Genomic DNA, 57,385 nt, shown 5'->3' with positions numbered 1-57,385 from the left:
CGGGCGACGGCCGCGGCGGCGCCGTACTCCATGTCGTCGGGGTGGGCCACGATGGCCAGTGCCTTCGTCCAGTCCTCTGGCATCGCAAGGAGTTCGCTCATGCGTCGATTATGGCGCGGCTCAGCAGTCGCAGGCGACGCCGCTCGACGGGGCGGTCAGCGGGTCGGGCCTGCCGCGCTCGACGCCGGCGTCGGTGGCGACCGGGAGGCCTTCGCGCACCCAGTACTCGAACCCGCCCATCATGTACTTGACCTGGTATCCGATGGCCGCGAATGCGGCCGCGGCGCGGTAGGCGCCGTTGCAGCCGGGACCCCAGCAGTAGACGACGACGGGCCGCGCGGGGTCGATGAGGCCGTCGGCGCGGGCGGCGATCTCGTCGGTCGGGAGGTGCACGGCGCCGGGGACGCGGCCCTGGAACCAGGCGGCGTCGCCGCGGGTGTCGACGAGCGTGAACCCGGGGTCCTCGTCCTCGGTGGCGGCGTGGACGTCCGAGACGTCGGTGCTGTAGGTCATGAGGCCGGTGAAGTACGCGAGGGCGTCGGCGGGGGAGGCCGGAGGGACGCGCAGCACGGCGTTCGGGTTCGTTTCCATACCCTGAATCTATGTGCCGGTACAAAAATACGAGCACTTGACACAATGTTGGTCATGATGTGGGAACGTCGCCGCGATACGGGTGTTTCGCCCCGCTTCACGGGTACTCGGGCGGCGGTAGCGTAGGTCCCGGCGCCCCCTCGCGACCGCGCTCCTTACAACCGCGCTCCATGCGACAGCGTCTCCTCACGACGGCGCCCTGCACCGGCGCCGCCCCGGCGGCGCACTCCGACCAGAGAGGCTTCTCCCATGCCAACCACCGCACCGACCGTCGAACTCGCGCACGGCGCGGCCATGCCGCTGCTGGGCCTGGGCACGTGGCCCATGGACGACGCCGAGGCCGAACGCGTGGTCGCCGAGGCGATCGGGCTCGGCTACCGGCTGGTCGACACGGCCGAGAACTACAAGAACGAACGCGGAGTCGGCCTGGGCCTCAAGGCCTCCGGCGTCGCCCGCGAAGACCTGTTCGTCACCACCAAGTTCAACAAGGAGTGGCACGGCGTCGACCTCGCCGCCGACGCCTGCGAACGCGGCCTCGACCGCCTCGGGCTCGACTACCTCGACCTGCTGCTCATCCACTGGCCGAACCCCCAGCACGGCAAGTACATCGAGGCCTGGCAGGGCCTGGTGCGCCTGCTGGAGTCGGGCCGGGTCAAGGCGATCGGCACCTCGAACTTCAAACCGGCGCACCTGGACCGGATCATAGAGGCCACCGGCGTCATCCCGGACGTGAACCAGATCCAGTTGAGCCCTTTGACGACACGGCTCGAAACGCGCGCGTACCACAAGGAGCGGGGCATCGTGACCCAGTCGTGGTCCCCGATCGGCGGCCAGGGCGGCGAGGTCCGCAACGAGCCCAAGGTCCTGCAACTGGCCGAGAAGTACGGGAAGACGCCCGTGCAGGTGGTGCTGCGCTGGCACCTGGACTCCGGGCTCGCGGTGGTCCCGAAGTCGAGCGACCCGGAGCGGCTCAAGCAGAACCTCGACGTCTTCGACTTCCAGTTGGAACCCGACGACGTGATGGCGCTGGCCGCCCTGGACCAGGGCGAGGCGGCTGCGGCCGACTCGGACGCGTTCGGGCACTAGGAGCACGCAGTGCGGCGGCGCCGGGTTCCCCCGGCGCCGCCGCGGCCGTTGTCAGCGCCGGTCGGGCTCCCACCGGAGCACGTCGCCGGGCTGGCAGTCCAGGACGCGGCAGATGGCGTCGAGGGTCGTGAAGCGCACCGCCTTGGCGCGGCCGTTCTTGAGGACGGCGACGTTCGCGGGGGAGATGCCGACGGCCTCCGCGAACTCGCCGACCGACATGCCGCGCTTGGCGAGCAGCACGTCGATCTCGACGACGATCGCCATCAGATCACCTCGGCCATCTCGGCTTTGAGCTCGGCGGCGCGGCGCAGCAGCCGGCGCAGCACGAGCATGAGGGCCCCGAATCCGATACCCGCGCAGAGCAGCAGGAAGGCGATCCGGAATTCGTCGGCGCGCACGCTCGCGCGCACCGTGGCGTCCGTGGTCGCGAGGTGCACCGTGGCCGCGGCCGCCAGGAGCGTCGCGACCGCGGTCGCGGCGATGACGACGTCGATCCAGCGGACCGCCCGCTTGGTGAGGAGTTCGCCGCGCCGCGCCCTGCCCAGCAACATCCAGGCCGAGACGAGGACGACCTCGACGCAGAGGAGGCCGACCATCGCCGCGACGGCGTAGGGGTGGACCCAGTCGATGCCTTCCGAGCCCCCCTGCCGCAGGAATCCCGGGAGGACCACCACCTGGGCGTAGAGCGCGGCCAGGAAGGCGGCGATGAGACCGACCCGCGCGAGGAGTGCGACGAAAGCATTCATCTCTCGATTGTCGATCAGTATCTATCGAAAGTCAATAGGTCCTGATCGATTATCGAGAGATTCCAGTTCAGGCGTCGAGGAGGGTGAGTGCCATGCCGCGCACGCGGTCGGGGTCGGTGACGCCCTCCATCGCGATGATCCGGTCGCCTTCGACGGTGAACACCAGGACCCGCGTGGGCAGGTCGGGCATCGAGGAGATGACGCCGATCTTGCCGTCGGCGAGCACCAGTTGCGCGCCGGTCGCCATGGCCGCGAAGGTCATCGCGCCGCCGGCGATCTGGGCCGCACCGCGGATGATCTGGCCGACCTCGGCCGCGTCGGTGCGCAGGGTGATCTCGGGGTCGAGCACCGCGACGAGCGCTTCGAAGTCCCCGCCACGCGCCGCCGCCAGGAACGCCTCCACCACCGTGCGCTGCTTCGAGACCTCCTTGCGCTCCAGCACATCGGTCCCCCGGACCCGCGCCCGGGCGCGGCTCGCGAGCTTGCGGGCCGCCGTCGGCGTGCGGTCGACGATCTGCGCGATGTCGTCGAAGGGGACGCCGAACATGTCATGGAGGACGAACGCGAGCCGCTCGGCGGGCTCGAGCGTCTCCAGCACCACCAGCAGCGCCAGGCTCACCGAGTCGGCCATGACCGCGGCCGACTCCGGGTCCGCCTCCACGTCCGCCGGCCCCGGGAGGGCCACCGGCTCGGGCGCGTGGTCCGGCATCGGCTGCTCGGCGCGGGACTTGCGCCGCCGCAACTGGTCGAGGCAGACCCGGCCGACCACGGTGGTCAGCCAGCCGCTGAGGTTGTCGATCCGCGTGGAATCGCTGGCGGCCAAGCGGAACCAGGCCTCCTGCACGGCGTCCTCGGCCTCCCCGGACGAGCCGAGCATCCGGAACGCCACGGCCTCCAACCGGGGCCGGTCGGCCTCGAAGCGCTCTGCCAGCCACAGGTCGTCGTTCATGCTCGCTCTCCTCCTTCGACGGGATCGTCGACTGTATGACGCGGGCCGGCCGGGAAACGTGACCGTCCCGCCCCCGCAGCACCCGGTTCGTGATCCAGGGCACACGCGGTCACATCGGGGCGCGGCGCTCCGTCATGGCGGTACATCGAACGACACCTGAAGGAGCCCGCCATGGAAGCCCGCATCGACTACTACTCGAACCCCCTCGCCGCGAAGTTCGCCAAGCACATCAACGCCGCCGGCCGGTCCCTCAGCGGCGCCGCACTGCCCGAGGGCATCCCGAACCTGGTGCTGATCCGCGCCAGCCAGATCAACGGCTGCGGCGTCTGCCTCGACATGCACACCAAGGACGCCGCCCACGAAGGCGAGACCCCGGTCCGCCTCGCCATGGTCGCCGCCTGGCGCGAAGCCACGGTCTTCACCGAAGCCGAGAGGGCGGCGCTCGCCCTCACCGAGGCCGGCACCCGCCTCGCCGACGGCGAAGGGGTCCGCGACGACGTCTGGGACGACGCCCGCAAGCACTTCGACGACGACCAGCTGGTCGCCCTCGTCTCGACCATCGCGCTCATCAACGCCTACAACCGGATGAACGCCATCACCCGCACCCCGGCCGGCTCCTACGAGCCCGGCCAGTGGGGTTAAGGCCCTCTCGAACCGGCACCACCCCGGAACACCCGAAGGGCGCGGCCGCATGGCGGCCGCGCCCCGAACCGGGCCCCGCTATCGACGGCGCCTCCGCCGGACCGCGCCTCAGAAATCGACCGGGTCGCGGATGATCGGGCAGGTCATGCAGTGCCCGCCGCCCCTGCCGCGCCCCAGCTCGGCGCCGACGATCGGAATGACCTCGATCCCGGCGTCCCGCAGCAGCGTGTTCGTCTGCGTGTTCCGGTCGTACGTCATCACCACCCCCGGCTCCAGCGCCACCGCGTTGTTCCCCGAATCCCACTGCTGCCGCTCCGAGGCGTAGACGTCGCCGCCCGTGGCGATGACCCGCAGCCGCCGCAGCCCCAGCGCCTCGGCCACCACCTCGGTGAACGCCGCCGAACCGTGGTCCTCCAGCTCCAACCCCGGCGACCGGTCACTGGGCCGCAAGGAGAACGTGTGCACCGCGTCCATGATCTTCGGGTACAGCGTCACCACATCTCGGTCGGCGAACGTGAACACCGTGTCCAGGTGCATGGCCGCGCGCAGCTTCGGCATCCCCGCCACCACCACCCGCTCCGCCGCCCCCTGATCGAACAGGGCCTTCGCGACCTGCGTGATCGCCTGCCGGGAAGTGCGCTCGCTCATCCCCATGAGCACCACGCCCTTCCCCACCGGCATGATGTCGCCGCCCTCGAACGTCGCCTGCCCCCACGACTGGTCCGGATCGCCCCACCACACCCGCGAGCCCTTGAACTCGGGATGGAACGTGTACACCGCCTTCATCAGCAACGTCTCGTCATGGCGCGCAGGCCAGTACAGCGGATTCAAGGTCAGGCCGCCGTAGAGCCAGCACGTGGTGTCCCTGGTGTACAAGGTGTTCGGCAGCGGCGGCATGAGGTACTCGCGCGCGCCCGTCGACTCCCGCGCCAGCGCCACGTACCCCGGCCGCAGATCCTGCGGCAGGTCGTGTGTGGACAGACCGCCGATGAGGTGCTCGGCGAGGTCGGCCGGGCCGATCGACTCCAGGTACTCGCGGGTCGGCTCGATGAGGCCGACGCCGACCTCGTTCGCGGTGATCTTCCGGTCGAGCAGCCACCCGCGGGCCTCCTTGTCCGCCATGGTCTGCGAGAGGAGGTCGTGCAGCTCCACAACCTCGACCCCCCTGGCGCGCATGTTCTCGACGAACTCGTCATGGTCGCGCCGGGCGTTCTCCACCCACATCACGTCGTCGAACAGGAGGCCCGGCGCGTTCGTCGGCGTCAGGCGGCGGTGCGCGAGCCCCGGCGCGCACACCAGGACCTTGCGGAGCCTCCCGACCTCGGAGTGGACGCCGTAGGACTGGACTCGGTCGTTCATTGCGGTTCCCCCCGGAAGCACGGTCTGCGAATGTCGTTCGGATGCAAGGTCGTTCAGATGGTCAGCCAGCCCGCGGCGAGCGCCACGACGCCGACCACCGCCCCGGCCACCGAGACCGCCAGCAGCACGGCCTCCCACGGGCTGAACAGGCGCCGCCCCTGCTCGCGGCGGGCCATGACGAACAGGATCGTCGCCGGGGCGTAGATGATGAAGGACACGAGCACGAACTTCAGCCCCGCCGCGAACAGCAGGAACGCCGTGTACACGACGGCCAGGACCGCCACCGTCATCTCCGGGCGCCCCCCGCGCACCGCCCGCCCGTCCCGGCCCGCGGCGACCTTCACCGCGAACAGGGCGGCGAGCAGGAACGGGATGAGCGTCAGGGCGCTGGTGAGGTCGAGCGCGAAGTTGAACGCGTCGTCCGAGAAGTAGGTGACGACCAGGACCAGCTGGCTGAGCGCGGTCGTGAGGACGAGGGCCGGCACGGGCACGTCCGCCTTCGTCGCGCGGCCGAGGAACCGCGGCATGTCCTTGTCCTTCGCCGCCACGAACAGCACCTCGGCCGCCATGAGCGTCCACGCCAGGTACGCGCCGAGCACCGAGACGACCAGGCCGATCGAGACGAACACCATCCCCCACGTGCCGACCGCGGCCTCCAGCACCCCGGCCATCGACGGCTGCCGCAGCTCCGCGATCTCCTCCATCGGCATGACCCCGTACGACACGATCGTGACCGACGCGAAGACCGCGAACACCGAGAGGAACCCGGTGACCGTGGCCCGCCCGACGTCGGCGCGGCGCTTCGCGTGCCGGGAGTAGACGCTCGCGCCCTCGACCCCGAGGAACACGAACACCGTCACCAGCATGGTGCTCCGGACCTGGTCGAACAGCGAACCCGCGTAGTCGGCGCCGCCGAAGTTCGCGGCGAACACGCCCGGGTCGAACACGAACAGCGAGAGGAGCACGAACACGCAGATCGGGATGAGCTTGGCGACCGTGACGACCCGGTTGATCGCCGCGGCCTCCTTCACGCCCTGCTTGATGAGCAGGAAGAACCCCCACAGGCCGGCGGAGGAGAGCACGATCGCGAGGACCGTGTCGCCTTCGCCGAGCGCGGGCACGAGCGCGCCCGCCGTCGACATGATGAGCACCCAGTAGGTCACGTTGCCGACGCAGGCGCTGGCCCAGTAGCCGAACGCGGAGAAGAAGCCGGGGTATTCGCCGAACCCGGCTTTGGCGTAGGCGTAGACGCCGGCGTCGAGGTCGGGGCGGCGGTTGGCGAGGTTCTGGAAGACGAAGGCGAGCATGAGCATGCCCGTGCCGGCGACGGCCCAGGAGATGAGCGCGCCCGCGACGCCGGTCTCCTGCGCGAACCGGGCGGGGAGCGAGAAGACGCCGGCGCCGACCATGGAGCCGACGACCATCGAGGTGAGGGTCCAGAAGGCGAGTTTGACTGCGCGCGGTGCTTCCACCTCGCTCACGGGTTGGGCCATGGCGTCCTCGCAGGTCAGACCATTGAGGCCCGTTAGGGCACTGGAGTCCTGAATATAACGCCGGGGGGCTGACGCGGGCTCGGATTCGGCGAACCGCCCCCGCGGGGCGGGCCTCGCCGGCGGGCCTTCCGAGGCCTTGTCGGGTCAGTGCTCGCAGCGGTCCGGGCACGCCTCAGCGAGGCGTGCCCGGGCCTGTCGTCACGGGGCCGCCCCGATGGACGGCTCGTCGTTCGATGCGCTTCGTTCAGTGGCGCTTCTTTGAAGGCGCTTCGTTCAGTAGCGCTTCGGCAGCGCGGGAAGGTTCGCCACCAGGCTCGTGTAGTCCCCGAACGCCGCTTCGACCTCGTTCTGCGAGAGCCCGTACCGCGACAGCGTGTACTCGTGCTTGCGCCGCCGCGTCGGCAGGTCCAGCAGGTACTCCAGGTTCTCGGCCTCGGCCGGCCCCCAGGGCAGGCCGAGCCGGTGGAACAGGGGCGGCACCTGGTTGCGGGCGTCGCCGGCGAGGTGCGGGTACCCGACGTCGACGACGTTCTCGCTCCCCAGGCGCAGCCGCGACGCGCGCGCGGACGCGATCGCCTCCGTCAGCATGGAGAGGCAGGTCTCGCCGAGCACCTCGGGGTCGAGTCGGCGCTGGTACACGGACCAGCCGACCTCCACGAGCGAGCAGTACGAGCCCATGACGGTCACCGGGTCGCGGTGCGTCCACACCACCTTCGCGTCGGGGAAGACCTTGACGAGGGCGTCGAGCGACCACAGGTGGCAGGGGCTCTTCAGGACCCACCGCTTGCGCTCCTGGCCGAACTGGAGGATCTGCAGCGCCTGCTTGAAGTAGCGGTAGTCCTCGGTGTAGTCGCGCTCCGCGCACCACTCCCGGTAGCGCTCGAGCGGCCCGGTCATGTTCCACAGGAAGCTGTGGAACGGCAGCAGGAACACGCATTCCTCGGGCCTGAGCGCGTCCATGAGGTGGATGTCGGGGAAGACCGGCACGGCCTTGTTCATCGAGGCGACCCACTGCTGGGTCGCGGCGATCGACGCCTCCCGCGCGGCCTGGTCGGCGTCGCCGGGCATCGTGTCGAACAGCTCCCAGAACAGCGGCGCGCGGTTCCCCTCGGGACCGGCGAGCAGGTTGTGCGCCAGCGTGGTCGCGGTGCGGGGCAGGCCGGTCACGACGATCGGGGCGCTGATCGGCTCGTCCTCGATCCGGGGGCGGTCGGCGATGAGCTTGGCGACCTTGAGGCGGTTGGTGATGCGGCGTTGCACGTCGCCGCGGATCGCGGTCCAGCCCAGGAACGAGGCCTCCTGCTCGTCGGCGTAGCAGCCGAGGATGAACCGGCAGTCTTCGATGTACTCGCGGTGCGGCGCGGCGGAAGCGCCGGTCGCGGCCTCGGCGGCGGCCACCATCCGCGCGATCTCGCCGTCGACCCTGCCGCGGCGACCGCGGACCGTCGGGGTGAGGAGGGCGTTGACGGCCTTGACGGTGAGGGTCGCGTGTCCCACGCGGATCTCCTTCTGCTTGTTCCTGCACGGCGGCAAGACAATCGGGGGTAAGAGAACCCGTCGAGCATAAGCGCCCACAGTGAACGAAGCAATACGCTCATGTTCGCGCGCGCGGCCCGCGGCCGGGCTCAGCGAGGCGGCCGCGTACCCGGCGATTTCGGGTGCTCCCGAGGGTTCGACCCCAGTTCAGGCGGGTACTCCGGAAGCTCGGAGCGGCACTGGGAGGAATCATGGACGGCACAGAGGAGCGGCAGGAGCGCATCGTCGTCGGCGTCGACGGCTCCGGGCCCTCGATCAGGGCCCTCGAATGGGCCGTTCGGCAGGCGCGGCGCACCGGCGCGAAGATCGAGGCGGTCCAGGCCTGGGAAGTCCCGACCATGTACGGCAGCGGCATGATGGTCCTGCCCGGCGGCGAGGAGTTCGACCAGTCCGCCAGGCAGTCGCTCGAAGCGGCGGTCAGCCACGCCCTGGGCGCGAAGACGGACGTCGAGGTCGAGCACCACACCGTGGGCGGCCACCCGGCCAAGACGCTCATCGACATGGCCGAAGGCGCCGACCTGCTCGTGGTGGGCAGTCGCGGGCACGGCGGATTCGTCGGGTCCCTCATCGGCTCGGTGAGCCACTACTGCGTCCACCACGCCCCCTGCCCGGTCGTGGTCATCCGCGACACGGACTGAGGGCCGGGCGGTACTACTCCGCGGGCACTCCCGCCGGGGTGTACGCGAACCTGCGCAGGCGCGACGCGCCACCGGCCGCGCCGACGCCCAGCACCCGGCCGGTGAAGCCGGTCGCGACCTCGGTCGAGAGGTAGCGGCCGTCGAGGCGCGCCAGCTCCGTGACGTCGCCGCCGTCGACCAGCGCCAGCACGATGTCGTCGGGGCCGAAGGCCGTCATGGTCTCGGCCTCGCAGTCCACCGCGGCGATCCGCAGCACCACCGCGTCCCCGGCGACCCGGGCCGAGCCCAGTTCGGCGCTGACGCCGCCGATCCTCGCCTCCGCGCGCACCGCGCCGTCCTCGAACACGAGGCCGTAGCGGTGCCGGTCGTCGATGCGGACCTCGAAGCGGCCCGAGCCGGTGAACGCGGCGTCGGCCTCCCAGCGCAGGTCCTCGACGCGGGTGCACAGCAGCCCGGGTGAGCCGTCGCCCGGGGCGCGGAGCCGCAGGCCCCCTTCGGGGTCGGGTGCGGCGATCGCGTCCGGTTCGCTCGCGGGCGAGATCCAGCGCAGGTGCAGGGCGTCCGCGGTGAAGTCGTCTTCGACGGCGGTGCCGTCGGGCGTGAATTCGTAGCGGTGCTCGTCGAATACCGGCCAGCCGTCGACCCAGTCGACGCCGGCGAGGAAGGTCTCGCGGCCGAGGACGTGGTAGCCGGGGGTGAAGCCGGAGGGGCGCACGGCGAGGTAGACGGCGGCCCATTCGCCTGAGGCGGTCTGGACGAGGTCGGCGTGCCCGGTGTTCTGGACCGGCAGGCCGGGGCGCGAGCGGTGGCTGAAGACCGGGTTGGCAGGGCAGGACTCGTAGGGGCCTTCGGGGCGGTCGGCGCGGGCCACGGTCACTGCGTGGCCGCGTTCGGTGCCGCCCTCGGCGAGGAGCAGGTACCAGTGGTCGCCGTGCCGGTAGAGGTGCGGGGCCTCGGGGAAGTCGAGGGCGCCGGTGCCCTGCCAGACCCGGTAGGGCTCGCCGATGAACTCGCCGGTCTTGAGGTCGACGCGGCCTTGGAGCATCCCGGAGAGTTCGGTGCCGGCGACGTGGCCGGTCCAGGTGAGGAGGAGTTCGCCGTCGTCGTCCCAGCAGATGTCGGGGTCGATGCCGACGGCCTGGGGGATGAAGATCGGGTCGCTCCAGGGGCCGGCGGGGTCTTCGGCGGTGACGATGGTCTGGCCGGAGTCGGCGTCGCCGACGTTGGTGGTCGCGAAGTAGAAGCGGCCCTCGTGGTGGCGGAGGGTGGAGCCGTAGATGCCGCCGGAGGGGCGGCCGTCTGCGCGCAGGAACTGGCCGCGGCGGTCGAGGATGTTGCCGATCTGCTTCCAGTGCACGAGGTCGCGGCTGTGGAAGATCGGTGCGCCGGGGAAGTACTCGAAGCTGGAGTGGGCGAGGTAGTAGTCCTCGCCGACGCGGCAGATCGTCGGGTCGGGGTGGAACCCGGGGACGACCGGGTGCTCGGCCCCGGAGACGGCAGGCTGGTTCACGGTGCTCCCTCGATCAGCGCGGAAGCACCAGACTAAGTTGTGTCGTCAAACTTTGTCAACCGGGCGGGGGTCCGCCTACGCCCGCAGCGGGTCCGCGACTTCCCCGGCGGCGTGGACCGCTCGGTCCCATCGCCGCGGGCCTCGAGGAGCGCTCGGTCGACCGACCCGACCCGACCCGACCCGACAATTGTTCGCGTCCTGTTCGAACCGGGATTTTTGTCGGACCCGTATGCGAGGGTGTCCTTTTCACTGGTAGTGGTGAAGGTGGGACTGGGCGGGTACCCGGGGCCTCCCGTATACCCGCCCGCCGGGCTCCCGCCCGGCACGACTCCCTCAAGCCTCCGGCTCACGCCGCCGCGTGCTGCACTCCCCAGGTCCGCGCGTACCGGCCCGAGCGTTCGAGCAGCTCATCGTGCGTGCCCTGCTCGATGATCCGCCCGTGGTCCATGACCACGATCATGTCCGCGCTGCGGATCGTGCTCAGCCGGTGCGCCACGACCAGCGTGGTCCGCCCGCGCATCAGCGTCTCGAGCGCGCCCTGGATGTGCCGCTCCGACTCCGAGTCCAGCGCGCTCGTCGCCTCGTCGAGGAACAGGATCCGCGGGTCGCGGATCAGCGCCCGCGCGATCGAGAGCCGCTGGCGCTGCCCGCCCGAAAGCCGCGCGCCCCGCTCCCCGACCACCGTGTTCCAGCCGTCCTGCAGGCCCTCCACGAACTCCAGCGCGTTCGCGTCGCGCAGCGCCCGCCGCACCGCCTCGTCGTCGACCGGCCCCAGCCCGTACGTGATGTTGTCCCGCACCGAGCCCTCGAACAGCACCGAGTCCTGCGGCACCACCGACACGTGCCGGCGCACCGACCGCATGTCCAGGGCCTCCATGTCGGCGCCGTCGAGCAGCACCTTCCCGCCCGCGGGCCGGATCAGGCCGAGCACGGTGTTCATCAGCGTCGACTTGCCCGAACCCGAAGGGCCCACGAGCGCAACGGTCCTGCCCGCCGCGATGTCGAGGTCCACCGCGTCCAGCGCGGGCTCGCCGCCGTCCGGGTACCGCACCGTGACCCCGCGGAGTTCGATGCGCCCCTCCACTCGGTCCACAGTGGGCTTTCCTTCGTTGTACTCGACGTCGGGGTCCTCGAGCACTTCGGCGATCGACCGCGCCGACTCGGTGCCGCGCGCGGTCACCGGGATCAGGTTGAGCACGGAGCCGACCGAGCCGGTGAGCATCGAGAAGTAGGTGCCGAGCACCACGACCTGCCCGGCCGAGATCGGCGCCCACTCCATCACGGCCACGGTGGCGGCCAGCAGCAGGCAGCCGACCGACAAGAGCTGCATGGTGACCCAGCTGGCGGCGCCGAAGCGGCCGTTGACGACGTCGAGCCGCAGCCCGCGGTGCCGCACCTCTTCTGCGACCTCCGCGACCCGCCCGGTCGCCACGTGCTCGAGCCCGTGCGCGCGCGTGATCGGCATGAGCGCGGCCATCTCGCCGACCCGCGCGGAGAAGACCTCCATCTCGCGCCGGAACTCCTCGTTGCGCTCGCGCGAGCGGCGGCGCGTGAACCACCAGACGCCGAAGCCGCACGGGATGGAGAGCGCGAACACCGGCAGGAACTGCGGCACGGTCAGCGCGGTCATGGTGATCGCGCCCGCGAAGACGAACACGGCCGAGAGGAACGGCCCGCCCGACTGGGCGAACATCATCTCCACGTTCTCGACGTCGCGCACGACCTTGCTCTGGATGATCGAGGCGTTCGACCGCGAGTGGAAGCCGATGGACAGGAGTTGCAGCCGTGCCGCGAGCGCATTGCGGAAGCCGGCGCCGAGGGAGCGCACCGCACCCATGTAGAGGCGGGTGAACCACACGTGGGTGAAGGCGTTCTGGATGACGAGGACGGCGGCGCCGATGGCGAGCCAGCCGAGTGTCGATATCGGTCCGCCGCGCACGACCGCGTCGACGGCGGCGCCGGTGATGACCGGCATGAGCCAGGTGGGACTGTCTTTGACCGCGAAGACGCCCGCGGCGAGGGCGAGCTGCGCCCTCCGGGGTCGGAGCGCTCGTGCGATCGAGGCGAGTGGACGTTTCCCGTCGAGGGTGATGGATTCCATTGCAGCAATGGCCCCGTGTTCGATTGGAGGGTTCAGGTTGGGCGGCAACGGAACTCGGATGGGATGGGTGCCCGGTGCCGCATGGTGCCGCGCGATGCGCCGGTTACGCGAGGTCACCGCCCTCGACCATAGCCCCGGCCGCCGCGAAGCGCCTCCGCTTTACGGGTAGGTCACAGGCCGTGCCCGGATGCGCTGTTTCGTGCCTCACGTCTCGGTTCCCGGCTTGACTTTGATACCCCCAGGGGGTAAAAATATGAACTATGCGGATACCCTAAGGGGGTATCATCGGAGCGGGAGGAACGCTATGAACACCGGTACACGCCTCGGCCTCTACGGCGGAGGACTCGCGGTGCTGTTCGCGGCCGCGTTCGGCACGGCCGCGCTCGTCGCCCCCGACGGCGCCGCCGACGACTGGAACGAGCAGTCCGGCCACGACGGCGGCCACGGCAGCGGCGACGGCGAAGCCCCCGCCGTGGGCGGTCTCGCCATCGAGCAGGACGGCTACCTGCTCAGCCAGGTAAGCGCCCCGGCCGGGATCGGCGAGGACGGCGAACTCGCCTTCCAGATCACCGGCGCGGACGGCGCGCCGCTCACCGACTACGCCGTCTCCCACGAGAAGGAGCTCCACCTCATCGTGGTCCGCACCGATGGCAGCCACTTCCGCCACGTGCACCCCGAACTCGGCGCCGACGGCACCTGGTCGCTCCCCTGGACCTGGGACGCGGCCGGCTCCTACCGCGTCTACGCCGACTTCGTCCCCGAAGGCGGCGAGGACCTCACCCTGACCCGCACCGTCGAGGTCGCGGGGGACTTCGGACCCCAGATCGCCGCAGGACCGTCGCTGAGCACCGAGGTCGACGGCTTCACCGTCACCCTTGACGGCGACCTCACCGCGGGCGCCGCCTCCGAGGTCACGGCCTCGGTGACCCGCGACGGGCGGCCCGTTGAGGAGCTGGAGCCCTACCTCGGCGCGTTCGGCCACCTCGTGGCCCTGCGCGAAGGCGACCTCGCCTACCTCCACGTGCACCCCGAAGGCGAAGCGCCGCAGGCGGGCGACCTGAGCGGACCCGCCGTCGAGTTCGCGACCGAGGTGCCCACCGCGGGCCGGTACTTCCTGTACTTCGACTTCCAGGTCGCGGGCCAGGTCCACAGCGCGGCGTTCGTGGTCGACACGGCCGAGAGCGCCGGCGGTGGCCAGGAGTCCGAACCCAGTGAGGGCACGACCGAAGCGCCGACCGAGGAGCCGTCCGAGTCCGACGACCACGGCACCGACGGCCACGGCCACTGATCCGCACGAGAGAGGAAGGACGACCATGACCACTGCACTGCCCCCCGGCCCGGTCGACCGCATTGAACTCGAGATCGGCGGCATGACCTGCGCCTCCTGCGCGATGCGGATCGAGAAGAAGCTCAACAAGGTCGAGGGCGTCACCGCCACCGTCAACTACGCCACCGAGAAGGCCCGCATCGAGGCCCCCGCAGGGCTGGACCCGGCCGAGCTCATCGCGGTCGTCGAGAAGACCGGCTACACCGCGGCCCTCCCCCTGCCCCCCGAACCCGAGGAGTCCGCAGCGGACGACGCCGGCGAGCGGCCCGACCCGGAGCTGGACTCCCTGCGCCAGCGGCTCATCGGCGCGATCGTCCTCACCGTGCCCGTCATCGCCATGTCGATGGTCCCGGCCCTCCAGTTCGACTACTGGCAGTGGGCGTCCCTGGCGCTCGCCTGGCCCGTGGTCCTGTGGTCGGCCTGGCCGTTCCACAAGGCCGCCTTCCTCAACCTTCGCCACGGCGCCGCCACCATGGACACGCTCGTCTCGGTCGGCACCCTCGCCGCGTTCGCCTGGTCCCTGTACGCCCTGTTCCTCGGCACCGCCGGGACCCCGGGCATGACGCACCCGTTCGAGCTCACCGTCGAACCGAGTGACGGCGCGGGCAACATCTACCTCGAGGTCGCGGCCGGGGTCACCATGTTCGTGCTCGCCGGACGCTACTTCGAGAAGCGCTCCAAGCGGCAGGCCGGCGCGGCACTGCGGGCCCTGCTCCACATGGGCGCCAAGGACGTCGCGATCCTGCGCGGCAGCGCGGAGACCCGCGTGCCGATCAAGGACCTCGCCGTCGGCGACGAGTTCGTCGTCCGCCCGGGGGAGAAGGTCGCCACCGACGGCGTGATCACCTCCGGCACCTCCGCCGTGGACGCCTCCATGCTCACCGGCGAATCGGTGCCCGTCGAAGTCGGGGAAGGCGACGCCGTCACCGGCGCCACGGTCAACGCGGGCGGACGGCTCGTCGTGCGCGCCACCGCGATCGGCGGCGACACCCAGCTCGCGCAGATGGCGCGGCTCGTCGAGGACGCCCAGTCCGGGAAGGCCGAGGTCCAGCGCCTCGCCGACAGGGTCGCGGGGATCTTCGTGCCCGTCGTCATCGCGATCGCGGTCGCGACCCTCGGGTCCTGGCTCGGCGCGGGCTACCCGACTGCGGCCGCGTTCACCGCCGCGGTCGCCGTCCTCATCATCGCCTGCCCCTGCGCACTGGGCCTGGCGACGCCGACCGCGCTGCTCGTCGGCACCGGGCGCGGCGCGCAGATGGGCGTGCTCATCAAGGGCCCGGAGGTCCTGGAGTCCACGCGGCGCGTCGACACGATCGTGCTCGACAAGACCGGCACCGTGACCACCGGCAAGATGACCCTCACCGGGGCCCTCCCGGAGGCGGGCACCGACCGCGCCGAGCTGCTGCGGCTCGCCGGCGCGCTCGAGCACGCCTCGGAGCACCCTGTCGCGCAGGCGATCGCGAAGGCCGCCGCCGCCGAGGGCGCACTGCCTGCCGTCGAGGACTTCAAGAACATCGAAGGCAAAGGCGTGCAAGGGGTCGTGGACGGCCACCTCATCGTCGTCGGGCGCGAAGCACTGCTCGCCGACTGGACGCTCGAGCTGAGTCCCGAACTGTCCGAAGCGAAGGCCGACGCCGAACGCGAAGGGAAGACCGCCGTCGCGGTCGGCTGGGACGGCGAGGCGCGCGGCGTGCTCATCGTCGCGGACACCGTCAAGCCCACCAGCGCCGAGGCGATCGAGCAGTTCAAGGCGCTCGGCCTGACCCCGGTGCTGCTGACCGGGGACAACAAGGCCGTCGCGGAGCGGATCGCGGCCGAGGTCGGCATCGACGAGGTGATCGCCGAGGTCATGCCGCAGGACAAGGTCGACCAGGTGGCGCGGCTGCAGGCCGAGGGCCGGGTCGTGGCGATGGTCGGCGACGGCGTGAACGATGCGGCGGCGCTCGCCAAGGCCGACCTCGGCCTGGCGATGGGCACCGGGACGGACGTGGCGATCGAGGCCGCCGACCTGACGCTCGTGCGCGGCGACCTGCGGTCGGCGGCCGACGCGATTCGCTTGTCGCGCAGGACGCTCGGCACGATCAAGGGCAACCTGTTCTGGGCCTTCGCCTACAACGTGGCCGCGATCCCGCTGGCGGCGCTCGGGTTGCTGAACCCGATGCTCGCGGGTGCGGCGATGGCGTTCTCGAGCGTGTTCGTGGTCGGCAACAGCCTGCGGCTCAGGTCGTTCAAGAGCGGCGCGCGCGAGACCTGATGCGGCGGTGATGGTCCCGGCGTTCTACCGTCCACGAACCCCCACCCACCATTGGAGGGGAAGAGACTTGTAGCGCCGATCGTCCCGCCCGGGTACGACAAGAACCGGCCGCCGCGGCCCGCTTGTCACTCGAAAGAGTGCAAGCGCCGCGGCGGCCGGTTCGTCGTGAGGGTCACGAGATCTTCTGCGGCCCGCTGCCGTTGGGCCGACCGGCCCAACGGCAGCGGGCCGGCGAAGCCGCCTTGCTAGAACCAGGCGAAGCAGACGGTGTACGCGTACTCGGGGAAGGCGTCGCTCTGCCAAGTGGCCCAGCCGTATCCGTCGCAGAAACCGGTGTCCTGGTAAACGGCCGAGCGGCCGGTGACGTAGACGTTCGCCTGGTCGCAGTCGACGGACTCGAAGGTCATCGCATCCTCCGGTCCGCCCGCGTACAGGCAGCCGTGCTGCTGGGCGTATCCGATGTCATCCGGGTATCGGACCCTGGTGCACAGCTTCGCGTCCTGCCCTTCGCCGTATCCTTCGAAGACGATCGAGCCGCTGTAGAACTCCCGCTCAGTGCAGGGGTCCGCACTGCTGCTTCCCCAGAATCGTTCAAGGACCTGGACTGTTCCCTCCGCGCATCCGGTGATCTCGTAGGTCCCGTCACCTGCCTTCGTGAAGCATTGGCCCTCGCCCGCGTAGTACGCATCCCCCCATGGGTGGAGGTAGCTCAGGCAGTAGACCGAGCCGTGTCCGTGGTCGTAGCCGTACACCGATCCGGGGATTCCGTTGCAGGCGCCGGTGCCACCGGAATCGCTGAAGACCTCGACCACCTCGAAGTCGCCGGGCTCGCAATCGGTGGGCTCCAATTCGAAGTCGTCGGGACTGCCGAGGTTGTACAGGCAGTCGCCGATGCCGAGGTCGGCGAAGGGATCGGTCGGCGGCGTTTCCGGGGTGGGTGAGGGCGAGGATGAGGGCGTCTCGATCGGGCCTGCGGTGGTGGCGATTTCGCTGGGGCCCTGGGTAGGCGGGTAGGTCGGCGAGGGCGGAGGCGTGTCCTCCTTGTCGAAGTCCAGGCCGATGAAGGCGAGCACTGCACCGGCCAGCAGCTCGACCAGCACTGCCATGCCAACGTTCCTGACCGTCGGTTTTTCGGCCGCGTCGTCACCGCCGGGGTTCGACTTCGATACTTGATTCGTCATGAGGACTCCGAATTTCTAGCCGCGTCCGACCGCCAGGCAAAGCGGTCGGACGCGGTCACCGGCATGGGCATTGGCGGCCGGTGCGCCGTTTTTTCGGGTGGAGGCTGGTGAGGTTGCCCTGCGGCGGAACGACTGCCGCACGGCAGCCGTCTCACGGGTGCTGGATGTGGTCCGTGACGAGCGAAACGAAATGGTCCATATCCGCTTGGAGGCAAGCCCTCTGGTTGTGCTTGCCGGTGCAGCCCGGCGCCCAATCGCCGCCGTCGCCGTAATCCAGGAACTGGAACGGGATGCCCGCCGCAGTGAGGTTGTCCGCGGTCACGACGGCCGTCTGCCAGACGAAACGCTCTGCGACGGCCTGGAGCGGATCGACGGCCATATCGCCGCCGTCACCGCTGTACAAGGCGATTACCTTGCCGCGCAGGGATTCGACGTGCTGCGCGGGGCTTTCCCGATTCCATACGCCGTCGAACGGCCAGATCGGCGGGCCGAAGATCGCGTCAGGGGCCACCGTCGGCGTGCCGTGCGAGGCCAGCTGGGTAGAGGCCACCACGGCCGCGCGCATCGCCTGGTTCAGCAGGTCGAGGTCGCCGGAGAAACTTCCCACGTAGTCGAACAGGTCGGGCCGTCGCTCGGCATAGTGCAGTGCTCCGAAACCGCCCATCGAGTGGCCCGAGATCGCGCGACCCTCCTTGGCGGCGATCGTGGACAGGTTCTCGTCGATGAACGGCACGAGCTGGTCGAGGTGGAAGCTCTCCCAGTTCTGCGGGCCGAGCCTGCCGGGGTTCACCCAGTCGGTGTACCAGCCGCGCCCTCCCCCGTTCGGGGTGACGGTGATCAGCTGGGCATCTTCAGTCGACTGCTCGACGATCTCCTTGTGCCTTTGGGTGAGCGGGTACTCGCCGGCTCCGTGGAGGGTGTAGTGCACCGGGTAGTCGGCAGCCTCGTCGTACCCGGTCGGCAGAGTGACCATGATGACGTGCTCGTCCGAAACCTGTCCCGGCATCACCTGGTAGGCAGGGACTTCCTCCGTCGCCACGGTGACGGTGAAGGTGCGTCCGCCCTCACCCAGCCAGTCGGACTGGTCGATCACGGTGAGCCCGAAGGCGTCGGTGAACTGCGGGGGCGCGGTCGTCGCGTGCGCCGCGGGTTCGACGAGCCCGGCCGATGCCACGATGCCGAGCAGTGCGGCGGTCATCGCGGGAGTCTTCGACAGCGGCCTCATGCCGACACCCCCTCGCACAGCGCGGCGTCGACCACGTCGTACCGGGTCGGCTCGTTGGAGTTCCAGACGATCGTGTTGGTCATCAGTGAGGCGAAGCGGCCGTCGTCGGTCACCATGGTCACCGACGAATGGCCGGTGGTGAGGTCGCCGGCATGGCCCCAGGCCTCGCCGCCGCAGGACAGCTCCAGCCGCATGAGACCGAGCCCGTAGCCGTCACCGAACTCCGCCGGAGTCGTGGCGGTCTCGCGCATCTCGGCCAGGGTCTCGTACGAGACGACCTCGCCGTCGGCGAGGGCCCGCTGGAATGCCGCCAGGTCGGTCAAGGTCGACGTGATCGCCCCTGCGGAGCCGGCGAACGACATCTCAAGGTTGAAAGTGGTCTCGTACCAGTAGAAGAACGGTCCGAGCCGTCCGCCCTGATAGCCGGGAACGTGGGGAGCGGGGAGGGTTCGGTCTCCCGGCCCCGGGAAGGAGGTGCCGGTCAGGTTGAGCGGTTCGATGATCTGTTCGGTGATCGCCTCGGAGACGGTTCGGCCGGTAAGGCGTTCGATCAGCATCCCGGTGAGGTGGTAGTTGACGTTGGAGTAGCCGAATCCCGTGCCGGGGGCGAAGAGCGGCGGCCGGCTCAGCCCCGCCCGGACCAGTTCGGCGAGCGAGAAGGTGCCGTCGGCCCCGGGCTTCGCGCCGTTCACGTCCCTCGCGACGCCGCTGGTGTGCTGGAGGAGCTGCCGCACGGAGATGGCCTCGCCGTCGTAGCCGTTCCCCGCGACGACTCCCGGCAGGTACCGTTCGATCGGAGCGTCCAGGTCGACCAGGCCTTCGTCGACGAGCTGGAGCACGACCGCCGCGGTGAAGGTCTTGGTCTGGCTGGCGGCCCGGAAGTGGTCGGTCGGGGTGATGGGGCGGTCGGCGGTCGCGGAAGCGGATCCGCTCGTCAGCGTCCATGCGTCGATGCCGTCACCCGCGTAGACGGCGGCGCCGGGTCCGCCGTGTTGCAGGTACTGTTGCAGCAGCGTTTGGGTTCGGGTGTGGTCGGCCGCTTGCGCCGGTGCGGCTGGCGCCGACGCGGCAATGACCGCGAGTGCGGTCGCCAGCAGCCACTTGAATTTCCTTCTCACAGTTGTCCTCTGTTCGCCTGGGCGGACCGCCGGTCGGGTAGCGATACCGGCCGGTCCACCGATTCCTGTCGCGGACCGGAGCCGGCCCCTCGATGCCATCGATCATCGAGTCGGACGGCCGGTCAACTCCAGGTCATCGACCGGCCATCTGTGTCCGGTCCGGTTGATCAGGGGAAACAGAGTCAGATCGAGCGTCTTGACCGGTAGGTCTCGGCGAGATGGTCCTGCAGCCGCTCGTGCCGGAAGCGGTAGACCACGCCGACGCGTCGGAGCACGCCGCGGTTGTAGGCGTCTTTGAGGAAGTCGCGTACCACCCAAGGAAGGCGTCGCGTCAGCGGCAGCCATATGCGGCCGAACACGAGCCATTGGCCCCAAGCGGTCAGGCTGAGCGCGTAAGCGGCGCCTCCGCCGATCCCTCCGATCAGGCCGATGGCGAGCCCGGACCTCGGGTCCCAAAGGAGTTCGCGGCCCCATATCTGCGGCAGCTGCTGCAGGAGCGTGACAATGAGCCAGCCGGTGAACGGGAGGGCGACAGCGAACGCCAGACCGAGCAGCAGCACCCGGGCGGCGGTCGTCGCACGGTCGGCGCGCATCAGGTCTTCGGGACTGGCGACGGACTTGGGGTCGAGCGGTGCCTCGCACAATGCCATGAGCCCGAACGTGAGCCCGGCCGTCAGCCCGAATATGAGTCCGAACACGGCCGCATCCAGGAGTCCTCCCACGATGGCCTGCAGGGGGTCACGGCCGAGGGCGGACACGTAGATGGCCGCGCGTAGGACGCCGTACCCGACCCCCGTCACGAGGCCGCCCACGAGACCGGTTCTGAACCGGTGGGCGGCGTCCTTCCACGGGAGTTCCTTCGGTTCACGAATGCGGATGCGGATGCGCGACGGTTCGACCGGCCTGCTGCGGCTTCCGGAGACGAGCCCGTGCGCGAGCCCGAACGCCACGCCGGCCACGATGCCGAGCGCCACTGCGATCGAGAGCGCAAACCCGATCCGCTGCCTGAGCAGGAGCGCTTCCACGATCATGTCCACGAACCCGAAGACCGGTGCGACAGTGATCGCGATGAGCATCATGCGGTTGCGCCTGCGTATGGACGTGCCCAACTGCCACCAGGCGAGATCCTGGGTCTTGAGGCGGTCCAAGTGGTCGGCGAGGTGGCCGAGCCATCGCTGCACGTCCTCGGATTCGAACCGCGGGTCCCCGCGGGGCCGGTAGACCGCGGGGACGAGATTGCCCAGCAGGTGCGTTTCGACGGCGGCCGCATTCGGGAACTTCTCGATGTCGAGCAGTTCGGAGGGGTGGCGTTCGTCTTGATCAGGGCCGCCGTTGTCGCTGTACACCACGCGGGCCAGATAGACCATGAGAGGCGTGGCCAGCACTGCCGCGAGGTTGTCGGCGGCCTCGCTTCGCGGTTCCTCCTTGAGGCGGTCCAGCACGTGAGTCCACAAGGGAATTCCGTCCCTGGTCCTGACGGTGGTACGCGGCAGGTACTCCTCCAGGTCTCCGACGGTCAGATCGGCAAGTTCGACCCCGGCTGCCGAAGTCAGCACATCGACGTTCGCGACGGCGTCCCGATAGTCCTCCGTGCGGCTGGTCAGAAACAGCGGCATCTGGGAACTGTTGAGCGCCTCGAGCACATCACGATGCCGTTCAGAGCTGATCTCGTCGAAGCCGTCGAGGACCGGCAGAATGAGTCCCTCGTTCACCAGGGACGCGGCCAACACCGGTCCGCCGGGCTCTGTGGCGGTGCCGAGCCACGTGTAATCGCGCAGCAGCTGCGCGGTCAACCAGCCGCGCAGGTTCGTGGTGGCAGGGCTCCACGACTCGATGCCGAAGATGACCGGCACCGCGTCGCCAGGCGAGCGAGTCTGCAACATCTGCAGTACGAACCGCAGGGTCAGCGTCGTCTTCCCGGCCCCCGGTCGACCGACCACGACCAGTCTCCCGGAAGGGATCCGCCGGTAGAAGTCGGCGATATCCTCGAGTCGGCCGGTCAATTCCAGCGGCGGCGCCGCCTCCCCGCCCCTTGCTCGGTGAATGTTCGCCCAGGAGTCCATGTGCTCCGACGACATCCCCTCCCAATGCACCGGGAGTGGGACCGGATCCTGGACCTTGTGATGCTCCTCCTCCTGCGCCCATCGCTCCTTGAGCGCGGCCGCGAGCCGTGCAGTGGCCTTGACCAGTGGTTCCGGTACGGACGCCTTCTTGCCTCCCGGAGCGACGAACTCGGGCTCCTCGAGCGGCGGCACTGGACGGCCGGCCGCGGCCGCGAAGAATCGGTCCCGTTCGAGCCCTTCGAGTTCCAGCGCGTCGGCCAAACTCCGCAACGTGCTCATCGTCGGAGCGCGGCGGCGGCCGCCGCGCTCAAGAGCGCTGATGGTCCTGACACTCACGTTGGAAAGGATCGACAAGCGCTCTTGTGTCAGTTCCGCTCGCTCTCGCAAGCGCCGCAACATCTCACCGAAGGTCACAGGGCATCGTCCCTCTGAGGGTAAGGGTCGTCCCGGGTCTGCACTGGGGAGCTTGGCCCGGAACCGGACGTTTGCCGCGAGTTCGTTGTCGGGGTGTGAATTCGCAGACTGGTGGACAATCATACGCGGATTCAAGGGAGCTCCGGTGTCCCGACCTCGTTGAGGGACAGGCCGACTACTCGGCGATGAGGGCGAGTGTCAGCGCTTCGAGCCCGTCGAAGTGGCCGTCGAACGTGTCGGTGTCCTTCGGCGGGTCGCCGACCGCCCGGCCGATGTAGGCCGTGCGCATGCCGCACGCCTGCGCGCCGCGCAGGTCCCAGGCGTGCGCCGCGACCATCAGGACGCGGTCGGGCGCGCACCCGGCCGCGTCGAGCGCGAGCCGGTACACCTCCGGCGCGGGCTTGTACGCCCCGGCCGATTCGCTCGAGAGCGCCTGGTGGAACCGCAGACCCGCGAAGGCGCTGAGCCGCAGCAGCGCCGCGCGGCCGGCGTTGGAGAGGCCGATGATCGGGAAGTGCCACGCCAGCCGCTCAAGACCGGCGACCGTGTCCTCCCAGGGGGCGAGCCGCTGGCCGGCCGTCGCGAGCCTCGCGATGACCCCCGCGTCCGCGATCCCCGCCCGCTCGGCCACCGCGTGCGCCGCTTCGGCGTCGATGACCTCGGTGGTGGCGTACGCGCGCTCGCCGCGTGCGATGCGGGCCTGCTCGCCCTCCACATGCCGCTGCCACAGGGCGACGAGGTCGTCGACGCGGGCCTGGTCGGCGTCCGGGAGCGCTTCGCGGATCGCCCCTCCGATGCCGTCCGGTTCGTCGACCAGCGTGCCGAGCACGTCGAAGACGACCACTTCGATGTCGCGGATCTCGGTCATGAATGCCCCCATCCGTTTCGGAGCCGCCGATCCCGGCACATGCCGCCGTATCGGTCGAGCGCGGCAACCGTAACCCGGGCCCGGGCCGCTTCGCCCGGGCCCTCGCTCGATGCCGCGAGCGGTCGCGCCGCGCGAAGGCGGCATCCGCTCACGTTCGCACCGTATGTCATACCCCGGCGATACGGTGGTGACATGAGTGAACCGGCGCCCGCATTGCCGCTGTTCGGGGATGAACCGCCCAGGCCCCTCGCCGACCGGCTGCGTCCGCGCGCGCTCGCCGAGGTCGTCGGCCAGGACCACCTGCTGGCCCCCGACGCGCCGCTCGGACGCATGGTCGCCCGCGGGAAACCCGTCTCGACGATCCTATGGGGCCCGCCCGGGTGCGGGAAGACCACCATCGCGCGGCTGCTCGCCGAGGAGACCGACCTCGCGTTCGAACCGCTCTCAGCCGTGTTCTCCGGCGTCGCCGACCTGCGGAAGGTCTTCGCCGCCGCGCGACAGCGCCGCGAGACGGGACAGGGCACGCTCCTGTTCGTCGACGAGATCCACCGGTTCAACCGCGCCCAGCAGGACGGCTTCCTGCCGTACGTCGAGGACGGCACGATCATCCTCGTCGGCGCCACCACCGAGAACCCCAGCTTCGAGCTCAACGGCGCGCTCCTCTCCCGCTGCCAGGTGTTCGTGCTGCACCGGCTCGACACCGCCGCGCTCGAGACGCTCCTGGCCCGCGCCGAGCAGGAGGTGCGGCCCGTCCCGCTCGACGAGCAGGCGCGCGGGTCGCTCGTGGCGATGGCCGACGGCGACGGGCGGTACCTGCTCAACATGGTCGAGCAGCTGCAGGAGCTGCCGGAGGGGACGCCGCCGCTCGATACGGCATCGCTGGCGGAGGCCGTCCAGAAGCGGGCGCCGCTCTACGACAAGACCCAGGAGAGCCACTACAACCTCATCTCGGCGCTGCACAAGTCGATGCGCGGCTCCGACCCGGACGCGGCCCTGTACTGGCTCGCGCGGATGCTCGACGGCGGGGAGGACCCGCTGTTCATCGCCCGCCGGATCGTGCGGTTCGCCAACGAGGACATCGGGATCGCCGACCCGCAGGCCGTGCAGCAGGCGCTGGCGGCGTGGGACGTGTACGAGCGGCTGGGTTCGCCGGAGGGGGAGCTGGCGATCGCGCAGGCCGTCGTCTACCTCGCGACCGCGCCGAAGTCGATCGCGGTCTACCGCGGTTTCGGGGAGGCGGTGCGCGCCGCGAAGCGGACCGGTTCGCTCGCCCCGCCCCCGCACATACTCAACGCCCCGACCCGCCTGATGAAGGACATCGGCTACGGCAAGGGCTACCAGTACGACCCCGACAGCGAGAACGGCTTCTCGGGCGCGGACTACTTCCCCGAGGGCATGGACCGGCAGCGGTTCTACCGGCCGACCCGCAACGGGAACGAGGCGCGCGTGGGCGAGCGGCTCGAGCGGTGGGCCGAGCTGCGCTCCGAACTGCGCTCCGAGAAACCGCCGGGGTTAAGTCCTCTTCGCCGAGGCGGACCGCCTTCTCGTGCACCATCTCGGCGTACTCGGGGTGGCGTTCGATCCAGCCCGCGATGAACGGGTCGGCGGGTTCGATCTGCTTGCCGGCCTTGCGCGCCGCTTCGATCGCGAACCGCGCGAGCGCGGCGCCGATGCCCTTGTTCTGGAGTTCCGCGGGAACCTCGGTCCGGGCGAGCATGGTCGTACCGTCGTGGTGGCGGTATTCGGTGTACCCGACCAGTTCGCCGTCGACCCGCGCTTCGTAGCGGCTCTGGTCGGGCGCGTCGGTGACGTGGACGGTGAGGCGCTCCTGCACGGCCATGGGTCCTCCTTCGGATGGGCGGGCGCCCTCGCGGGCGCCCGCTTCGAACCTGTGGAGTACCCCTTCGGGCGGGTTCTCACCCGGCTAGTTGATGACGAAGGTGCGGATGCTGCGCGCGGGGAGCTGGGCGCCGAATGAGCCGTTGGTCATGGTGGGGGAGGAGGAGGCCGCGAGGGTGTTGTTCGCGTCCGTCAGCCAGGTCGCGACGGTGGCGTTGCCGCCGCCTTGGACGGTGAACGGGAAGTACACCGACGAGGCGTTCTTGTTGATGGCGACGATGACGATCCTGGCGCCGCTCTTGAACGCGGTGATGTAGACGTTGGCCTGGGGGTTCGCGGTGGCCGTGATCCGCTGGTAGCCGGGGCGCACCCACTTGGAGAAGTGGGCCATGTTGGCGCCGCGCTTGCTGATCCGGCCGTCTTCGCGCATGGGGCCGTAGCTGCGGCGGATGTACCACCAGACGTAGGTCTGGAAGCGGCCGTAGACGAGCGCGCGGTGCATGTGCTCGCCGGTGTCGAGCGCGCCGGGCCAGAGGTCGGCGGAGTCGCTGCTGTTGGGGTGGTAGACCTCGGTCATCCAGAGTTCCTTGCCGCCGCCCTTCTGCTGGAAGAGCGGGTAGGGGAGGTCGGCGTTCTGGGTGCCGTAGAGGTGGGCGCCGATGATGTCGACGTTGCCGAGGGCCTGGGGGTCGTTGAGGATCGGGTCGGACTGGTTCTTGCGGTACTGGAACGATTCGGGGGCGATGACGCGGGTGCCGATGGCGCCGGCGTTCTCGCGGCAGAAGCGGAGCATCTCCTGGGGGGTCCAGGCGGTCCAGTCGTGCGCGTAGTCGGGTTCGTTCTGGACGGAGATGCCGTAGAGGTCGACCCCGTTGGACGCCATGAACTGGTCGAAGTCGTTGAGGTGCTGGACGTAGTCGTCGTACATGTCGTAGCGCAGGCGCTTGCCGCCGGAGAACGACTCGGTCATGTGCGCCGGGGGGTTCCAGGGCGAGGCGAAGACCTTGGCGCCGAGGGCGATCGCGCGCTGGGCGGTGGCGACTTCGCGGCTCCAGTTGGCGCGGTCCTCGTGGACGGGGATGCGCAGGATGCTGAAGCCGAGCTGGCCGCTGCCGTTGCCGAACGCGGTGTCGCGCTGGGCGGCGGTGAGGTCGGCGATCCAGACGCTGTGGTTCATGCCGCCGAAGCCCTGGATGGTCTGCTGGACGTTCCCGGGTTCGACGAGGATGGTGGTCTGGGCGGCGGCGGGTGCGGCGGCGGCGAGTACCGGGAGGGCCGCGCCGGCGGTGATCAGGGACCGTCGTTTCAGCTTGGACATGGCGGTCTCGGGTGGTTTCGGGTGGTGCTCCATTGCTCCTCCTGATGGCGGGAACTTTCCGAAAATTTCTTAGATAACGTTTGCCACAATCAGGATAAATTCGCCATTCCACAGTGTCAATCCCTGCTCAGACACTAATTAATATTGAAAGACTTCAATGGTGAAGGTCGAAAATATTTCGGATCGGTGCCGTCCGGTCCGGTGTGCATTAGCCTCAAGACCGACACGAAGGAGCACCCAGTGGAACGCATCGGATTCATCGGCGTGGGCGAGATCAGCGCCGCCATGGTGGAAGGCCTCTGCGAAGGGATCGACGCGCCGCCGCCGATCAGCCTCTCCCCCCGGGGCGCGGCCACCGCCGCCGCACTCGCCGCCCGGTACCCGAACGTCGAGGTCCGCGCGAGCAACCAGGAGGTCGCCGACCACGCCGACGTCCTCGTCCTCGCCGTGCGCCGCGCCGACCGGCACGACGCCCTCGCCGGCCTCCGGATCGGCGCCGCGACCACGGTCGTCAACGTCATCCCCGGCGTCCCCGAAAAGGAACTGCGCGAACTCCTGCACACCGAAGCGGACATCGTCGCCGCCATCCCCCTCCCCACCGTGCGCGAACGGCGGTCCGTCACCGTCACCTACCCCGCCCACCCGGTGGCCGACGCGCTCTTCGAGCGGCTCGGCGGCGCCCAGCCCGTCGCCGACCCGACCGCCTACAACGTGTGCTCCTCCCTCTCCAGCACGCTGAGCACCCACTACGCCTACCTCGCGGCCCTCACCGAATGGGCCGCCCGGCACGGCGTCCCGGCCGAAGCCGCTGACCGGTACGTCCGCAGCCTCTTCCAAGGCGTCGGCCGCTCGCTCGCCGACGAGTCCCGCCCGCTCGGCCGCCTCGCCGCCGAGCACGAGACCCCCGGCGGCAGCAACGAGCGCATCCGCACCACCTGGTTCGACACCGCCAACGCCGCTGCCCTGCAAGCCGCCCTCAACGGGCTCCTCGCCGACCTCGAGCAGCCGCAGTGAACAGTGCATACGCCATGCGCTGAGGCGTGTCAGGGGCGGTGACAGGCCGAAGCAAGGCCGGTGACAGGACGCGGGGCCATCGTTGGGGCATCACGCCAGCGAGCCGCACCGAAAGAGGCACCGACATGCACACCTTCGACACCCCCGCCCCCGTCACCGCCGTCGTCGACATCGTCCTGGGCGACATCCGCTTCACCGCCGCCGACCGCGGCACCACCGTCGTCGACGTCGCCCCGATCGACCCCGGCCGCGCCCTCGACGTCGAGGCCGCCGCCAAGGTCAACGTCGAGTTCGAGGCCGGTCGCCTGCGGGTCTGGCAGCCCAAGCTGCGCTCCGCCTTCGCCCGCAAGTTCGGGTCCGTGCGCATCAGCGTGCAGCTCCCGACCGGCTCGAACGTGCAGGGCGACACCGCCGACGGCGAGTACGTCGTCCAAGGCTCGGTCGGCACCTGCCGCCTCAAGAACGCCATCGGCGACATCAAGGTCGCCGAGGCCGCCGAAGTGCGGCTCGCGACCAGCGCCGGCCGGATCGCCGTCGACCGCGTCCACGGCAGCGCCGACATCAGCGGCAGCGGCGACCTCCGCGCGGCCCGCATCGGCGGCGAGGCCGCGGTCAAGAACATCGGCGGCGACACCTGGATCGGCGAAGCCGGCGGCGACCTGCGGGCCAGCTCCTCCCAGGGGCCCATCACCGTCGGCGTCGCGCACGCCGGGGTCCGGGCCAAGACCGCGATCGGCGCGATCAGCGTCGGCGAGGCCCTCGCCGGGCCGATCGACCTGCACGCGGCCGTCGGCAGGCTCGAGGTCGGCGTCCCCGAGGGCACCGACGCGCGCCTCGACGCGAAGACCCCCACGGGCCTGGTGCGCAACGAGTCGCAGCACGCCGGGGCGGCCCGTCAGATCGCGGTCAAGGCCCGCACGAGCGGCGGCGACGTCATCATCCGCAACGTCACCGGGTCGGAGCAGATCCAGAAGGCGGCATAAGACCGTTGCGGCCCTTCACTCCCCGAGGACGGCCTCCGCCAGCTCCTTCCAATCCGCCTCACGCCCCTCGCGCATCGCCTCGTCGAACCCCGGTTCGCCGAGGCGCTGCCGCGTCGCCTCCGCGATCCGGTGGTAGTCGGGCTGCGAGAGGTCCCGGGTGCCGCGCACGGCGTCGCCCGCCGCGAGCAGCCGCACCGCCGCCGCGTCGTCCCCTTGGCGCAGTGCGAGATCCGCGAGGCCGTGCAGCGCCTGCGCGATCATCGGCGGGTGCCCGAGGTTCACGGCGGCCCCGAAGGCCGCACGGCGGTGCCCGCGGGACTCGGCGAGGTCGTCGGCGAGGTGGGCGCGCAGGTCGGACACCATGAGGTCGATGCCCGAGCTGTGCCCGCCGGGCCGGTACCGGACGGCCGCGAGCTGCGCCCGCGCCTCGTCCGCGTCGCCGCGCCAGCGCGCCAGGTGCGCCTTCGCCAGGGCCAGTTCGGCGGCGGTGTCGGGCCAGGCGATCCCGTCGGCGGCCAGGTCGGCGGCGGCCATGGCGGCCGCGCTCGCGCGCTCGTCGCCGAGCAGCCAGTGCAGCTGCGCCTGCCGGGCGCGCACGGCGGCCACCTCCTCCCGGGCGCCGAGTTCGGCTTCGGCGGTGGCGGCCTCGTCGTAGGTGCGGCAGGCGTCGGCGAGCTCGCCGCGCATGGCGAACCGCTCGGCGCGGAAGGCCTGCGCCTGCGAGATGCCCCAGCGGTCGCCGAGGGCGCGGAACTCGGCGAGCGCGATCGCGAGCTCGTCGTCCGCGTCGGTCTCGTCGCTGCCGATGGAGAGCCGCAGCCAGCAGCGCGAGAGGCGGGCCTGCGCGCGCACCCACGGGTCGTCGCCGTCGACGAGGGGGTCGAACGCGGACAGGAAGTCGTCCGGCGCTTTCAGCATGCGGTACAGCGGTTCGGTGAACCCGAGCAGCGGGTGGCGGGAGCCGCTGCGCTGCGCGAGGTCGTGCCCCCGCTCGATCCACTCCTGCGCCTGGAACTGGTCGCCGCCGGCCCCCGCGGTCAGGAACATCGTGACGGCGGTGCAGGCCAGGGCCTGCACTTCGGCGGGCACGCCGTCGCCGGGCAGCGAGGCCGCGGCGAGGCTCAGCTCGGTGCCCTCGGCTTTGCGGCCGGAGAGGTACCAGTACCAGGCGGTCGAGCCGGCGAGTGCCATCGCGTCCTCGGACCAGCCGTCCGCGATCGCCTCCCGCAGGGCCCCGATGAGGTTGTCGTGCTCGGCTTCCAACGCGGCCAGCCACTTGAGCTGGTCGGCGCTGCGCAGGAGCGGGTCGGCGGTCTCGGCGAGCGCGTTGAGGTAGGCGAGGCGGGCCCGGCGGGCCGGTTCGGTCCCGCCGGCCTCGTCGAGGCGCTGGGCCGCGTACTCGCGGATGGTGCTGAGCATCCGGTAGCGGGGCTCGTTCTCGCCGTAGGCGACGAGCAGGGACTTCTCGGTGAGGGCGGTGAGCAGGTCGAGGGCGTATTCGCCTGCGGGGCAGACCCGTTCGGCCGCTTCGAGGCTCACGCCGCCGGTGAACACGGCGAGGTTCTGGAGGAGTTCGCGTTCGGCCTCGTTGAGGAGGTCCCAGCTCCAGTCGACGACGGCGCGGAGGGTCCGGTGGTGGGCCATCGCGGTGCGGCTGCCGCCGGTCAGGAGCTGGAAGCGGTCGTCGATGCGGTCGGCGAGCTGGTCGACGGACATGGTGCGCAGGCGGGCGGCGGCGAGTTCGATGGCCAGGGGCATGCCGTCGAGGGCCCGGCAGATGCGGGCCATGGTGGCCAAGGTGGCGTCGTCGCCGCCGATGTTGCGGCGCACGGCTTCGGCGCGGTCGCGCAGGAGCCGCACGGCCGGGGAGGCGGCGGCCTCCTTCGGGCTCGCGTCCTCGGCGGGCAGCGCGAGCGGCTCGACCTGCCAGAGCGCCTCGCCGGTGATGCCGAGCGGTTCGCGGCTGGTGCTGATGATGCGCAAGGACCGGCATTCGCCGAGGAGCCGGTCGGTGAACGCCGAGACCTCCTCGATCACGTGCTCGCAGTTGTCGAGGACGAGGAGCATCACGCGGTCGCGGATCGCGGCCACGAGCCGGTCGGTCGCGTCGCCGCCCGCGGCGCCCTGCTGGTCGCGCAGGCCGACGGCGGTGAGGACCGCTTGCGCGAGTTCGCCTCCGGCGCCGCCCGCGCCGACTGGGCTGACCGCGGCGAGTTCGACGAGCCAGGCGCCGTCGGGCAGGTCGCCGAGCATCGTGCGGGCGGTCTCGACGGCGAGGCGGGTCTTGCCGGCGCCTCCGGGGCCGTGGAGGGTGACGAGGCGGTGCCGGGACGCGAGGTCGGCGACCGCCGCCACCTCGTCGTCCTTGCCCACGAACGCGGTCAGCTCGGAGCGGAGGTTGGTGCGGCGGTTCTCGGTGCGCCCGCCGATCTCCCCGCGCAGCAGCGCGATGTTCAGGGCCGAGAGCTCCGCGGAGGGGTCGACGCCCAGTTCCTCGCCGAGGCGTTCGGCGAGCTGCTGGTAGGCCGTGAGCGCCTCGGCGCCGCGTCCGGCTTCGGCGAGCGCCCGCATGAGCGCCGCCACGAACCCTTCGCGCATCGGGTACCGGTTGACGAGGTCGGTGAGCTCGGTGACGAGGTCGGCGCCGCGCCCCAGCCGCACCTCCGCGTCCACGCGGTCGCCCAGGACCGCCACATACCGGTCGTTGAGCCCCACGACGACGGCGTCGAACGCCTTGCTGCCCAAGAGGGCGATGCCTTCGAGAGCGGTGCCGCGCCACTCTTGCAGGGCCGCGCCCAGGAGTGCGGCCTTCTCGGCGTCATCGGCGTTGCGGGCCCGCGCGACCAGGTCCTCGAAGCGGCTCACGTCCACCGCGTCGGGCTCGACGGCCAGCAGGTACCCGCCCGACTTCGACTCGACCGCGCCCTTGGGGAGCGCTTTGCGCAAGCGGGACACCAGGACCTGCAGGGCGTTCGCCTCGTCCGCGGGCGGCTCGTCACCCCAGATCCAGTCGACCAGGCGCGAGCGCGGCACGATCCGGCCCGGCTCCAGCGCCAGCGCCGCGAGCAGCGCCCGCGACCGCGCCCCCGGGACCTCGAGGGGCTGGTCGCCCACCTGGACCTGAAACGCGCCGAGCAATCCGATTCTCACCGGCCCATCTTGCCGCATCAGCGCGCACGCCATCAACGCCGCTGTCAGCCCGTCCGGGGCCGCGGGAGAAAATCAGGGCGGACGCGAATCCTTCGCGCCCCTGCACGCCTCTCTTATCCGACCGGTCAGACGGGCCGGTCCGGATAGGGAGGTCGTCATGGTCGTCGCCATCGCAATCGGAGTCCTGGTGCTGCTCATGGGCGTCTGCAGTGTCGTAGTGCTGCGCAGGAGGGCACGGCGTGGATAGGACCGCCTGGCCCGACGAAGCGCTCATCGCCGCCGCCCAGGACGGGGACGGCCGCGCGATCACCGCGCTCGTCTCCGGCTCGCACCCGCACGTGCGCCGGTTCGCCCACTCGCTCTGCACCACACCGCAGGACGCGGAGGACGCGGCGCAGGAGGCGCTCATCATCCTGTACCGCAAGATCGGGATGCTGCGCGCCACCGGGGCGCTCGCGGCCTGGATGTTCCGCATCGTGCGCAACGAATGCGTCCGGCGGGCGAAGCTCGCCATGCGCCACCGCGAGCCGCTCCCCGACCGGACGGTGCCCTCAGCGGAGGATGCAGCGCTGCAGCTCCTGGAAGCGGGGATCGTCGCAGACGCGATCGCCGCGCTCCCGGCCGAGCAGCGCCGCGTGCTCATCATGCGCGACGTCCAGGGCTACAGCGGCCGCATGACCGCCGACGCGCTCGGGATCAGCACGGCCGCGATGAAATCCAGGCTCCACCGCGCCCGCGCGGCAGTCCAGGAGGAGCTCGACCGCGCAGGAGGCCGCCATGGCGGGTGACGGGAGTTTCGCGAGCAAGTCCGTGCCCCGCCATGTGGCGCGCGGCGTCCTCGGCTTCGGCCTCTTGATCGCCGCGTTCGCGCTCCTGCCCGCCTTCGGGCTCGTGAGCCTCGTGCTCGCCCCGGTCGGCCTGCTCGCACTGCGCGGCTGCCCCGTGTGCTGGGTGCTCGGGCTCATCGAGACGGTCTCCCGGGGGCGCCTGCACCGCGAATGCGTGGACGGCAGCTGCCAGTTGCAGCGCCGCTAGGGCCGGCGCGCACCCGTGGCGCCGGTGGCCGACGCGATCCCGGCACCGCCATCGCGTCGGCACGGCCACTGGGCCGCAGAACGACCTGCCCGATCCACCGGGCAGGTCCCGGACCGGCGGCGGTCGAGCGACCGCCGCCGGTCACCGGCCGGCGAACGTCCGCCGCCGGGGTCACCCGCGACCCCACCGGCGCCTACGACCTCGCGTGGCTCGCCTCCGGAACCCTGTGCGCACTCGCCGCGGCCATGTCCCCGGCGATCAAGCGCCCCGCCTGGTCCTTCTCGGCGGCAACGGCTCCCGCGGCGGCGAGCGTCCCCGCGGCGAGGCCGCCCCAGAGCGCGACCGGGCCGTGGGCGGCGAGCACGGTGATGACCGCGGGGGAGACGGCGAGGCCGAAGCCCGTGGACATCTGGAAGCGCGAGAGGGCCCGCCCCAGCAGATGCGCGGGGGCGACGGCGGTGACGAGCGCCGTGGCGCTGCCGGCGTAGAGGATCTCGCCGAAGGTGCAGACCACCGACACGGCGGCGACCGCAGGCGCGCCCCAGCCGTGCCCGAGCAGGGTGGCCGCAAGGAACCCGAGATAGGACGCGGCGATGACGGCACCCGCCAGGACCAGCGCGGCCCGCCGGGAGTACCGGGCCATCAGCATCGTCACGGGCACTTGCAAGGTGACCACCAGCACGGTGTTCGCCACGAAGACCAGCGCCGACCACATCGGTGACGCGTCCAAGTGGGTCACCAGGATCAGCGGCAGCGCGATCTCGGGCACGTTGAGGCAGAACACGTAGATCACGTTGGCGCCCAGCAGCGTCCGCATCCGCGGCGCCGGCCCCTGGGCCTCGGCGACGGCGGCTTCCGGGTCGGCCCGCACCTTGACCGACCACGCCAGGGCCGCCGCGATCAGGTAGGCGAGTCCGGTGGCGCCCGCCAGCACCTGCATCGCGAGTGCGCCCCCAGTCAGGAACGCGGTCGCGAGGAGCGCGCCCGCGCCCATCCCGGCGTTGCGCAGGGCGCGGCCCACCGCGAGGGCCGTGTCGCGCTCGCGACCATGCGAGACCGTCGCCACGAGGGCCGCGTGCGCGGCGGGCCACGCCTGGTTGCCGATGCCGAGGAAGAGCGCCGCCGCCCCGAACATCCAGACGCTCCCCGCCGGGGCGGCCAGCAGCAGCACCACGCCCGCCACCCGCACCAGCATCGACGCCGCCACCACGGTGCTGCGCGCGCCCCGGTCGAGCCAGCGTCCCACCGCGGGCATGCACCCCAGGCCCGCGACGATGCCCGCGGTCATCGCGACGCCGGTGGCCGGCGCGGAGAGCTCCAGCACGAGCATCCCGTAGAGCAGCAGGAAGGGCCGGAGCAGTCCGGTGCCGATGGCGTCCACGGCCAGCGCGAGCGCGTAGCGGGGGCCTCCGGAGGCGCGGACGAGCGGCCGGAGCTTGGTGGTGGTTCCGTGGGCGGAACGGGTGGGTGGGGCGGGGGGGCCGGGGGGGTGGGTTGACGATGTCCGTCAACCGACGCGGCGGGCGCTCTGGCGTGCGGGGATGATGGGGGAGTGACGCTGAGGATCGAAATCGGCGGCCTGGGGCCGGGGCAGCTGCGGTTCGCCGCCTCCCCGCTGGCCGAGCTGACCGCGATGCTGCACGTGCTCGCCGAGCCCGGGCACCACCCGCAGTACGCCGGCTGGGCCGCGGACGTCTGGGCGGGGCTCCCGCCGGAGCTGGCCGAGCGGCTGCGGGAGGCCGAGTTCCTCTGGCGCTCTTCACGAGCCGGCTTCCTGGTCCCCGCCCGTCCCCGGCTCACCCTCGCCGAAGAGCTGGACGACGTGGACCGGATCGACGACGAGGCGTACGTGACCGCCGCGCTCATCACCACGTGCGGCAACAACCGGGTGCGCTTCGGCGCGCCGTCGCCCCTCGCCGACGAGACCGCCCGCAACCGGGCACTGGACCTCGCCCAAGCCCGCGGCGCCCTCCAGGAGGCCTTCGCCGAACGGCTCCTCGCCGACCCCGCCGCCGTGCGGGAGCGGGTGCGGCGCACCCTCGAGCAGTGCGCCGAGGCCTTCTTCGACGACGCCTGGGCGAACGCGGCCGTGCCGCTCGCCACCGACCTGCGCCTGAAGCACCACCTCCTGCAGCGCCAGGGCGTCGGGCCGGCGCTCGCCTCGATCTCCAGCGCCGTCGCCCTGTCGCCCGACGGCGGCCACATCATCGTGGACAAGCTGCAGGACAAGGCGATCACCGCCCAGGGCACCGGGGTCACCTTCCTCCCCAGCGTCTTCGGCCGCCCGCACCTGGTGGTGATCACCGCGACCGGATGGCAGCCGGTCGTCCAGTACCCCGTCGCCGAGGCGGGTCCGTCGGCGCCGGTGCCCCTGGAGACCGTCACCCGCCGCCTGGAGGCGCTCGCGCACCCGGTGCGGCTGCGGCTGCTGCGCACCCTCGCCCGAGGGCCGCACACCACCGGCGAGCTCGCCCACGCCTGGGAGCTCTCGGCGCCGGAGGTCTCCCGCCACCTCGCCGTCCTGCGCCGCGCCGGCCTGCTCACCGCGGAGCGGCACGGCCGCTACGTCCGCTACACCCTCAACCTTCCTGACCTGACGGCACTGGGAGCCGACACCCTGGCAGCCGTCCTGCGCTGACGGGCACGATGGCGGGCAACGCGAGAGCGGCGCCAGCCCTGAAGCTGACGCCGCTCTCGTTCCATGCTGTGGAGCCTAGGAGAATCGAACTCCTAACCCCCTGCTTGCAAAGCAGGTGCTCTGCCAATTGAGCTAAGGCCCCTCGGTCAGTCGCGCGGACGGAACCCTACGGGACTGGACCTCTCCAAGTATCGCCGTTGCGCTCACCGCAACAGCGAGGATACCCGGACGGCAGTGAGCTGGCTAACGCAATTCGCTAGCGCACGTCCTCGGCGGAGGTGGTGGCCTCGTGCCACAGGGTGCGGTCGTCGTTGATCGACTTGACCTTCTTGGCCACGACGAACGCGACCGTGGCCACGCCGGCGACGATCAGGATCTTCTTCCACATGGACCCAGGCCCCCATATCAGAGATTGCCGCGTACAGCAACACCGTGATCGGCATTGCACGATGCGCCTCAGCATAGCGAACCGCGACCCGGCCAGCCGCCGGGCCGGTACCTGTCAGTACAGGACGCCCGGTGTCTGCGTGGCGGAGTCCGCAGGGGCGGTGCGGAAGAAGGTCTCGGCGGCGGCGCGGGCCCTGCCGTCGCGGTCGACGTCGCCGGGGCGGGAGCCGTAGCCCAGGAGCACGCCCCGCCAGTCCATCTTCAGGTAGGCGGCGCTCAGGCGCAGCGTCCCGGCGAGCGGCGCGGCCGCGCCCGCGGCGTCGTCCGCGTACGCGGTGACGCCCCACAGGCGCCGGCCCGCCATGCGGGCCTTGAAGTCCAGGCCGGGGACGCGCATCCAGCCCGACCAGTAGTCGAGGTAGTGCTTCACCGAGGCGCTCACCGAGTACCAGTACAGGGGCGAGGCGATCACGAGGTCCGTGGCGGCGAGGGTCGCATCCTGCACGAGCCGCTCGGCGCCCTCGGCGGCCGGCGTCGTGCCGTCCCCGGTGTGGCGGCGGTCGTGGAACGGCGGCAGGCCCAGCTCGCCCAGGTGGATCCACCGCTGCGTGGCCTCGGGTTCGAGCTGCTCGGCGGCGGTGCGGGCGAGGGCCTCGGTGTTCCCGCCGGTGCGGGAGGAGCCGAGGAGGAACAGGAACGAGCGGGGCGCGTCGGGCATGGCGGGCTGCTTTCTCGATGAACGGGGTCCACCGGGTGCAAGGCCCCGGGCGGCCCGGATGTTCCGCGGGGCGGCACAGGCCACAGGCATGAAAAAACCCGCCGTGAACCGGCGGGTTGTTGGTGGGCGTACCAAGACTCGAACTTGGGACCTTCGAGTTATCAGCTCGACGCTCTAACCACCTGAGCTATACGCCCTTATAGGTTGCGGCCTCATCGGCAGCGCTGAGAAAGATTACCGCATCCCGATATCGATCGCGATATAGGCCCCCTGCGGTGAGGGACGGCCGTCACTGCCGCGATCGGGGAAGGCGAATGCCCGCGGCCGCCAGGCCGCGGGCATTCGGTTCGCTTGCCGCTAGTCGCGTTCGGCGAGCGTCACTTCGACGCCGCCCACGAGGTCGGCGCACACGTTGTAGATGAACGAGCCGAGCGTCGCCAGCGCCGTGAACAGGACCATGTTCACCACGCCGAGCAGGGCCGCAGCCCCGATGACGCCCTTCGCGGTGATCCGGAAGGTCTCCGTGCTGCCGCCGGCGGCGTCGTCGGCGTTGGTGCCCATGAGCATCTGCAGCATGTCGTTCACGGTGTCGAACACGCCCATCGCGTCGAGCGCGATGTACAGGACCGTGGTCGCCACGACCATCACGATGAACAGCACGATCGAGACGGCGAACGAGAACTTCATCACCGACCACGGGTCGATCCGCTTGAGCCGCAGGCGGGCCCGGCGCGGGCCGCGAGCGGCCGCCTGGCTCACCGCGGCGCGGGCGGCGCGGACGGCGTCCGCGACGCGGGCCGAGGACGCCACGCCCGCGGCCTGGTTCGCCGCGGTGTTGCCCGTCGATGAGGACGGGATCGAGTCCGGGGTCACCGGCGGCGGCGTCATGCCCGGCGGGCGGCGCAGCGTCAGCGTCTGGTCCTGGGCGGGAGCGGACGGCGCAGTGGAAGCCGACGACACCGAGTCCTCGGATTTCACCTGCTCGGCCGGCGCGGACGTGTCGGAGACGAACTCCGGAACGTCTGCATCGCGCTCGGTCTCCGCAGCGGTGGCCTTCGCTTCGGTCATCTACTCGTCCTGCCCCTCATCGGGTTCCGGTTCCTCGGCGCTCTGGGTGATCGCGAGCAGCGAGACCTCGTCGGGCAGGTCGATCAGCTTGACGCCCATAGTGTTGCGGTCCGAAGTCTGACGGACCGGCTGCACCGGAGTCCTGATGACGCCTCCCTCCGAGGTGATCGCGAACAGCTCGTCGTCCGGCGTCACCGACAGCGCCCCCACCAGGTCGCCGCGCCGTTCCGTGATCTTCGCGGTCAGGACGCCCTTGCCGCCGCGGCCCTGCTGCGGGTACGCGTCGACCGGAGTCCGCTTCGCGTAACCGCGGCTGGTGGCCACGAGGATGTCCATATTATCGCGCAGAACGATCATGGTGAGCAGTTCGTCGTCCCCGACGAACCGCATCCCGATCACACCGCTGGTCGCGCGGCCCATGGGCCGCAGCGCCTCGTCGGTCGCCTGGAAGCGGATCGACTGCGCCTTGCGCGAGACCAGCAGCAGGTCGTCCTCCTGCTGGATGAGCGCCGCGCCCACCAGCTCGTCACCGTCGCGCAGGTTGATGCCGATGAGGCCGCCCGTGCGGGGGGAGTCGAAGTCCGTGAGCTTGGACTTCTTGACCAGGCCGTTGCGGGTCGCGAGCACCAGGTACGGCGTGACCTCGTAGTTGGCCAGCTGGATGACCTGCGCGATGTGCTCGTCCGGGCCGAACGCCAGGATGTTCGCCACATGCTGCCCACGGGCCGTGCGGCTCGCCTCCGGCAGCTCGTAGGCCTTCGCCCGGTAGACGCGGCCCTTGTTGGTGAAGAACAGGATCCAGTCGTGCGTGGTGCACACGAAGAAGTGGCTGACGATGTCGTCCTGCTTGAGCTGCGCGCCCTGGACGCCCTTCCCGCCGCGCTTCTGCGAGCGGAACGCGTCGGTCTTGGTGCGCTTGACGTAGCCGCCGCGGGTGATCGTGACCACGATGTCCTCGCGGGCGATGAGGTCCTCCATGGACACCTCGCCGGCGTCGGGCATGATCACCGTGCGCCGCTCGTCGCCCCAGCGGGCCACGACCGCGCCGAGCTCCTCGCGCAGGATGAGGCGCTGCCGCTCGGGCTTGGCCAGGATGTCGGCCAGGTCGGCGATCTTCGTCTCGATCTCGGTGAGCTCGTCGATGATCCGCTGCCGTTCGAGGGCGGCGAGGCGGCGCAGCTGCATGTCGAGGATGGCCACGGCCTGGATCTCGTCGACGTCGAGCAGGCTCATCAGGCCCTGCTTCGACTCCTCTGCCGAAGGCGAGCGGCGGATGAGCGCGATCGTCTCGTCGAGCAGGTCGAGGGCCTTGGCGAGGCCGCGCAGGATGTGGGCGCGCTCCTCGGCCTTGCGCATCCGGTACTGGGTGCGCCGGACGATGACCTCGATCTGGTGCGCCACGTAGTAGCGGACCATCTGGGCGATGTTCAGCGTCCGCGGGACGCCGTCGACCAGCGCGAGCATGTTCGCGCCGAACGTGTCCTGCAGCTGCGTGTGCTTGTACAGGTTGTTGAGCACGACCTTCGGGACCGCGTCGCGCTTGAGCACGACCACGATCCGCATGCCGGTGCGGCCCGAGGACTCGTCGCGAATGTCCGCGATGCCGCCGAGCTTGCCCTCTTTGACGAGGTCGGCGATGCGCTCGGCCAGGTTGTCGGGGTTGACCTGGTACGGCAGTTCGGTGACGACGAGGCAGGGGCGGCCCTTGGAGTCCTCCTCGACCTCGATCACGGCGCGCATGCGGATCGAGCCGCGGCCCGTGCGGTACGCGTCCTCGATCGCGGCGCGCCCGAGGATCGTGGCGCCGGTGGGGAAGTCGGGCCCGGTGATGATCCCGAGGATCTCCTCCAGGGCCTCCTCCTCGGTGGCCTCCGGGTGGTCCAGGCACCAGTCGACGGCCGCCGCGACCTCGCGCAGGTTGTGCGGCGGGATCTTGGTGGCCATGCCGACCGCGATGCCCTCGGAGCCGTTGATGAGCAGGTTCGGGATCCGCGAGGGCAGGATCGTGGGCTCGGTGGTCTTGCCGTCGTAGTTCGGCTCGAAGTCGACCGACTCCTCGTCGATGTCGCGCAGCATCTCCATCGCGAGCGGCTCGAGGCGCGACTCGGTGTACCGGTGCGCGGCGGCCGGGTCGTTGCCGGGGGAGCCGAAGTTCCCCTGGCCGTCGATGAGCGGGTACCGCAGGCTCCACGGCTGCGCCATGCGCACGAGCGAGTCGTAGATCGCGGAGTCGCCGTGCGGGTGGAACTGGCCCATCACGTCGCCGATGACGCGCGAGCACTTGACGTACCCGCGGTCGGGGCGGTAGCCGCCGTCGTACATCGCGTACAGGATCTTGCGGTGGACCGGCTTCAGCCCGTCGCGCACGTCGGGCAGCGCGCGCCCGACGATGACGCTCATGGCGTAGTCGAGGTACGAGCGCGACATCTCCACTTCGATGCCGACCGGCTCGATGCGGCCTTGGCCCTCCGGGATCTCAAGCTGGTCTTGGTTGTTCTCAGGCACCAGTGCTTCCTTGCTTGTCGTCGGAACGTGGTCGGCGGGCCGCTAGATGTCCAAGAAGCGGACGTCCTTGGCGTTCTCCTGGATGAAGCGGCGGCGGCTCTCCACGTCCTCACCCATCAGGACGCTGAAGAGCTCGTCGGCGGTTGCCGCATCGTCGAGCTGAACCTGGAGGAGGTTGCGCTGCGCGGGGTCCATGGTCGTCTCCCACAGCTCGGTGTAGTTCATCTCACCGAGACCCTTGTAGCGCTGGACGCCGTCGGAGCGGCGCGGGTCGGACTTGCCCGAGGCGAGGCCCGCCTCGATGATCCGGTCGCGCTCGGCGTCCGAGTAGGCGTAGTCGACCAGGTCGCCCTTCTTGTTCCACTTGATCTTGTACAGCGGCGGCTGGCTCATGTACACGTGCCCCAGCTCCACGAGCGGGCGCATGAACCGGAACAGCAGCGTCAGGAGCAGCGTGTTGATGTGGTGGCCGTCGACGTCGGCGTCCGACATCAGGATGACCTTGTGGTAGCGGAGCTTCTCGGCCTCGAACTCCTCGTGGATGCCGGTGCCCAGGGCGGTGATCATGCCCTGGACCTCGTTGTTCTTGAGGATCTTGTCGAGGCGGGCCTTCTCCACGTTCAGGATCTTGCCGCGGATGGGCATGATCGCCTGCGTGCGCGGGTTGCGGCCCTGCTTCGCGGAGCCGCCGGCCGAGTCGCCCTCGACCACGAAGATCTCGCACTCCTCGGGGTTCGTGGACTGGCAGTCGGCCAGCTTGCCCGGCATGGAGGAGGACTCCAGCAGGCTCTTGCGGCGGGCCAGCTTGCGGGCCTGCTGCGCGGCCTTGCGGGCGTTCGCGGCGCTGGAGGCCTTCTGGATGATGATCCGCGCCTCTTTGGGGTGGCGGTCGAGCCAGTCGGGCAGGTGCTCGTTGCACACCTTCTGCACGAAGCTCTTCACCTCGGTGTTGCCGAGCTTCGCCTTGGTCTGGCCCTCGAACTGCGGCTCGCGCAGCTTCACCGAGATGATCGCGGCCAGGCCCTCGCGGATGTCCTCGCCGGAGAGGCGGTCCTTCTCGGACTTGATGATCTTCTTCTCGAGCCCGTACTTGTTGATCGTGTTCGTCAGCGCCGAGCGGAAGCCCTCTTCGTGGGTGCCGCCGTCGTGCGTGTTGATCGCGTTCGCGAACGTGTAGACCGACTCCCCGTAGGACTCGTTCCACTGCATCGCGATCTCCAGCGACTGCTCGGACTCCTCGGCCTGGAAGGCCACCACCGACTGGTGGACGGGCGACTTCGCGGCGTTGAGGTGGCGCACGAAGTCGGCGATGCCCTCGTCGTACTTGAAGACCACGTGGCGGACGTTGCCGTCGACGTCGTAGTGGTCGGGGCGCTCGTCGCGCAGGGTGATCGACAGGCCGCCGTTGAGGAACGCCATCTCCTGGAGGCGGCGGTAGACCGTGTTGTAGTCGAACTCGAGGGTCTCGAAGATGTCCCCGTCGGGCCAGAAGGTGAGGATCGTGCCCGAGGCGTCGGTGGGCTCGCCCTTCTCCAGCGGGCCGGGCTGCGCGTGCTTGTAGTCCTGGCGCCACACGAAGCCGTCGCGGCGGATCTCGATCGAGACGCGCGTGGAGAGCGCGTTCACGACGGAGACGCCGACGCCGTGCAGACCGCCCGAGACCGCGTAGGTCTGGGAGTCGAACTTGCCGCCCGCGTGGAGGACCGTGAGGGCCACTTCGACACCGGGCTTCTTCAGCTTGGGGTGGAGGTCGACCGGGAAACCGCGGCCGTTGTCCTGGACGCTGACGCCGCCGTCCTCGGTCAGGGTCACCACGATGTCGGTGCAGTAGCCCGCGAGGGACTCGTCCACCGAGTTGTCCACGACTTCCCAGATGAGGTGGTGCAGGCCGCGCTCGCCGGTCGAGCCGATGTACATGCCCGGGCGCTTCCTGACGGCCTCGAGGCCTTCGAGGACCTGCAGCGAACTGGCGCTGTACTCGTCCTGCTGCTTCGCCGCCACCGGCAACTCCTTCTGTCGTCGTTCACGGTCAGTAGTGAGAAAGTTAGTCCATGGCTGTGACACTTTTCAGCCATCTGGCCTTGGACCTGCCTGAATGTCTGGTCCAAAGGGGCCGGCAGGCGCGCCGACCATGGCAGCGCCGCCACGACAATGGCCGGGCGCCGCGAGCGCCGGCCGGACCGCATCCGCCAAGTCTACTTGGCCCGGACTTCTGTAACCGCTTCCGTGCGCCTCGTTGTCGTCACAGTCGCACCGAGGGGCGGGGACATGAACCCCCCTACGGACTCAGGGGTGTGCGGCTTCAGAACGTGTCACGGGAGCCATTAAACCGTACGCGCCGCGGACCGAAGGAACGTGTCGGCTGCTTCGGTCCGACGATCTTCAGGCGCTTGACGACGCTCGGCCCCAGGGCCGCGGCGAGCTTGCCGTGGATCTGGCGCGAGAACAGCCGCAGCTGCGTCGCCCACGCCGTCGACTCGGCCACGACGAGGAGCTCGCCGTTCTCGAGCTGCTCGGGCCGGCAGTGGCTCGCGATGTCGGCGCCGACGATGGCCTCCCACCGGCCGAACACCGAGGCGTCGGCCACCTTGCGGGTCCAGCCGTTCTTGCGCACGACCTGGGGGAGCAGGCTCCCCAGCGTCTCCGGGTCGCGCTTGTCGGGGCCGGGACCGGACCACTCCTTGCGGAAGCGCGGGTCGTCGGACTTGCCCCGGCGCCTGGGCCGGGGGCGGTAGTCGTAGCCGCCGTTAAAGGACACGTTTGACCTCGCCTTCCCACACGTCGTAGCGGGCGCCGGTGAGCCGCTCGGGGACGTCCCCGGCGACGGCGCAGGTGATGAGCGTCTGCGGGGCGGCCTCGGCGTACTCGGCGAGGCGCTCGCGCCGCGTGCCGTCGAGCTCGGCGAACACGTCGTCGAGGATGAGGATCGGGGCCGTGCCGTCGGCTCGCAGGAGTTCGAAGGCGCCCAAGCGGAGTGCGAGCGCGACCGACCAGGTCTCGCCGTGCGAGGCGTAGCCCTTCACGGGCATCGAGCCGAGCCGCAGGTCGAGGTCGTCGCGGTGCGGGCCGATCAGGGTGGTGCCCCGTTCGACCTCCTTGGCGCGGGCCCCGGCGAGCGCGGCGCCCAGACGCGCGGTGAGGACGTCCTGGTCGGCGGTGAGGTCGGCGCCGAGTTCGGACTCGTACGCCAGGTGCACCTCGGCGCGCCCGTCGGCGATCTTGGAGTGGGCCTTGCTGATCGGCTCCGTGAGGTCCTCCAGGAGCGCGAGGCGCCCGGCCATGAGCTCGGCGCCGTGCCGCGCGAGGTGCGCGTCCCACGCGTCGAGGGTGGCCATCTCGGCCCCGCCGGGGCCGCGGCCGCCGGTCTTCTTCGCGAGGTAGGCCGTCCGCAGGAGGGTGTTGCGCTGCTTGAGGACCCGCTCGTAGTCGGCGCGGACCCCGGCGAAGCGGGGGAAGCGCGCGCTCAGCAGCTCGTCGAGGTAGCGGCGGCGGGCGGACGGCTCCCCGCGCACCAGCGCCAGGTCCTCGGGGGCGAACGCGATGGCCTTGAGCGCGCCGATGATCTCGCGCGGGCGCTTGAGGTCGGTGCGGTTGAGGCGGGCCTTGTTGGACTTGCCGGGGACGATCGCCAGCTCGGCGAGGAGGCGCCGGGAGTCGTGGACGATCTCGGCCCGGACGACGGCCTGCTCGCAGCCCTGGCGGACCAGGGGGGCGTCGGAGGAGACGCGGTGGGAGCGGAGGTTCGCCAGGTAGACCAGGGCCTCGACCAGGTTGGTCTTGCCGTGTCCGTTGGGGCCCACCAGGATCGATGGTCCTTCGTCGAACAGGACTTGGGCATGCGCGTAGGACCTGAAGTCCGTCAATTGCAGCTGTCGTACGCGCACGCCTCTATGATGCCCGCTCGCCCGACCCGGAACGCACCGAGTGCCGAGACTGCGTCCCGGCACTCATCGCTTCGCGGCTCGGGCCGCGTTCGGCTACTCGGACTTGACGGCGTGTCCGCCGAACTGGTTCCGGAGCGCCGCGACGGCCTTCATCGCCGGGGAGTCCTCCTGGCGAGAGGTGAACCGCGCGAACAGCGACTCGGTGATCGCCGGGAGCGGGACGCGCAGGCGAATGCCCTCGTCGACGGTCCAGCGGCCCTCGCCGGAGTCCTCGACGTAGCCCTTGACGCGGGCCAGCTCGGGGTCGTCGGTGAGGGCGCGGTCCATGAGGTCGAGCAGCCAGGAGCGGATCACGGTGCCCGAGCGCCAGGACTTGAAGATCTCCGGGACGTTGTCGACGTGTTCGGAGGCCTCGAGCAGCTCGTAGCCTTCGGCGTAGGCCTGCATCATGGCGTACTCGATGCCGTTGTGCACCATCTTGGCGTAGTGGCCCGCGCCGACGCCGCCGGCGTGGACGAAGCCGAACTCGCCTTCGGGCTTGAGCGCGTTGAAGATCGGCATGAGCCGCTCCACGTCGCCCTCGGCGCCGCCGACCATGAGGGCGTAGCCCTCGGTGATGCCCCAGACGCCGCCGGAGACGCCCGCGTCGACGTAGCCGATGCCGCGCTCGGCCAGGAGCGCGGCGTTCACGGCGTCGTCGGTGAACCGCGAGTTGCCGCCGTCGATGACGATGTCGCCCTCGGCGAGCAGCGCGCCCAGTTCGGCCACGGTGGACCTGGTGGGCTCCCCTGCGGGGACCATGACCCAGATGGCCCGGGGGCCGTCGAGGGCGGCGACGAGCTCGCCGAGCGAGCCGACGTCGGCCACGTCGGGGTTGCGGTCGTAGCCGACGACCTGGTGTCCAGCCTTCTCGAGCCGCAACTTCATGTTGCCGCCCATCTTGCCGAGCCCGATCATGCCGAGTTGCATGTCGCGCCCCCCTTCACTTTTGAGTCCAGAAGGTTCCGCGGTCAGCGGAGTACGCGCCAGGGTCACTCACGTCGTTGTGCGGGTCAGGCGTCCCAACGCAATGGTTGCAGCATGTACAGGTACACGTCGTGATTTGTGTCAGATTCCTCATCTTCGGGCGCGGGCTGCCCGGTCATCACGACCGGCTTCCCCAGCTCGTTCATCTTGAACGCCGTGTAGGGCGCGTCCACAGCGGACAGGCCGTCGAGCAGGTACGTGGGGTTGAACGCGATCTTGCCCGGCTCGCCCTCGAGCGTGCAGTCCATCGCCTCGGAGGCCTTCGCGTCCTCGGCGCCGCCGGCCTCGACCACGAGGCCGTCCTCGTCGAACGAGAGGCGGATCGGCGAGTTGCGGTCGCCCACGAGCGCGACGCGGCGCGCGACCTCGATGAGGTCGGCGGTCTTGACGCGCAGGGTGGTCGCGTACGAGGTCGCGAGGAGGCTGCGCAGCGGCGGCAGCTGGCCGTCGAGCACGCGCGAGGTGGTCTGGCGGCCGCCGGCGATGAAGCCGATCATGCCGGGGGCGCCCTCGGTGCCGTGGGGCACGGCGATCGTCACGGGGCCGGAGAAGGACCCGAAGGTGCGGGCGGTGTCCGCGAGGGCCTTGGCGGGCACGAGGACGGTGACGGCCACGCTGGGGTCCCCGGGCTCCCACGAGGAGTCGCGGATGGCCATGCGGTAGCGGTCGGTGGCGAGCATGCCGATGCCGCCGCCGGTCATCTCGACCTGGACGCCGGTCATCGTCGGCAGGGTCTCGTCCTTGCCGGCGGCGACGGCGGTCTGCGCGACGGCGCGCGCGAACTCGTCGGCGTCGATGGTGCCGATGGCCTCGGGCATCTGGGGCAGGCTCGGGTAGTCCTCGAGCGGCATCGTCGGCAGGGTGAACCGCGCCGAGCCGCAGGTGAGTTCCGCGTGGGGGCCGTCGACGACGAAGTCGACGGGCTTGTTCGGGAGGGCCTTGACGATCTCCGACAGGAGCTTGCCCGAGACCAGGGCGGTCCCGGCGGACTCGCCGGTGACGGCCACGGTGACGCGAGTGGAGATCTCGTAGTCGAAACCGGAGATGGTCAGCTCGCCCTCGTCCACGGAGAGGCGGGCGCCCGCGAGGACGGGCACCGACGGGCGGGCCGGGAGGCTCTTGGCGGTCCACGAGACAGCGTCGGCGAAGGTGTCTCGGTCAACTTGGAACTTCATGGTTGGCTCCTTCTCGCTGAAGCTCGGTTGTTCACAGCGCTATTACTAATGAACTCTCTATAGATATAACTGTCGTCGTAGTAGTCGGTGCTGTGGATACTGTGGAAAACCCCTCTTTTCGCAGGTCGTTCCGGGTCCAGGCCTGTGGACGGACTGTGCATAACCTGTGGATGAATCAGGAGCTTATCCACAGGTCCCGACAATCGCCGAGTTTTCCACATCTCATCCACAGGTCTGTCCACAGCTTTTCCACAGGTTATGCACAGGGTTACCCACAGGAAAATCGCGAGTCGAAATCGCACTCCCGCGTGTTATCCACACGCCGTCCACAGGCTTTCCACAGAAATTCGCGGTTATCCACAGCTTTTCCACAGAGTTGTCCACAGGCCCGCTCATTCGCCGGTGTGTTTCAAACGGTTCGTCAATTCGGCGATCTGCGTGTAGAGCGCCCGCCGCTCGGCCATCTGCTTGCGGATCTTCTTGTTCGCATGCATGACCGTCGTGTGGTCGCGGCCCCCGAACGCCTGGCCGATCCGCGGCAGCGACATGTCCGTCAGCTCCCGGCACAGGTACATCGCGACCTGGCGGGCGTTCACGAGCACCCGCGAGCGCGAGTTCCCCTTGAGGTCGGCCGAGGCCACGCCGAAGTAGTCGGCCGTGGCCTGCATGATCTGGTCGACCGTGACCTCGGTGTTCTTCCCGCTCTCGGGGATGATGTCGTGCAGCACTTCCTCGGCCAGGCCCAGGTCCACCGGCTTGCGGTTGAGGCTCGCGTACGCGGTGACGCGGATGAGCGCGCCCTCGAGCTCGCGGATCGAGTGGTGGATCTGGGTGGCGATGAACTCCACGGCGTCCGTGGGGATGTTGAGGTCGTCCTGCACCGCCTTCTTGCGCAGGATCGCGATCCTCGTCTCCAGGTCCGGCGGCTGGATGTCGGCGAGCAGGCCCCACTCGAAGCGCGTGCGCAGCCGGTCCTCGAGGGTCTGCAGCTGCTTCGGCGAGCGGTCCGAGGAGATCACCAGCTGCTTGTTCGCGTTGTGCAGCGCGTTGAAGGTGTGGAAGAACTCCTCCTGCGTGCGCTCGCGGTCCATGAGGAACTGGATGTCGTCGATGAGGAGGATGTCGACGTCCCGGTAGCGGCGCTGGAAGGCCTGCTGGCGCCGGTCGGAGAGCGAGTTGATGAAGTCGTTCGTGAACTCCTCGGTGGTCACGTACCGCACCGAGTGGGCCGTGCCCAGGTCGTGCGCGTAATGGCCGACCGCGTGGAGCAGGTGCGTCTTGCCCAGCCCCGAGCCCCCGTAGAGGAACAGCGGGTTGTAGGCCTTCGCGGGCGCCTCGGCCACGGCGAACGCCGCCGCGTGCGCGAAGCGGTTGGAGGAGCCGATCACGAAGGTGTCGAAGTTGTACCGGGGGTTGAGCCGGCCCACCCCGTCGATGGCCTTGACCGGTGCGGAGTCCTTGTGCGACTTGGTGATCCCGCCCCGCCGGGCCGGGTCCGGGTCGTCCGAGGGCGGGGGAGCGACCGGCGGCATGGACCCGTGCTCCTTGCCGCCCTGGCGTGCGGCCGACTCCGAGAGGACCCGTTCGAGCTCCTCACCGGGGGGTTCGGGCGTGTGCTCCTCCCATCGCGACTCCACCGCCGGGGGCGCCGCGGCGGGGCCCGCCGGCTGGTGGGGGATCGCGGCCGGGCGCTCGGGCTCGGCGGGCGGGGCCGGTTCGGGCGCGCGCGGCGCTTCGGCGTCACCGGAACGGAACGCGGCACCGTCCGAAGGAGGAAAGGGAGCGGAGTCGAAGAGGCTGGGAGGGTTCTGCGCCGGGACGGGTCCGCGCGGCGCGGGCGGCTCGGCCGGCGGCGGCTGGTCGAACGCGGGGCGCTCGAAGACGATCGTCGCGTCCGCCGCCGGAGCGCCGTTCACCGGCGCCTCGGGGGCCGCGGGCGGCTCCTCGCTCACCGGGGCGGCCTCGGCCTGCTTCTCCTGCAGCGTGACCGCGATCTGCGTCGGCTGGCCCAGATGCCGGGAGAGGGCCTCGCTGATCGGCAGGCGCAGTTTCGACTCGAAGGCCGAGCGGGCGAACTTGTCGGGGGCGGCGACGATGAACGTGCCGGGCATCGACAGCACGGGCTGGGACAGCCGCATCCATGCCGACTGCTGACGAGTGAGCGCCGACGCGTCAGCCAGCTCGGCGGACACCGCCGACCAGACTGCCGACAGATCTTGGTCGGTCACCTTCGCCATCCCTCGCTTCTTCTGTCCATGTACGGGCTGTTTCGCGAAGTTCAGAGGCCGCACCAGGTAGGCTCCGATACAGGCGATCCGCACCGCCGCACCCGGTCGTCCCCAGTGCGCTCCAGCAAGTTTTCCACAGGTTATCCACAGGCCTTCAGCTGGCCTGTGCACATGCGCGCCTTGTGACAATGTTTCCTGAATCACGGTCATGACCAGCGTTTTCTTGTGAGGTCGCCGACGAAGCCGTTCGGGTGACACGGAAGTCGTCCACGATCCGCGCAAAGTTATCCACAGGCAGCTCGGAGCGGTCGCGGCGCTCCTGCACAGGCGTGGCGCCGGCGCGCGCGGCGACGGTCCCCAGGACGGTCGGGACGACGCACCGCTGTGCAGGCCCGCCTCGCAGGCCGCCCCCGCGGTGGCATCGGCCCCGACGCGGCGAGTAACATGAGCGAGTTGCCCTCTGGAAATCAGAGGGGCATGCCACACTCGCCGTCCGCGGCGCGGGCGACGCATGAATGCCCTGCTAGGCTGTTCTCCGCGTCCCCGTAGCCCCGATCCGGGGCTGGGCCCGAGGCCTGGCGCAGCAGCAACTTATTCGTAATGGGAGACTCCGTCGTGAGCAAGCGCACCTACCAGCCGAACAACCGCCGTCGTCACCGCACCCACGGCTTCCGGCTGCGCATGCGGACCCGTGCCGGCCGCGCCATCATCAACGCGCGCCGCAACAAGGGTCGCAAGCAGCTGACCGTCTGAGCGCTTGCCTCCCGGTCCCTTGCAGGCTCTAGGGGCCTCGATGAGGACGTGATCCAAGTGCTTCCAGCCGACGCGCGCATTCGCCGCAGCCAGGACTTCGGTTCGGCGCTCAAGCGAGGCCGCCGCGCCGCCCGCGGCGGCGTCGTCGTGCACTGGGCACCTGCGAACGCTCCGACCGAAGACACTGCGGCCCAGCCGCCGACACCGCCCGCCGCCGATGCGAACCGCACGGCGCGGGCGGGTTTCGTCGTCTCCAAGGCCGTGGGCAACGCCGTGGCGCGCAACAAGGTGAAGCGCCGCCTCCGGCACGCCGTCGCCGCCGAACTGCCGCACTGGCCCGCCGGGACCGACGTCGTCGTGCGCGCCACCCCGCGCGCCGCCGAACGCGATTTCGCCCAGCTGCAGCGGGACCTCGCCGAAGCCGTGCAAGCCGCCCGCGCCGGCCGTGCGCGCGAGCGCCGGAGCACGCCATGACCCACGCCGCGGCCGCGCCGACCCCCTCCCCGGTCCTGGCTGAAACCCCTTCCCGCAGCGGCGGAAGCCGCGCGGTGCGAGTGGTCGCGGCCCCGGTGATCGCGTACCGTCGGTGGATAAGCCCCGCGCTGCCCGCCCGCTGCCGCTTCTACCCCAGTTGCAGCGCATATACCCTTGAGGCGCTGTCCGAGCACGGAGTCGTACGTGGCATATGGTTGAGCCTGCGACGGCTGGGACGGTGCCACCCCTTTCATCCTGGGGGTCATGACCCCGTACCCCCACGGCATGACCTTGATGTGCATTCGAAGACTGAGCAGACTGGAGTCCGCAAGTGATGGAGTGGGCCTACGACGGCGTGTCCTGGGTACTGCTGCGATGGCATGACCTCTGGACGAAGGTCTTCGGCAGCGACAACGGATTCCTCGACACCGACTGGGCCTGGGTCCTGGCCATCGTCGGCGTCGTGCTCACCCTGCGGATCATCCTCTTCCCGCTCTTCGTGAAGCAGATCCAGTCGCAGCGCGCGATGCAGAAGCTCGCCCCCGAGATCAAGGCGCTCCAGGAGCGCTACAAGGGTGACCGCGAGACGCTCCAGAAAGAGATGATGGAGCTGTACCGCAAGGAGAAGGCCAACCCGCTCATGGGCTGCCTTCCCATCCTCATCCAGATGCCGGTCTTCCTGGCACTGTTCCACGTGCTCCGCCGCCCCGACCCGGGGCAGACGAAGAACACGGACCTGTACGGCTGGAGCGGCATCGCCGCCGGCGACAACGGGGACTGGCTCTCCTACGTCCACGCGAAGCTCCTCGGCGCCCCGTTCTGGAGCACGTTCCTGACCCCGGCCGACCAGCTCGACGCGGTCGACGCCTCGGCGCTCACCGTGAAGCTCGTCGCCGGCGTCCTGGGCGCGACGATGATCCTCACGACCTACCTGACCACGCGTCAGATGATCCTGAAGACCGGCTGGAACGAGGACCCGAACCAGCGGATGATCCAGAAGGTGATGCTCTACGGCATCCCGGTGATCATGATCTTCTCCGCCGGCGCCTTCCCCATCGGCGTGGTCATCTACTGGACCGTGAACAACCTGTTCTCGCTCGCGCAGCAGCAGTACGTGCTGCACAAGTACCCGCCGCCCGCGCAGAACTCCGCGACGAAGCCGCCGAAGCCCGGCTCGAAGGCCCACGAGAAGATGCTCGAGGAGCAGCGCGAGGCCGAGCAGCGCCGCAAGGATCTCGCCCCGAAGCCCGGCTCGAAGCCGAAGCCCGGCGCGAAGGCCAAGCCGAGCGGCCAGAACAAGCCTGAGAGCGTCGCCGGCGCCAACGGATCGGACGCCCCGAAGTCCGAGACCAAGGGCGGCCCCGGCGCGGGCAAGAACCTCTCGAGGGCGGAGCGCATCGCTCGGGCCAAGAAGGTCAGCGGCGCGCAGCAGGCCTCCAAGAAGAAAAAAGGCTAGGGGGACGGTCCGCGGCTGCGCAGGCGCCGCCGGATCAGCCACAATGGTGCAAACTAGGCTTATAACTAGCGATAGGACGAGTTGACGATTATGGGAGCAACGGTGCGGGAGGACGAGGTGGCCTCCGAAGACGACCTGTTTGAGCAGAGCGAAGTGGCGGCCGACTATCTGGAAGGCCTGCTCGACATCCTCGACCTCGACGGGGACATCGACGAACTGGTGGTCGGCGACCGTCCTCAGGTCGAGATCGTCGGTGAAGACCTCAGCGGTCTCGTCGGCCCCAAGGGGCAGACCCTCGAGGCCCTGCAGGAACTGGCCCGCCTTGCGGTGTACCGCAAGACCGGCGACCACTCGCGCCTGATGCTCGACATCGGGGGCTACCGCGCCGGGCGTCGCAAGAAGCTCGCGGAACTGGCTGAGAAGACCGCCAAGAAGGTCATCGAGAGCGGCGAAGTGGTCAAGCTGGACCCGATGAGCGCCTTCGAACGCAAGTGCGTCCACGACGTCATCAACGCGACCGACGGCGTCCAGAGCGAGTCGGAGGGCGCCGAGCCGCGCCGCCGGGTCGTCGTGAAGCCGGAATAGGAACTGAGCAGGAAAACATGACTGAGGAGCCGACGGGCTCCGAATCCGCCGAGGCCAATGTTTCACGTGAAACATTGGCCTCTGTGTTCGGAGCAGACGACGACCGCATCGCCCTGGCCGAGGCCTACGTGGGCCTGCTGTCGACCATCGGGATCGAACGCGGCCTCATCGGGCCGCGGGAGGTGCCGCGGTTGTGGGCGCGGCACGTGCTGAGCAGTGCCGTGGTCGAGGAGCTGATCCCGGAGAAGGCCGACGTGCTCGACGTCGGGTCAGGCGGCGGACTCCCGGGGATTCCGCTCGCCATCGCGCGGCCGGACCTGTTGGTCACCCTGGTGGAGCCGATGCAGCGCCGCGTGGACTTCCTCCAGGAGGTCATCGAGGCGCTCGGCATCACGAACGTGGAAGTGCTGCGGGCCCGCGCCGCCGAGGTGGATCCGAAGGGCCGGGCGGACATCGTCGTGTCCCGGGCGGTGGCGCCGTTGGCGAAGCTGGTCGGCTGGTGTCTGCCGCTGGCGCGGCTGGGCGGCGCGATGCTGGCGATCAAGGGCCAGGGCGCGTCCCTCGAGGTGACCGAGAGCGGGGGGCTCATCAAGCGGGCCGGCGGCGGCAAGGCCGCGATCCTCACCTGCGGTGAGTCCAAACTGTCCGAGCAGGACGAGTTCACCATTCCTGCAACGGTAGTGAAGATCGAGCGGATCCGCTGATTAAGGCCCGCAACGTTTTTCCGAATTGATAGACACCAATAACCAAGTACTGCAACGGATGCCGCGATGAGATGATCATCGCGGCATCCGCCGTTGTGGCTTCCACGCTTTGCGCTCGGCGGACTGCGCAGCGTTCGGATAGTGTATGGCTCGTAAGCTTCTCCGAGCAGGGTCATGTTTCACGTGAAACATCCGGCCCGTAGTCTGTGGCGGTGAACGTGCGGGACCCCCTTCCTTCTGAAGATCGTGAACACCAGAACCCCCTTGGCGGCGATACCCCGGCCGAACGGCGCATCAAGAACCTCCTCGATGCGGCCGTGAGCGAGGAGGCGCCCCCCACCCGGCGGCACCGCTATCGAGAAACTTCCCCGGCGCCGGGTGGCGCAGCCCCGGCCTTCGGCCAAGGTGGGTCAGAATCGGTGACGGAGTCCGGTGCGGACGGCGGCTCGTCGCCTGCCGCGCCAACGGGCACCATGCGTTCTGACAACGGGGGGGACGGGATGCGCAGATCCACATCGCAGCGAGGCCGTTCGGGGCGGCATCTGGCACCGGACGAGGCGGCCAAGAACGGCCGCACGAAAGCTGATCCAGTGCCGCAGCAGCCGGCTCCGGCCGAGAAGCACCAAGCGCTCGACGACGACCTGCCGCTCGCGCGTGAGGCGCAGCGGGCCGTGCGGGTGCTCAACCCTTCGGGCAGTGTGACCATGCCGCGGCCGCCGCGCCGCCGGGTCATCGCGATCGCCAATCAGAAGGGCGGGGTCGGCAAGACCACCAGCACCGTGAACCTCGCGGTCGCCTTGGCGCTGCACGGGAACCGCGTCATGGTCATCGACCTCGACCCGCAGGGGAACGCCTCCACCGGTCTCGGCGTGGAGCACGGCGCGGGCACTCCGAGCGTGTACGAGGCCGTCGTGGAAGGCCAGTCGCTCGACGAGATCGCCACTCCGGTCGACGGCATTCCTTCGCTCGTCTGCGTTCCGGCGACGATCGACCTGGCCGGCGCCGAGGTCGAACTCGTCAACGTGGTCGCTCGCGAAGGGCGCCTTGAGAAGAGCATCGCGACGTACAGCGGGGAGCTCGACTACATCTTCATCGACTGCCCGCCGTCGCTCGGCCTCCTCACCGTGAACGCGCTCGTGGCCGCCGAGGAGGTGCTGATCCCGATCCAGTGCGAGTACTACGCACTCGAGGGCCTGGGCCAGCTCCTGCGGAACATCGAACTGATCAAGGCGCACCTGAACGCGCGCCTGCGCGTCTCCACGATCCTGCTCACCATGTACGACAAGCGGACCAAGCTCGCCGATCAGGTGGAGCAGGAGGTGCGCGGGCACTTCAGCGAGATCGTGCTCGACGCGGTCGTGCCGCGGAGCGTGCGCGTCTCGGAGGCTCCCGGGTACGGGCAGTCGATCATGACGTACGACCCCGGCTCGCGGGGCGCGACGAGCTATTTCGAAGCGGCCGAGGAGATCGCGCGCCGCGGCGCGAAGCTCTCCCGGCGCGGCAAGAACCAGAAGGGCGGGAACTAGTCGATGGCTGCGGCGAAACGCGGAGGGCTCGGTCGCGGGCTCGGGGCGCTCATCCCGACCGGTCTGGCCGAAACCACGACGATCGAGGAGGAGTCCGACGCGGCTCCCGCATCGGTCGCGGCGCCCCGGCAGGCGGCCCCGAAACCGGGCACTAAAACTCAGGGCGATGTTTCACGTGAAACATCGACGGCGGGCCAGGCTGATGTTTCACGTGAAACATCGGACGGCCCGGAACTCGTGCCCGTCCCGGGGGCGAGCTTCCAGCTGATCCCGATCGGGGACATCGGCACCAATCCGAAGCAGCCGCGCCAGTTCTTCGACGACGAGCACCTCCTCGAACTCCAGACCTCCCTCACCGAGGTCGGCATGCTCCAGCCGATCGCGGTGCGCGAGCGCACCGCCGAAGAGCCTCGCGAGGACGGTGCCCGCTTCGAACTCGTCATGGGCGAGCGGCGCCTGCGCGCCGCGACCGCGCTCGGCTGGGAGACCATCCCGGCCATCGTCCGCCGCACGGCCGACGAGGAACTCCTGCGCGAAGCGCTTCTGGAGAACATCCACCGGGTGCAGCTGAACCCGCTCGAAGAGGGCGCGGCGTACGCGCAACTCCTTGAGGAGTTCAACGTGACGCAGGAGGAGCTGTCGAAGAAGATCGGCCGCAGCCGCCCGCAGATCTCGAACATGATCCGCCTCCTCGGCCTCCCGCCGACGGTGCAGACGAAGGTCGCCGCGGGCGTCCTCACAGCCGGCCACGCGCGGGCGCTGCTCGGTCTCGACAGCGCTGACTCGCAGGAGCACATCGCCGAGCGGATCATCAGCGAGGGACTGTCGGTGCGGAGCACCGAGGAACTCGTGACGGCGAACCGCCTGGAGGAGAAGCCGGAGCTCGACGAGCCGCGCAGTGCTTCCTCGCGAGGCGCCAAGGACCGCATGAAGGCACCGGGGCTCGAGGAGCTGAAGGAGCGCCTCTCGGACCACTTCGAGACGCAGGTGGCGATCTCCTGGGGCCGCAAGAAGGGCAAGATCACCATCGAGTTCGGCTCGCTCGCGGACCTCGATCGCATCGTCGAGCAGATCGGCATCAAGTAGCCCGCTCGAACGGCTCCGCATCGAATGACGTGCCGATCCGCAAGGGCGAGAACATGAAAGCCGATATTCCCGATATATCCCCCCTAAGGGACCCCTTGTATTAAAAGTACTCAGGGGGTCCGACAGGATTCGGGCGTGTCGCCCCACTCGTTCGAGTGACAGCAGACAAGTAGCCGGGGCGATGTTTCACGTGAAACATCGCCCCGGCTTTTGCCTTGTATTCGTCTGGTGCTGCCGCTTGTTCTCGAGCGACGTGGTGGGCGGCCCTCCAGGGGACGGCCGCGCGCTCCGCTAGGAGAGCTCCCGCCACATGATGATGTCGTCCCGGTAGTCGTTGTCCGCCATGCGCACCGCGCGCGGCAGGCGTCCGACTTCGGTGAAGCCGTGCCGCCGGTAGAAGGCGTCGGCGCCCGTGCCCGAGCGAACCTTGAGGCTGAGCGCCTCGAGCTTCAGCTCTTCACGCGCGACCTGATCGACTGCCGCCAGGAGTTTGCCACCGAGACCGCCACCCTGTCGGGAGGGGTCGACCTGAACATGGCGGATGGTCCGCCAGCCCTGGCGCGGCGGGCTGTCGTTTGATGTGAGAACACACCAAGCGACAATGGCGGCTCCTTCCTTTAGAGCGACCAGCGTGTCAGTCTGGTCGATCACTCGCGCGAGAATGGAAACGGTGTGAGGGCGAACCTCTTCGATGTTGACCGGCGGAACGAACCCGACGGAACCGCCGGCGTTCGTCACTCTCACCCAGAGATGGCTGAGTTCGTCAACGAGCGCGGCAGTCACCGGGGGGTCCACGAGCACGGCGATGTCGCCGCCCGAAACGGGCGACGCCTCCGGCGTGGAGCTGTCAGTAACTGTTGCTTGCACGCCTTCCAGCTTGCCCTACCGACCCACCCGACCGACAGTCCCTTCCCGCCATATGGGCGCACGTCACTATCGGCCCCGAAAACCGTATTCTGTCGGCGATTGCCCTGGTTCGCCGCGTACATGTCGGTCCACTATCGGGTGTCGACACTGCGACGCGCCGCGTAACCTCGTGGAAATCTGCCAAAAGGTCGATTCCGGTGGTTTCCAGTCTCGCATTCATGCGGTATTTTTCGATGGTGGCATCTGCGAGTACCCCCGGCCCGAATTCCAAGCCCAATCTGCATCCGCATGCGAGCGGCGTGCGTCCCACCCTGCCCCCGTTCGTCGACTGGCCCGCCTTTCCGTTCGAAGGCGAGCTGCGCATCAAACCCCTGCAGGAACCGGTGGACGCCGAGCCTCCGCGACGCGGCGACCGCCAAGAGCAGTGCGCCGCCTGCCACACGCCCGACTCCGCCTACCTCTGGTCCAATGAGCGGTGGCGCCTCAAGAGCCCGCCTGCGCCCAGTGGGCTGCCCGTAGTGGTCATCCTGGAGCCGCGCGCCCACCTCGACCTAGGGGACCTCTCGACGATGCACGCGGCCGAGCTCGGCGTGCTGACCGTGCGACTGGAGCGGGCGATCCGGTCGCTCGAATCGGTCGCGCAGGTCCATGTGAACCGCTGGGGCGACGGCACCGCGCATCTCCAGCAGTGGTTCCTGGCCCGCCCGCACGGCTACCTCCAGTTGCGGGGGCCGTTCATGACGATGTGGGACGAGATCCTGCCGCCGGTGGAAGAGCACGAGTGGCAGATGAACCTGGAGTACATCGCGGCCTGGCTCACCGACGACTGAGCCGACGTCAGAACCCGAGCGAGCGCTACCTGATCGGGTGAGTTGACGGCCCCGGTTTCTGTCGGACCCCGCGCGTACTTTTGTGCCAGGGGTCCCTAAGGGGGGATAAATCCGGAATTTCAGGATTTGGTCTCTTTGGAAGCGGCGCGACGCTTTGCAGCGGCAACGACTTGAGGGTGTCGATGTTTCACGTGAAACATCGACACCCTCGCGTCGTTCTTGAGCCCTAGGAGCGGGCGAGCGCTTGGCGGACCATGGTCGCCAGCGTTTCCCCGAAGTCGCGGTCGGCGGCCTTGATCGCCATCGGCAGGAGCGAGGTCTCGGTGGTGCCGGGGGCGACGTTCGCCTCGAGCACCTGGATGCCGCCCGCGTCGTCCACGATCATGTCGATGCGGGACATGTCCCCGAGCCCGAGGGTCCGGTGGACCTGGACCGCGAGCTCCGCCACACGGTCGGCCACCGGCTCGCTCATGTCGGCCGGCACGGTCCACCGGGTCACGCCCGGGTTGTACCGCGCGGCGTAGTCGTAGTCGCCTTGCAGCGGCGCAATCTCCACCGGCGGCAGGGCCGTGGGGCCCTCGCCGAGGTCGATCACGCCGACCGCGATGTCCCGGCCCTCGATGAACGTCTCGATCAGCGCTTCGTCGCTGTAGGAGAAGCAGCCCATCATCGCCGACGGGAAGTCGTCCTCCTTGTGCACCGCGTGCACGCCGAGGCCCGAACCGCCCGAGTTGGGCTTGACGACCAGCGGCAGGCCCATCTTCGCGGCGATCCGGTCGAGGAGCTTGCGCGCCCCGAAGTCCGAGAACGCCTGGCGCGGCATGACGGTCCAGTCCGGGGTCGGAATCCCGGCCGTGCGGAGCAGGTCCTTGGCCGTGATCTTGTTCCACGCGCGGCGCGCGCCGACCGAGCCGGTGCCCACGATCGGAATGCCCGAGAGCTCCAGCACCGCCTGCAGCGAGCCGTCCTCGCCCGGGGAGCCGTGCACGAGCGGCAGCACCACGTCGGGCGGGAACTCCTGGAGGGCGGGCAGCA

49 protein-coding genes, 2 tRNA genes and 2 pseudogenes (2 of these 53 cut by a window edge) are annotated in these 57,385 nt (G+C 69.9%); 20 read left to right on the top strand and 33 right to left on the bottom strand.

Features of this window, described 5'->3' with window-relative positions; translation table 11 throughout:
- Window positions 1–101, bottom strand: the beginning of a protein-coding gene (locus QWI33_RS20005) for a PIG-L deacetylase family protein (protein ID WP_289958917.1). 628 nt of this gene lie to the left of the window's left edge; 101 of the gene's 729 nt are visible here — the first part of the coding sequence; it begins with the start codon at window positions 99–101; its stop codon lies off the left edge, out of view.
- 19 nt (window positions 102–120) lie between these two features.
- Entirely contained in the window at window positions 121–591 is a 471-nt protein-coding gene (locus QWI33_RS20000) for a rhodanese-like domain-containing protein (RefSeq protein ID WP_289958916.1), read from the bottom strand.
- Window positions 592–840: 249 nt separating this feature from the next.
- On the opposite strand from QWI33_RS20000, the gene QWI33_RS19995 reads away from it, so the two are divergent.
- A complete protein-coding gene (locus QWI33_RS19995) occupies window positions 841–1,677 on the top strand; it encodes an aldo/keto reductase (protein WP_289958915.1) in 837 nt (278 codons plus the stop codon).
- Between the two features lie 51 nt (window positions 1,678–1,728).
- Here the strand turns inward: QWI33_RS19995 and QWI33_RS19990 are convergent, their stop codons facing one another.
- The 3 genes from QWI33_RS19990 to QWI33_RS19980 all read right to left on the bottom strand — a co-directional run bounded on the left by QWI33_RS19990 (window position 1,729) and on the right by QWI33_RS19980 (window position 3,372).
- Window positions 1,729–1,941: a helix-turn-helix domain-containing protein gene (locus QWI33_RS19990; protein ID WP_289958914.1), complete on the bottom strand. Its 213-nt coding sequence runs from the start codon at window positions 1,939–1,941 to the stop codon at window positions 1,729–1,731.
- Window positions 1,941–2,423, bottom strand: coding sequence for a DUF2975 domain-containing protein (locus QWI33_RS19985; RefSeq protein ID WP_289958913.1), 483 nt, complete (start codon window positions 2,421–2,423; stop codon window positions 1,941–1,943). The genes QWI33_RS19990 and QWI33_RS19985 overlap by 1 nt, the downstream gene beginning before the upstream one ends.
- A gap of 67 nt (window positions 2,424–2,490) precedes the next feature.
- Window positions 2,491–3,372, bottom strand: a complete 882-nt coding sequence (locus QWI33_RS19980) for a sigma-70 family RNA polymerase sigma factor (protein WP_289958912.1) — start codon at window positions 3,370–3,372, stop codon at window positions 2,491–2,493.
- A gap of 171 nt (window positions 3,373–3,543) precedes the next feature.
- On the opposite strand from QWI33_RS19980, the gene QWI33_RS19975 reads away from it, so the two are divergent.
- Window positions 3,544–4,014 carry a carboxymuconolactone decarboxylase family protein gene (locus tag QWI33_RS19975; RefSeq protein ID WP_289958911.1) on the top strand — a complete coding sequence of 157 codons (471 nt, stop codon included), beginning with the start codon at window positions 3,544–3,546 and terminating at the stop codon, window positions 4,012–4,014.
- 108 nt (window positions 4,015–4,122) lie between these two features.
- On the opposite strand, the gene QWI33_RS19970 is transcribed toward QWI33_RS19975, so the two are convergent.
- From QWI33_RS19970 to QWI33_RS19960, 3 genes are all read right to left on the bottom strand, one after another.
- A complete protein-coding gene (locus QWI33_RS19970; protein WP_289958910.1) occupies window positions 4,123–5,373 on the bottom strand; it encodes an arginine deiminase in 1,251 nt (416 codons plus the stop codon).
- A 53-nt stretch (window positions 5,374–5,426) separates the two neighbouring features.
- Window positions 5,427–6,866 carry a basic amino acid/polyamine antiporter gene (locus QWI33_RS19965; protein ID WP_353895526.1) on the bottom strand — a complete coding sequence of 480 codons (1,440 nt, stop codon included), beginning with the start codon at window positions 6,864–6,866 and terminating at the stop codon, window positions 5,427–5,429.
- 273 nt (window positions 6,867–7,139) lie between these two features.
- Window positions 7,140–8,363 (bottom strand): sulfotransferase family protein, encoded by a 1,224-nt coding sequence (locus QWI33_RS19960; protein ID WP_289958908.1) that lies wholly within the window; start codon window positions 8,361–8,363, stop codon window positions 7,140–7,142.
- 230 nt (window positions 8,364–8,593) lie between these two features.
- Here QWI33_RS19960 and QWI33_RS19955 point away from each other — a divergent pair, with 230 nt between their 5' ends.
- On the top strand, window positions 8,594–9,040 hold the full coding sequence (locus tag QWI33_RS19955) for a universal stress protein (RefSeq protein WP_289958907.1): 447 nt from the start codon (window positions 8,594–8,596) through the stop codon (window positions 9,038–9,040).
- Between the two features lie 13 nt (window positions 9,041–9,053).
- Here QWI33_RS19955 and QWI33_RS19950 read toward each other — a convergent pair whose 3' ends face one another.
- Entirely contained in the window at window positions 9,054–10,550 is a 1,497-nt protein-coding gene (locus QWI33_RS19950; RefSeq protein ID WP_289958906.1) for a glycoside hydrolase family 43 protein, read from the bottom strand.
- Between the two features lie 346 nt (window positions 10,551–10,896).
- Complete coding sequence (locus QWI33_RS19945) at window positions 10,897–12,651, bottom strand: ABC transporter ATP-binding protein (RefSeq protein ID WP_289958905.1); 1,755 nt, start codon at window positions 12,649–12,651, stop codon at window positions 10,897–10,899.
- 304 nt (window positions 12,652–12,955) lie between these two features.
- On the opposite strand from QWI33_RS19945, the gene QWI33_RS19940 reads away from it, so the two are divergent.
- Window positions 12,956–13,939 carry a DUF8832 domain-containing protein gene (locus tag QWI33_RS19940; protein ID WP_289958904.1) on the top strand — a complete coding sequence of 328 codons (984 nt, stop codon included), beginning with the start codon at window positions 12,956–12,958 and terminating at the stop codon, window positions 13,937–13,939.
- 25 nt (window positions 13,940–13,964) lie between these two features.
- Window positions 13,965–16,232, top strand: a complete 2,268-nt coding sequence (locus QWI33_RS19935; protein WP_289958903.1) for a heavy metal translocating P-type ATPase — start codon at window positions 13,965–13,967, stop codon at window positions 16,230–16,232.
- Window positions 16,233–16,477: 245 nt separating this feature from the next.
- Here the strand turns inward: QWI33_RS19935 and QWI33_RS19930 are convergent, their stop codons facing one another.
- The 5 genes from QWI33_RS19930 to QWI33_RS19910 all read right to left on the bottom strand — a co-directional run bounded on the left by QWI33_RS19930 (window position 16,478) and on the right by QWI33_RS19910 (window position 23,101).
- Complete coding sequence (locus QWI33_RS19930) at window positions 16,478–17,338, bottom strand: LppU/SCO3897 family protein (RefSeq protein WP_289958902.1); 861 nt, start codon at window positions 17,336–17,338, stop codon at window positions 16,478–16,480.
- A gap of 226 nt (window positions 17,339–17,564) precedes the next feature.
- The gene (locus QWI33_RS19925) at window positions 17,565–18,611 is read right to left on the bottom strand and encodes an alpha/beta hydrolase (protein WP_289958901.1); all 1,047 of its coding nucleotides are present in this window, start codon (window positions 18,609–18,611) and stop codon (window positions 17,565–17,567) included.
- Between the two features lie 23 nt (window positions 18,612–18,634).
- Window positions 18,635–19,756: a serine hydrolase domain-containing protein gene (locus QWI33_RS19920; RefSeq protein ID WP_289958900.1), complete on the bottom strand. Its 1,122-nt coding sequence runs from the start codon at window positions 19,754–19,756 to the stop codon at window positions 18,635–18,637.
- 182 nt (window positions 19,757–19,938) lie between these two features.
- Window positions 19,939–22,233 carry a helix-turn-helix domain-containing protein gene (locus QWI33_RS19915; RefSeq protein ID WP_289958899.1) on the bottom strand — a complete coding sequence of 765 codons (2,295 nt, stop codon included), beginning with the start codon at window positions 22,231–22,233 and terminating at the stop codon, window positions 19,939–19,941.
- A 175-nt stretch (window positions 22,234–22,408) separates the two neighbouring features.
- Entirely contained in the window at window positions 22,409–23,101 is a 693-nt protein-coding gene (locus QWI33_RS19910; RefSeq protein WP_289958898.1) for a haloacid dehalogenase type II, read from the bottom strand.
- Window positions 23,102–23,293: 192 nt separating this feature from the next.
- On the opposite strand from QWI33_RS19910, the gene QWI33_RS19905 reads away from it, so the two are divergent.
- Window positions 23,294–24,697, top strand: coding sequence for an AAA family ATPase (locus tag QWI33_RS19905; protein WP_289958897.1), 1,404 nt, complete (start codon window positions 23,294–23,296; stop codon window positions 24,695–24,697).
- Between the two features lie 19 nt (window positions 24,698–24,716).
- Here QWI33_RS19905 and QWI33_RS29430 read toward each other — a convergent pair.
- Together QWI33_RS29430 and xynC are read right to left on the bottom strand one after the other, a co-directional pair.
- A pseudogene (locus tag QWI33_RS29430) lies at window positions 24,717–24,941 on the bottom strand (GNAT family N-acetyltransferase); the annotation flags it as partial.
- An 84-nt stretch (window positions 24,942–25,025) separates the two neighbouring features.
- A complete protein-coding gene (gene xynC / locus QWI33_RS19895; protein WP_435367597.1) occupies window positions 25,026–26,258 on the bottom strand; it encodes a glucuronoarabinoxylan endo-1,4-beta-xylanase XynC in 1,233 nt (410 codons plus the stop codon).
- Between the two features lie 240 nt (window positions 26,259–26,498).
- Here xynC and QWI33_RS19890 point away from each other — a divergent pair, with 240 nt between their 5' ends.
- The gene (locus tag QWI33_RS19890; RefSeq protein WP_289958894.1) at window positions 26,499–27,272 is read left to right on the top strand and encodes an NAD(P)-binding domain-containing protein; all 774 of its coding nucleotides are present in this window, start codon (window positions 26,499–26,501) and stop codon (window positions 27,270–27,272) included.
- A gap of 125 nt (window positions 27,273–27,397) precedes the next feature.
- Entirely contained in the window at window positions 27,398–28,255 is an 858-nt protein-coding gene (locus QWI33_RS19885) for a DUF4097 family beta strand repeat-containing protein (RefSeq protein ID WP_289958893.1), read from the top strand.
- A 15-nt stretch (window positions 28,256–28,270) separates the two neighbouring features.
- Here QWI33_RS19885 and QWI33_RS19880 read toward each other — a convergent pair whose 3' ends face one another.
- Complete coding sequence (locus tag QWI33_RS19880; RefSeq protein ID WP_289958892.1) at window positions 28,271–31,405, bottom strand: AfsR/SARP family transcriptional regulator; 3,135 nt, start codon at window positions 31,403–31,405, stop codon at window positions 28,271–28,273.
- Between the two features lie 239 nt (window positions 31,406–31,644).
- Between QWI33_RS19880 and QWI33_RS19875 the strand changes: the two genes are divergently transcribed.
- Both QWI33_RS19875 and QWI33_RS19870 read left to right on the top strand, forming a co-directional pair.
- Window positions 31,645–32,193 carry an RNA polymerase sigma factor gene (locus QWI33_RS19875; RefSeq protein WP_289958891.1) on the top strand — a complete coding sequence of 183 codons (549 nt, stop codon included), beginning with the start codon at window positions 31,645–31,647 and terminating at the stop codon, window positions 32,191–32,193.
- Window positions 32,183–32,440 (top strand): hypothetical protein, encoded by a 258-nt coding sequence (locus QWI33_RS19870; protein ID WP_289958890.1) that lies wholly within the window; start codon window positions 32,183–32,185, stop codon window positions 32,438–32,440. Before QWI33_RS19875 ends, QWI33_RS19870 begins: the two co-directional genes overlap by 11 nt.
- Window positions 32,441–32,633: 193 nt before the next feature.
- Here QWI33_RS19870 and QWI33_RS19865 read toward each other — a convergent pair.
- Window positions 32,634–33,887 (bottom strand): annotated as a pseudogene (locus tag QWI33_RS19865) (MFS transporter); the annotation flags it as partial.
- Window positions 33,888–33,992: 105 nt separating this feature from the next.
- Here QWI33_RS19865 and QWI33_RS19860 point away from each other — a divergent pair.
- Window positions 33,993–35,078 carry a DUF5937 family protein gene (locus QWI33_RS19860; RefSeq protein ID WP_289958888.1) on the top strand — a complete coding sequence of 362 codons (1,086 nt, stop codon included), beginning with the start codon at window positions 33,993–33,995 and terminating at the stop codon, window positions 35,076–35,078.
- 69 nt (window positions 35,079–35,147) lie between these two features.
- Here QWI33_RS19860 and QWI33_RS19855 read toward each other — a convergent pair.
- From QWI33_RS19855 to dnaA, 12 genes are all read right to left on the bottom strand, one after another.
- Window positions 35,148–35,220: transfer RNA gene (locus QWI33_RS19855), tRNA-Ala, on the bottom strand.
- Between the two features lie 114 nt (window positions 35,221–35,334).
- Window positions 35,335–35,466: a DLW-39 family protein gene (locus tag QWI33_RS19850; RefSeq protein ID WP_218125197.1), complete on the bottom strand. Its 132-nt coding sequence runs from the start codon at window positions 35,464–35,466 to the stop codon at window positions 35,335–35,337.
- Between the two features lie 114 nt (window positions 35,467–35,580).
- Entirely contained in the window at window positions 35,581–36,183 is a 603-nt protein-coding gene (locus QWI33_RS19845; protein WP_289958887.1) for a flavodoxin family protein, read from the bottom strand.
- A gap of 120 nt (window positions 36,184–36,303) precedes the next feature.
- A tRNA-Ile gene (locus tag QWI33_RS19840) sits at window positions 36,304–36,380 on the bottom strand.
- 160 nt (window positions 36,381–36,540) lie between these two features.
- The gene (locus QWI33_RS19835) at window positions 36,541–37,251 is read right to left on the bottom strand and encodes a DUF3566 domain-containing protein (protein ID WP_289958886.1); all 711 of its coding nucleotides are present in this window, start codon (window positions 37,249–37,251) and stop codon (window positions 36,541–36,543) included.
- Window positions 37,252–39,756 (bottom strand): DNA gyrase subunit A, encoded by a 2,505-nt coding sequence (gyrA, locus tag QWI33_RS19830; protein ID WP_289958885.1) that lies wholly within the window; start codon window positions 39,754–39,756, stop codon window positions 37,252–37,254.
- Between the two features lie 42 nt (window positions 39,757–39,798).
- Window positions 39,799–41,757 carry a DNA topoisomerase (ATP-hydrolyzing) subunit B gene (gene gyrB, locus QWI33_RS19825; protein ID WP_353895525.1) on the bottom strand — a complete coding sequence of 653 codons (1,959 nt, stop codon included), beginning with the start codon at window positions 41,755–41,757 and terminating at the stop codon, window positions 39,799–39,801.
- A 301-nt stretch (window positions 41,758–42,058) separates the two neighbouring features.
- On the bottom strand, window positions 42,059–42,514 hold the full coding sequence (locus QWI33_RS19820) for a DciA family protein (RefSeq protein WP_289958883.1): 456 nt from the start codon (window positions 42,512–42,514) through the stop codon (window positions 42,059–42,061).
- Entirely contained in the window at window positions 42,504–43,640 is a 1,137-nt protein-coding gene (gene recF / locus QWI33_RS19815; protein ID WP_289958882.1) for a DNA replication/repair protein RecF, read from the bottom strand. Before recF ends, QWI33_RS19820 begins: the two co-directional genes overlap by 11 nt.
- Window positions 43,641–43,733: 93 nt before the next feature.
- Window positions 43,734–44,609, bottom strand: a complete 876-nt coding sequence (gene gnd / locus QWI33_RS19810; RefSeq protein ID WP_289958881.1) for a phosphogluconate dehydrogenase (NAD(+)-dependent, decarboxylating) — start codon at window positions 44,607–44,609, stop codon at window positions 43,734–43,736.
- 83 nt (window positions 44,610–44,692) lie between these two features.
- Window positions 44,693–45,841 (bottom strand): DNA polymerase III subunit beta, encoded by a 1,149-nt coding sequence (gene dnaN / locus QWI33_RS19805; protein ID WP_289958880.1) that lies wholly within the window; start codon window positions 45,839–45,841, stop codon window positions 44,693–44,695.
- Window positions 45,842–46,233: 392 nt separating this feature from the next.
- Window positions 46,234–48,078, bottom strand: a complete 1,845-nt coding sequence (dnaA, locus tag QWI33_RS19800) for a chromosomal replication initiator protein DnaA (protein ID WP_353895524.1) — start codon at window positions 48,076–48,078, stop codon at window positions 46,234–46,236.
- 606 nt (window positions 48,079–48,684) lie between these two features.
- On the opposite strand from dnaA, the gene rpmH reads away from it, so the two are divergent.
- The 8 genes from rpmH (at window position 48,685) to QWI33_RS19760 (ending at window position 54,653) form a co-directional block, all read left to right on the top strand.
- Window positions 48,685–48,822, top strand: coding sequence for a 50S ribosomal protein L34 (gene rpmH / locus QWI33_RS19795; RefSeq protein ID WP_112137843.1), 138 nt, complete (start codon window positions 48,685–48,687; stop codon window positions 48,820–48,822).
- A 57-nt stretch (window positions 48,823–48,879) separates the two neighbouring features.
- The gene (rnpA, locus tag QWI33_RS19790) at window positions 48,880–49,296 is read left to right on the top strand and encodes a ribonuclease P protein component (protein WP_289958878.1); all 417 of its coding nucleotides are present in this window, start codon (window positions 48,880–48,882) and stop codon (window positions 49,294–49,296) included.
- An 80-nt stretch (window positions 49,297–49,376) separates the two neighbouring features.
- A complete protein-coding gene (yidD, locus tag QWI33_RS19785; RefSeq protein ID WP_353895532.1) occupies window positions 49,377–49,631 on the top strand; it encodes a membrane protein insertion efficiency factor YidD in 255 nt (84 codons plus the stop codon).
- A complete protein-coding gene (yidC, locus tag QWI33_RS19780; protein ID WP_289958876.1) occupies window positions 49,631–50,752 on the top strand; it encodes a membrane protein insertase YidC in 1,122 nt (373 codons plus the stop codon). The genes yidD and yidC overlap by 1 nt, the downstream gene beginning before the upstream one ends.
- 90 nt (window positions 50,753–50,842) lie before the next feature.
- Window positions 50,843–51,337 carry a Jag family protein gene (locus QWI33_RS19775; protein ID WP_289958875.1) on the top strand — a complete coding sequence of 165 codons (495 nt, stop codon included), beginning with the start codon at window positions 50,843–50,845 and terminating at the stop codon, window positions 51,335–51,337.
- Window positions 51,338–51,420: 83 nt separating this feature from the next.
- Window positions 51,421–52,041 carry a 16S rRNA (guanine(527)-N(7))-methyltransferase RsmG gene (gene rsmG, locus QWI33_RS19770; RefSeq protein WP_289958874.1) on the top strand — a complete coding sequence of 207 codons (621 nt, stop codon included), beginning with the start codon at window positions 51,421–51,423 and terminating at the stop codon, window positions 52,039–52,041.
- 590 nt (window positions 52,042–52,631) lie between these two features.
- Window positions 52,632–53,567, top strand: a complete 936-nt coding sequence (locus QWI33_RS19765; RefSeq protein ID WP_353895522.1) for a ParA family protein — start codon at window positions 52,632–52,634, stop codon at window positions 53,565–53,567.
- A 3-nt stretch (window positions 53,568–53,570) separates the two neighbouring features.
- Window positions 53,571–54,653 (top strand): ParB/RepB/Spo0J family partition protein, encoded by a 1,083-nt coding sequence (locus QWI33_RS19760; RefSeq protein ID WP_289958873.1) that lies wholly within the window; start codon window positions 53,571–53,573, stop codon window positions 54,651–54,653.
- A 291-nt stretch (window positions 54,654–54,944) separates the two neighbouring features.
- On the opposite strand, the gene QWI33_RS19755 is transcribed toward QWI33_RS19760, so the two are convergent.
- A complete protein-coding gene (locus QWI33_RS19755; protein WP_289958872.1) occupies window positions 54,945–55,520 on the bottom strand; it encodes a GNAT family N-acetyltransferase in 576 nt (191 codons plus the stop codon).
- A gap of 299 nt (window positions 55,521–55,819) precedes the next feature.
- Here QWI33_RS19755 and QWI33_RS19750 point away from each other — a divergent pair, with 299 nt between their 5' ends.
- A complete protein-coding gene (locus QWI33_RS19750; RefSeq protein ID WP_289958871.1) occupies window positions 55,820–56,350 on the top strand; it encodes a hypothetical protein in 531 nt (176 codons plus the stop codon).
- 226 nt (window positions 56,351–56,576) lie between these two features.
- Here the strand turns inward: QWI33_RS19750 and QWI33_RS19745 are convergent, their stop codons facing one another.
- Window positions 56,577–57,385, bottom strand: partial view of a D-alanine--D-alanine ligase family protein gene (locus QWI33_RS19745; RefSeq protein ID WP_289958870.1) — the 3' portion only. 157 nt of this gene lie beyond the right edge of the window; the window shows 809 of its 966 coding nt (coding positions 158–966); its start codon lies off the right edge, out of view; its stop codon occupies window positions 56,577–56,579.

This window comes from Glycomyces tritici, from assembly GCF_030403505.1.
The sequence above is the reverse complement of the archived record's forward strand: the minus strand, read 5'-3'. Positions and strand labels throughout refer to the sequence as shown.

What these genes read in the sequence shown, in the direction of transcription:
- QWI33_RS20000 (WP_289958916.1), bottom strand. Translation starts at nt 591, where the DNA reads ATGGAAACGAACCCGAACGCCGTGCTGCGCGTCCCTCCGGCCTCCCCC.
- QWI33_RS19995 (WP_289958915.1), top strand. Translation starts at nt 841, where the DNA reads ATGCCAACCACCGCACCGACCGTCGAACTCGCGCACGGCGCGGCCATG.
- QWI33_RS19990 (WP_289958914.1), bottom strand. Translation starts at nt 1,941, where the DNA reads ATGGCGATCGTCGTCGAGATCGACGTGCTGCTCGCCAAGCGCGGCATG.
- QWI33_RS19985 (WP_289958913.1), bottom strand. Translation starts at nt 2,423, where the DNA reads ATGAATGCTTTCGTCGCACTCCTCGCGCGGGTCGGTCTCATCGCCGCC.
- QWI33_RS19980 (WP_289958912.1), bottom strand. Translation starts at nt 3,372, where the DNA reads ATGAACGACGACCTGTGGCTGGCAGAGCGCTTCGAGGCCGACCGGCCC.
- QWI33_RS19975 (WP_289958911.1), top strand. Translation starts at nt 3,544, where the DNA reads ATGGAAGCCCGCATCGACTACTACTCGAACCCCCTCGCCGCGAAGTTC.
- QWI33_RS19970 (WP_289958910.1), bottom strand. Translation starts at nt 5,373, where the DNA reads ATGAACGACCGAGTCCAGTCCTACGGCGTCCACTCCGAGGTCGGGAGG.
- QWI33_RS19965 (WP_353895526.1), bottom strand. Translation starts at nt 6,866, where the DNA reads ATGGCCCAACCCGTGAGCGAGGTGGAAGCACCGCGCGCAGTCAAACTC.
- QWI33_RS19955 (WP_289958907.1), top strand. Translation starts at nt 8,594, where the DNA reads ATGGACGGCACAGAGGAGCGGCAGGAGCGCATCGTCGTCGGCGTCGAC.
- QWI33_RS19945 (WP_289958905.1), bottom strand. Translation starts at nt 12,651, where the DNA reads ATGGAATCCATCACCCTCGACGGGAAACGTCCACTCGCCTCGATCGCA.
- QWI33_RS19940 (WP_289958904.1), top strand. Translation starts at nt 12,956, where the DNA reads ATGAACACCGGTACACGCCTCGGCCTCTACGGCGGAGGACTCGCGGTG.
- QWI33_RS19935 (WP_289958903.1), top strand. Translation starts at nt 13,965, where the DNA reads ATGACCACTGCACTGCCCCCCGGCCCGGTCGACCGCATTGAACTCGAG.
- QWI33_RS19930 (WP_289958902.1), bottom strand. Translation starts at nt 17,338, where the DNA reads ATGGCAGTGCTGGTCGAGCTGCTGGCCGGTGCAGTGCTCGCCTTCATC.
- QWI33_RS19925 (WP_289958901.1), bottom strand. Translation starts at nt 18,611, where the DNA reads ATGACCGCCGCACTGCTCGGCATCGTGGCATCGGCCGGGCTCGTCGAA.
- QWI33_RS19910 (WP_289958898.1), bottom strand. Translation starts at nt 23,101, where the DNA reads ATGACCGAGATCCGCGACATCGAAGTGGTCGTCTTCGACGTGCTCGGC.
- QWI33_RS19905 (WP_289958897.1), top strand. Translation starts at nt 23,294, where the DNA reads ATGAGTGAACCGGCGCCCGCATTGCCGCTGTTCGGGGATGAACCGCCC.
- xynC (WP_435367597.1), bottom strand. Translation starts at nt 26,258, where the DNA reads ATGTCCAAGCTGAAACGACGGTCCCTGATCACCGCCGGCGCGGCCCTC.
- QWI33_RS19885 (WP_289958893.1), top strand. Translation starts at nt 27,398, where the DNA reads ATGCACACCTTCGACACCCCCGCCCCCGTCACCGCCGTCGTCGACATC.
- QWI33_RS19870 (WP_289958890.1), top strand. Translation starts at nt 32,183, where the DNA reads ATGGCGGGTGACGGGAGTTTCGCGAGCAAGTCCGTGCCCCGCCATGTG.
- QWI33_RS19850 (WP_218125197.1), bottom strand. Translation starts at nt 35,466, where the DNA reads ATGTGGAAGAAGATCCTGATCGTCGCCGGCGTGGCCACGGTCGCGTTC.
- QWI33_RS19845 (WP_289958887.1), bottom strand. Translation starts at nt 36,183, where the DNA reads ATGCCCGACGCGCCCCGCTCGTTCCTGTTCCTCCTCGGCTCCTCCCGC.
- QWI33_RS19835 (WP_289958886.1), bottom strand. Translation starts at nt 37,251, where the DNA reads ATGACCGAAGCGAAGGCCACCGCTGCGGAGACCGAGCGCGATGCAGAC.
- gnd (WP_289958881.1), bottom strand. Translation starts at nt 44,609, where the DNA reads ATGCAACTCGGCATGATCGGGCTCGGCAAGATGGGCGGCAACATGAAG.
- dnaN (WP_289958880.1), bottom strand. Translation starts at nt 45,841, where the DNA reads ATGAAGTTCCAAGTTGACCGAGACACCTTCGCCGACGCTGTCTCGTGG.
- dnaA (WP_353895524.1), bottom strand. Translation starts at nt 48,078, where the DNA reads ATGGCGAAGGTGACCGACCAAGATCTGTCGGCAGTCTGGTCGGCGGTG.
- yidC (WP_289958876.1), top strand. Translation starts at nt 49,631, where the DNA reads ATGGAGTGGGCCTACGACGGCGTGTCCTGGGTACTGCTGCGATGGCAT.
- QWI33_RS19775 (WP_289958875.1), top strand. Translation starts at nt 50,843, where the DNA reads ATGGGAGCAACGGTGCGGGAGGACGAGGTGGCCTCCGAAGACGACCTG.
- QWI33_RS19760 (WP_289958873.1), top strand. Translation starts at nt 53,571, where the DNA reads ATGGCTGCGGCGAAACGCGGAGGGCTCGGTCGCGGGCTCGGGGCGCTC.